Source organism: Roseibium algicola, from assembly GCF_001999245.1.
Lineage (GTDB): Bacteria > Pseudomonadota > Alphaproteobacteria > Rhizobiales > Stappiaceae > Roseibium > Roseibium algicola.
In genome coordinates, this window is the sequence record NZ_CP019630.1 from 1,653,542 (window position 1) to 1,709,713 (window position 56,172).

The window sequence follows — 56,172 nt, forward strand, 5'->3', positions numbered from 1 at the left end:
AACGATGCCAGGCGAGATAACGTCCAGAAGAAACAGGATGTAGGTAAACAGATACGGCACCGACGCGAGCAGGCTTGTCCAGTTGCGTACGACAATGAATGACACGTAGCGGTTCGAAATGCCTATCGGCGCTGCCAGCAACGCCAGCAACAACGGTAGTGCCAGCCAGTCGACGCCCATTCCCAGGAACTGGGCAAACCAGTAGCTACCGTTCGGAAAGGCATCGGGATGGTAGAGGTTCTCGGCGAAAAAGAGCCGCTTTTCCGCAAGGCAACTGACCACGTAAACCGGCACCAGCAGAAAGATGACGGAGAACGAACGCCAGAACCCCTGAATGGACTGGTCGAAAAACGCCATTCCTTCCGGACGGTTGCGCAGAAGCAACCAGGACCCGTCCAATGCCGCGCGAATTTCGACCTTGCTGATCAATTCCCGTCTGCTCCGGAAAAATAGCTGAAGAGGAATTTTTTGTAGATTGCTGCCAGCCGGTCAAGGTCCTCAACCGCGACACATTCGTCCACCTTGTGCATCGTCTGGCCGACAAGGCCAAATTCCACGACGGGGCAGTAGTTCTTTATGAAGCGGGCGTCTGATGTTCCTCCGCCCGTTGAAAGCTCCGGAACCCGGCCGGTTTCCGCTTCCACAGCCTTGCTCAGGGCTTCGATCAGGACTTCGTCCCGCGTCAGGAAGGATTCGCTGGCATCGCGCTTGAACTCCAGCCCAAGCGCCAGGTTTCCAAGGTCTACCGCTTCGAGCGTCTCGGTGATGCGGGCCTTGAGGCTCTCCAGCGTCCATTCGTCATTGTAGCGAATGTTGAAACGGGCTTCTGCCCGCGCCGGAATGACGTTGAAGGCCGGATTACCGACGTCGGCGGAGACAATCTCCAGATTGGACGGCTGAAAGCGTTCGTTGCCCTTGTCCAGTTCCAGCGCATCAAGCGCGGCCAGAAGGCGGATCAGGCCCGGGATCGGGTTGTCAGCCAGATGCGGATAGGCGGCATGGCCCTGGACACCCCGGACCGTGATGGTGCCGGACAGCGATCCGCGCCGCCCGACCTTGATGGCATCGCCGAGCACATCCGGATTGGTCGGCTCACCGACGATGCAGGCATCGAACACATGCCCTTGTTCCCTGGCCCACTGAAGCAGCTTGACGGTGCCGTTGACTGCCGGGCCTTCCTCGTCGCCGGTGATGAGAAAGGAAATCGTGCCGCCAAAATCCGGGCTCTTTTCGGCAACGTAATCAAGCGCTGCTGCTGCAAAGGCCGCGATGCCGCCTTTCATGTCGACTGCGCCACGGCCAAACAGCATGCCGTTGTCGATGGCCCCCTCAAACGGGCCGTGCCGCCAGTCGCTCTCGGCACCGGCCGGAACCACATCCGTGTGGCCTGCAAAGACGAAATGCGGTGCACCGCTGCCGATGGAAGCAAACAGGTTCTCCACGTCCGGCGTGTCCTCGTCCTGGAACGTGACGCGCGACACGGCAAACCCGGCCTTGCCGAGCAACGCTTCCAGCGATGCCAGCGCGCCGCCTTCGGCAGGGGTCACGGACGGGCAACGGATCAGGTCCTGTGCGATTGCGACGGCGGAAGTGGGCATGAAACAGTCTCTTTGGTTAGTCGTATGCAAGGCTCACGCGCGTTCAGCGCTTGCGCCAGTAGCTGTTTGGCATCGGGCCATGGCGGTTCGGCTGGCCCTGGCTCGGCACAACGCCGAGAAAGATCAGCATGATCACATTCAGGATCGGAACGAAGATCAAAAGTGCGAGGAACCCGCTCTGGCCGATGTCCTGCAGCCGCTTGACGACCAGTGCCAGTTCCACCCACTGCAGAACGAAAAACAGAACCGGAAACAGCGGATTCGTGCCGATATAGTCGCCGGAAATCATGGATTCAGGCGTCGGCGTTTCAGCGGAGGAAAGCCACCATATCCGCAGCGCAATGCCGAAGATGATCCAGCTGACAAGGAAACACAGCCAATAGGGTTCCCGGCCCATACGACCGATAGGGCTCAAAAGGGCCCAGATCGGCCCCGGGGCAGTATTCGCGCTCTGTGGGGGCGTTGTCATTCCATCCAGCTCAGGTTCGATTGATCTGGCAAGGAGGTAGACGCATACGCGGGCCGGATCAAGGTCTGTTACACAGTCGCACCGGCCTTAGCCAGTGCGTAATCATGCGAATTGTGCCAGTCGTATAGTTTGCACCCCTATTACCTTGGGTAATTTTAATGGATTTTGCACGTTCGGCGTGCCAATCCTAATTTTGAAGGTTCACTGCCGACGAGGGGGCTCGCTGATGACCGGTGCCTGGAAGACTAGACTAACTGCCTGTGCATTCTCAGTATTTCTGGCGTTCTTGTCCACTATGGCACTGCCGGCCAACGCACAGGACACCGGAAAAAACCTTCCGTCGCAACTTCAGCCCGAAGCCATGGAAAAGCTTGTCTCCGATCTCGATCCGGAACAGGTGAAGGCGCTGACCGACCTGATGACCCTGCTGCAGCAAGGTGCCGCAGCCAAGGGCGCGCAGACCCCGCCTCCGTCAGAAGAAGTCGAACTGATCGAGAAGGTGCAGACTGCAGCCGATCAGTTCGGCGCGCTGATTGCGAACAATTTCAGAACCTTGCCGGAGCTCTTCAGCAGCCTTTTCTCCAGTATCGGCGCGCTGTTTGCGGGAACGGTCGCAGGACCGGTGCATATCTTCATTGGTGCGATTGCACTTATCCTGGCCGCCGGTTTTGCCGCCGAGTTCCTGGTCAACCGGCTATTCGCCTCCCGCCGGGAGAAAATCCAGAGCCATGCGCCCCACAGCCTCTTTGAAACTGTCAAACTGGTCTCCACACGTGCCGCGCTTGATCTAGGCGGGCTGATTGTTTTTGCAATCGTCGCCTTCGCTGTCGGCAAGATCGCGATTTTCGATCCTGTCGCCAGAGCATTTGCCTTTCAGGCGGTATACTGGATCGTTTTCCTGCCACGCATCGTCGCAGCCCTACTGCGCTTTGCCCTGGCGCCGCATCGTAGCGAGCTGCGCCTCGTCACCGCGGACGACACCACCGCCAAGTCGCTTTACCGCAGCTTCACGAGCCTCTTCGCCTTTGTTGGCGTCACCTTCTTCCTGCGTAACATCATGATCGAGGCCGGCGACGGAGATGTTGCCGAAACCTTCCGCTTCTTCATCGGCTTTGGCGTCAATCTCTGGATCGCCATGGTCATCTGGAACGCCCGTCATGGCCTGACGAGCATCATTCTGGGTGATGAGCACCAGCCAACCAGCGGCCTGGAACGCATGGCCCGGTTCTGGCCCTATTTCTCGATTGCCTTCATCGGCTTCAACTGGCTGCTGGTTCAGATAACAACCAGCATGGGCATCGAAGCGCTGACTGCGGGACGCTCTCTCGCCGTGATCGCGTTGGTCGTGTTCGCGCCGTTTCTCGACACGATGGTACGCGGCATCGTCTCCCACATCGTTCCGCCCATGCGCGGGGAAGGTCCGGTTGCGGAAGCTGCCCATATGCAGACCCGGCACAGCTACGTGCGCATTGCCCGCGTGGCCCTGCTTGCCTTCCTGGTGCTGATGGTCGGCAGGATCTATGGTCTCAATCTGCTCGCGCTCGGCGCGGAAGACGGGTCCTCGGTCGCCCGGCATACGGTTATCTTCCTGCTTATTCTGGCCGCCGGTTACCTTGCCTGGGAAATCACCAATCTCTGGGTTGCCCACCAGCTCGCCAAGGATTCGCCGCCGCCTTCCAACGAAGATGAAGACGCGGAGATGGGCGGGGCCGGCAAGTCGCGCCTGGCAACGATCCTGCCGCTGATCCGCGTCGTCGTGCAGATCACGATCCTGACCCTGACCACGCTGCTCGCCCTCAGCCAGCTGGGCATCAACATCACGCCGCTTCTGGCCGGTGCCGGTGTCGTTGGCCTGGCAGTCGGCTTCGGGGCGCAGACCCTGGTGCGCGACGTGGTCTCAGGCATCTTCTTCCTGATGGACGATGCCTTCCGTCTGGGTGAATTCATCGATGCGGGCGGTACACAGGGCACTATCGAGAAAATCTCGATAAGGTCCCTGCAGCTGCGCGGCACGCGTGGTGCCGTTCATATCGTCCCCTATGGCGAAATCCCGAAGCTCACCAACCTGTCCCGAGACTGGGTGATCATGAAGCTGAAGTTCACCGTTCCATTCGACACGGATGTCGAGAAGGTTCGCAAGCTCTTCAAGCGGATCGGCCAGGAAATCATGGAGATGGAAGAGTTCAAGGACGACATTCTGGCCCCGTTCAAGGGACAGGGCGTTGCCGATGTCGACGACGTCGGCATCGTGGTGCGCGGCAAGTACACCACCAAACCCGGCAAGCAGTTCGGCATCCGCAAGGAAATCTACAAGCGCGTTCAGCAGGCGTTCGAGGAGAACGACATCCAATTCGCGCGCAAGGAGGTGCGGGTCAACATTCCCGACACCGCGAAGCTGGACGACAAGCAAAAGGAAGCCGTCACAGCAGCTGCGGCTGCCGCAGCCGCCGACATGGACAAGAAACCGGCGACCGAGTGAGGCCCTGCCTTGCTTCGCCTGCAACAGACGGGCCTGCCGCTTCGCCTGTGAGAGCGGTGGGCACAGCGTTTTTTGCCCATCCTTCGAGACGCCGCTACCGCGGCTCCTCAAGATGAGGCGATACGGGGAAGAAAGGCTTCAGCAAACCGCAGCAGCATCCTGAAGAGGCCGCCAGGCCGTCTCGAAGGATGGGCCCAAAGCCCTGCTCCGCATTTTCACGACTGGATAACATGGCACGCAGGTCTGCCCGCGCTTCACGTCGGATTTAACCGGCGCATAAGCCCTTCTCCCGATTGAGCCGGACACCGTTCCGTGCCTAAGATTGCCTGTCCGCGGGAGGCGGGCGGGCAATATGCTTTTGGGAGGAAGCCGCCTGATGAGTGACAACACGTCAACCCCGCAAGGTAGCGGGGCATCCGCAACAGCTGGATTGCGGCCCATGCCAAAGGTCAACAAGATTACCGTCAACGACGTGATCGACGCGTTCGCTGCGGGCCTGGCCGATTTCCGCAGGGCGCCGGTCTACGGCCTGGCGATCGGCGCGTTTTTCGCTCTTGGAGGCCTGTTCGTCGTTTTGAGCGCGGCCGCCCTCAACATGAGTTACCTGTCCTATCCGGCAGCGGCCGGTTTCGTCTTGATCGGGCCATTCGCTGCGGTTGGTCTCTACGAGGTCAGCCGGCGTCTCCAAAATGGTGAGGAGCTTTCCTGGTCGCGTATCTTCGGCACCATGTGGGCCCAAAAGGGGCGGGAACTTTCCTGGATGGCCTTCGTGGTTCTGTTCATCCAGATCATGTGGATGTATCAGGTGCGCCTGCTGCTCGCGCTGTTCCTCGGCTTCCGGTCGTTTGCCTCGTTCGACGAGTTTCTGACCCAGGTCATCTCCACCCCGGAAGGCCTGATGTTCCTCGCCGTTGGCCACGTGGTGGGCGCAATCCTGTCGCTGATCCTGTTCTCGCTGACCGTGGTGTCCTTCCCGTTGCTGATGGAGGAGGACCGGGACTTCATCACAGCCATGATCACCAGCGTGCGGGCCGTGTTCACATCGCCCGCCCCGATGATCGGCTGGGCCTTTGTCGTAACCGCGGTTCTGATCGTGTCGATGGCACCGGCGTTCCTAGGTCTGGTCGTGTCCCTGCCGATCCTCGGTCATACGACCTGGCATCTCTACAAGAAATGCGTGGAGATACCCGAGGAGACGTTGTGACGGGCTAACGGGGGTCCTCTCACGCGTCGCCGTCTTCTTCGCCTTCTCCGGCAGCCAACACGGCTTTGCGGGACTGCCAGTCCTTCTTGAGTTCGATGTCCATTTCCGCCGAGCGGTAGTCGACACGGGTCAGGTAAAGCCCGTCTGCCGGCGCCACCGGGCCGCAGGCGTTCCGGTCGCGGGCTTGCAGGGCCCTGGTGACATCACCCGGCCCCCATTTGCCCTCACCGACCAGGCGCAGGGAGCCGACCATCGAGCGCACCTGATTGTGGAGGAAGGACCGTGAGGCGCATTCGGCAATGACGAACTCGCCCTCGCGGTAGACCCGGAACTCCTCCAGCGTCTTTTCCGGGCTTTTTGCCTGGCAGCGCGTGTGACGGAAGGTGGTGAAGTCGTGATGACCGACGAATTCCTGCGCAGCCGCGTGCATGGCGTCCGCATCGAGATGCACCTTCACATGCCAGGCAAGCCCAAGCTGGTGGGTGAGTGGCGGCAGTCGGTTTTGAATGCGATAGCGGTAGGAGCGGCGGATCGCGGAAAAGCGCGCGTCGAAGCCCTCGTGCATTTCCGCAGCATCCAGAATCACCACCGGATGGGGCTGGCAATGGAAATTCAGCGCCCCCATGACCGTTCTTGCGTCCCAGTCCTTCGAAAGATCCACATGGCAGACCTGCCCGGTGGCGTGGACGCCGGTGTCTGTGCGACCGGCGCCGCCGATGGTCACCTCCTCACCGGAGAATGCCTTTACGGCACGTTCGATCACCGCCTGGACGGACGGCGCGTTCGCCTGGCGCTGCCAGCCGCTGAACGGCCTGCCGTCATATTCCACCGTCAGTTTGTAGCGGGGCATTACTCGAATTCTTCAAAGGGTGTGGCGAAGGCCACCTCGATTGGCAGGTCCCGCGATCCGGCTTCCGTCAGCGCAAGCGCCATGAAGGCATCGCCCGCATAAGGTCCCTGCACCTTGCGTGCCAGCACGGGATCGAAACCGAAGCGCGGATAATAGGACGGCGGGCCGAGCACCAGAACAAGGTCCTCTCCCAGATCCTTCAGGCTTTCCAGAGAGGCCTTGATCAGCGCCGAACCGATGCCGGTCTTCTGCAGGTCCGGCCAGACAGAAACAGGCGCAAGGCAAACAACCTGCATGCCCTGCCCCGGACCGATGGCAGCCGGGGTGACACGGCTGTAGGCGATATGTCCGACGATCCGGCCGCCGGCATCGACCGCGACCTGTTCCAGCACCAGAGCGCCGCAATGACGCAGCGTGTGCACGAGGCGGGCTTCCATGTCGGATGGAAAGGCAGCGGTGACCAGCTCCCTGACGGAAGCTTCATCGTCAGAAGTCACGTTTCTGATGGCAAGGCCGGCAGCTTCGGCAGCTTGGGTCATGTCGGTCTCCTCGAACCTCAGATTAGTCCAGAACCGTGCCGTCAGAAAGCGATGCTCCGCGCAGGAATTCCGCGCCGCTCATCGGCTTCTTGCCGGCCCGCTGAACCTGTTCCAGACGTACGGCACCCGCACCGCAGGAAATCACCGGCACATCCCCACCGGTCTGGACGGATCCCGGCGTGCCGGAGCCTTCGCCAAGCGTGCTGCGCAGGACCTTGACCCGTTCCATCTTGCCGCCGAGCGGCATTTCGCACCAGGCACCGGGAAAGGGTGACAGGCCGCGAATGTGGTTGTGAACCTCCGCAGCCGGTTTCGACCAGTCGATCCGGGTTTCCTGCTTGGAGAGCTTGGCCGCGTAGGTGACACCGTCCTCTGCCTGGGGCTGGTCGCCAAGCGCCCCGCGCGACAAGGCCGCCAGCGCCCGAACCATCAGATCCCCGCCGAGCGAAGACAGCTTGTCGTGAAGGTCTCCGGCCGTCATGTTCTCGCCGATGGCAACGGTTTCCGACATGCAGACGGGGCCGGTATCGAGCCCCTCTTCCATGCGCATCACCTGAACGGCTGTTTCTTTGTCACCTGCCATGATCGCCCTGTTGATGGGCGCTGCGCCGCGCCAGCGTGGCAACATGGAAGCATGAAGGTTGAGACAACCGTATTCCGGCGCTTCCAGGATCGGTTTCGGCAGGAGAAGGCCGTAGGCAACCACCACCGCGACATCTGCATTCAAGGCCGCAAAGGCCTCCTGCTCTTCTGCCCCTTTGAGGCTCTGCGGCGTGAAAACCGGAATACCGAACGATTCAGCGGCCTCATGAACCGGCGATTTCTTCAGGTCCATGCCCCGGCCCGCAGGACGCGGCGGCTGCGAATAGCAGGCGACCACGTCGTGGCCCTGGCCGACGATTTCCATAAGGGTCGGCACCGAGAAATCCGGGGTGCCCATGAAGATGACGCGTAAGGACATGAGGCTCCTGAGGGGTTTTGAAGATCTGCGCCCTTATTGCGTCTCACAGCGGGTGTTGCAAGGGGGCAGCGTGCGTTGTTTGGCGCCTCTGCACCCAGGGCTACTCCTTCCCGGAAGTGCGAAATCGATCAGGCCTGCCGCGTGGCCTCAGCTCGCTTCAAGCCAGGCCAGGTAGCAGGACCTTTAGGCTTCCGATCATCATTTCCATCGCAATAGCCGCCAGGATCATCCCCATCAGGCGGCTCATGACGCTGGTTGCGGTCTGGCCGAGGAACTTCGACAGGAACGGGGCGGCGAAGAACGTGCCTACGAGAACGGCGATGGAGGCGGCGATGGCAGCGATATACGCAATTTCGTGGGAAAGATCCGTGACCTGGCCACGGTAGATAATCATGGTCGAGATCGTTCCCGGTCCGAGCAGGATCGGTACGGTCAGCGGATAGATTGCAGGATTGTCCTGTTCGGAATGATGTTCCTGTTCCTCGTCCGTCCCATGATGCGCCTTGCTCTTCTCACCGGAGATGAGATTGAGCGCGATCAGGAGAATGAGGAAACCACCGGCAAGCCGAAATGCATCCAGGCTGATGCCGAAGACCTTGAGAATGGCGTCGCCCGTGAGGCCGATGAATGCGGAGCCAAGGGCAAGGCCAACCAGCACCGTCAGGGCAACCTTGCGCTCAAACCCCGGCCCTTTGTCGGCGGTGAGCGACAAGAACACCGGCAGGTTTGCAATCGGGTTCATGATTGCAAAAAGCGCAGCGAAGAGTTTCAGGAACAGGACCTGATCCATTTATGCCGCCCCCGGTTTCAGCCAGGCAGCAGCGGATCAGAGTTTTCCGGCCAGCTTTGCCTGCTTGGTGAATTTCTTGACAACGCGTTCGCGCTTCAGCTTCGATAGGTAGTCAATGAACAGCTTCCCGTTGAGATGGTCAAGCTCGTGCTGAATACAGGTTGCCAGTAGCCCGTCGGCCTTGATCTCCTGTTCGGCGCCTTCCCGGTTGAGAAACTGGACCGTTACTTCGGCAGGCCGCTCGACCTCCTCGTAGTAATCGGGGATCGACAGGCAACCTTCCTGATAGACGGACAGGTCCTCGCTCGACCAGACGATCTTCGGATTGATGAACACCATCGGCTCTTTCGGCGCGTCTTCCTTGGCGACGTCCAGCACGAAGATGCGTTGCAGCAGCCCGATCTGGCTGGCGGCAAGTCCGATACCGGGGGCATCGTACATGGTTTCCAGCATATCGTCGGCCAGTTTGCGGACGTCGTCGTCGACGGTCACGATAGGTGCACACACCTCGCGCAGGACCGGATCGGGAATGGTGATGATCGGGCGTATTGTCATGCGCCTGACATAAGAAATCGGAGCGCTCCGGTCAACGCGGAAATAGCGCGGCAGCCTCCCGTTTTCAACGCCTTCGGCCGGACCGGCTACCTGGTAGAAGACCACAGCTCTCTCCTGCCGCGCGGATGGGCCTTCGCCCCGAATCGTTCTATGTTTGTTTCATGAATGAGATCCTGTTCGATTTGAGTGGCCGTCCGGTGACGGTTCTGGAAGCTGCCATCGCCGGCGGCCTGTTTCTTCTGGCGTTGATTGTCTGGCTGGTCCTGAAGACCATGCGGGAGATCCGTTTGCGTGCCGAATCGGACGCAGTAGCCGGCGAGCGCATTCACGAGCTGGAAAGCCATCTCTCGCAACTTCTGAAATCTCAGGGGGAAATGACCGGCCGCATGCAGACCATGGCGGAAGTGTTCGGCTCGCGGCAGTCCGACATGATGCGCGCCGTCAACGAGCGTCTGGACGGCATGGGTCACAAGCTGAACCTTTCGATGGCCGACACCAGCAAGCGAACGCAGGACGGCCTCAGGCACCTGCACGAGCGGCTGGCGGTGATCGACCGGGCGCAGCGCACGATTACCGATCTCTCCGGCCAGGTTGGCCAGTTGCAGGCTATCCTGTCCAACAAGCAGACCCGCGGCGCCTTCGGTCAGGGCCGGATGGAAGCGATTGTCCAGGACCAGATGGCGCCCAGCACCTATTCCTTCCAGGCAACGCTGTCGAACAACAGCCGCCCGGACTGCCTGATCCACATGCCGAACGGTGCGCCGCCCCTGGCCATCGACGCCAAGTTTCCGCTGGAAGCCTTCAACCTGCTGCGCAATGCGGAAACCGACGACCAGCTGAAATATGCCCAGGCCCAGTTTCGCCGCGACTTCACCAAACACATTCAGGACATCGGCGAGAAATACCTTCTGCCCGGCGAGACGCAGGATACCGCGTTCCTGTTCGTGCCATCGGAAAGCGTGTTTGCAGAACTCAACGAGAGCTTCGAGGACCTTATCCAGAAGGCGCACCGCACCCGGGTGGTGATCGTCTCGCCCTCGCTGCTGATGTTGTCGATCCAGGTGATCCAGTCGGTGCTGCGCGATGCCAAGATGCGCGAGCAGGCCCATCTGATCCAGGCGGAAGTCGGCCACCTGGTTGCCGATGTCAGCCGGTTGAACGACCGCGTCGGCAAGCTTCAGGCCCATTTCGCCCAGGCGAACAAGGATATCGACCAGATCCTGATTTCCTCCGACAAGATCTCCAAGCGAAGCCGCCGGATCGAGGATCTCGAGCTGGGAGAACTCGAAAGCGTGGCAAAGGACACTTCCAGTGCCGAACCCCAGCTGGCGATGACACCGAAGGGGTGACGCAGCAAATCTGTTGCTGCTGTTCTACCTCGGGTCTACAGTCCGGCCGGCTCGATCCGAGTCGATTTGGAGGCAGGTATGTCGTTCCGGAATTTCCTTTTTTCCAAGACACTTAACATCGCAATCACCGGCGTGGTGCTTGGGGGGCTCGCGTTCCCGCTGAGCCAGAATGCAGCAGCGGAAGAGTGCTCACAGTCCGTTGAAGCGGTCTGGCTGGACACCTATTCGGTTGAAGCAGATGCACAGGGCGAATGCGGGTCTGCGGAAGTCTCGCTCGCGGTCTTCAATCAGTCCGGTGGCATTGAATATCAGGCTACCTTTGATCAGAACGACCTGTTCGGTTTTTACGGCATCGAAACCCTCACCGACATGCAGGCAGCCCTGCTGGACTGGATCAGCGGCTATACCGATGTCGCAACATCCGCCAAGCTGCCGGTTTGGCCTGAAGGTGCTGAAGGCCCGCAGGCCGGCGAATTTCCGTTTTATGCAGAAGAAGGCGTGACACGGGAGATCTATGAGCGGGCCCGCCAGGAAGAGCGTCCCATGGTCTGCTTCATTCAGGGAACTGAAAGCCAGCTTTGCCTGGTCAAGAACCCGAAGTCCGGCGCACTCGAATCCATTGGCGTCCAGACGTTCCCCGGCTGAGAAATTCGCGTAGATTAGACAAACACAAGACCACAGCCGACAAGACCCCGGGCGAGCACTTGAATGCCCGGGGCACTGCTACCTTCAATCCACTTACAACTCTGGCAGGCGCCGCGCCTTCGTGATCGCGCCCCATTCCGTTGCCGCGATGCGATCAATTGCCCTGTCCAGTGGCTCATAGGCGACGGTCATCGTGAAGCCGTTGGCATGCAAAAGGCGGTTCTCGCCCGCGATGATGCCGACATGGCCTTTCCAGAACAGCAGATCACCACGTTTCAATGCGGCCGGATCGTCGTGCGGAACGGCTTCGCCGGCTTCCGCTTCCTGCATGTCGCTGTCGCGCGGCAGGTCGTGTCCGCCTGTCTGCGCCGCAAGTTGCACCAACGCTGAGCAATCGAGACCCAGGCTCGAGCGTCCACCCCAGCGGTAGGGCGTGCCGATCAGTTCTTCGGCGACAGCCACCCAGTCATCCTCAACGGCGTCCAGCGGCACAAGATGTTTGGCAACAACCGCCGAACCATCGCTGAGGAGTGCATAGGCCAGCCCACGCGTTTCGGTTTCACCGATAACCGTCACCAGCGAGCCAATGGACAAGAGCCCGAGTGGCGGAAACTTGAGGTCGGCAACCGGGTAACGGTAGGTCCGAAGGGCGCGCACCCGGTGGGTTGCCGGCTTCACCGGCCCAAGGTCGTCGGCGGAGAACCAGCCGACGTAACCGTCCGTGTCGAGCTGTCCCCAGGCCCAGCCTTCCGGTGTCTGTTCGTAAACGGTCACCCACTCGCCGCTGAGGGCTTCGGTGTCGATCGGCCGGTCCGGGCGCGGTTCAGGCCGGATCGGCAGCTGGTCGGCAATGACCTGAAACACCTCGCCCTCGGCGAAACAGCTAGCGGTTGCCCGGCCTTCATAGTCGATGGCGGCGAGGTCGGCACGGACCGGATGGCGGCGGCGGTCGAAGGTCTCGGTCATGGTCGATAGTCGATCCCGAATTGGATTGGACTGTCAGCGCGGCAATTCCCGGGCCTTTTCCACCACGAGATCGCCAAGCTGCTCCAGATAAAGCGCGCCTTCCACCGTGCGAGTGATGATCACATTGCGTTTGTCGGCTTCGTCGCGCTTGCGCGACAAAAGCCGCATACCGCCCAGAGTGTCAAGCGCCCGGGTGATGGCAGGTTTGGTGACATTCAACTTGGCAGCCAACCCGCGCACCGTATGCGGCGGCGGCTCCAGATAGACTGTCATCAGGATCGTCAACTGGCGCGCGGAAAGATCCTGTTCGCTATCGCGAACAAGCGCCAGATTGACCTCGTGCATCAGTTTCAGCGCCTGCGAGGCGCGCAATTCGACGGCCATGAGTTACAGGGTCCCATCCTTTTCCCCCATCCATCTCCATGACCATCGAAGCACGAAAACGTTTCGGAGCCGTTATTGTGCGCCCGCAAAACGCTCCGAGAGGACATCGAACAGACCACGAATGCCCTGGGCTTCCCCACCCATCGGTTTTCCGGGCTTTTCCATCGGGGTCCAGCCGAAAATATCGAAGTGAACCCAGCTGCCGGTGTTCTCGACAAAGCGGGACAGGAACAGCGCCGCCGTGATCGACCCAGCGAATCCAGCGCCGGATGTATTGATGTGATTGATATCGGCAACCTTGCTGTCGAGGTATTTCAGATAGGGCTGCCACAGCGGCATGCGCCACAGCGGGTCGGCCGCAGCCTCGGCCATGACCGCGATGTCCTCGGCAAGTTCCTCGTCGTCAGTATAGTAAGGCGGCAGATCCGGCCCCAGAGCAACACGGGCTGCACCGGTGAGCGTTGCCATATCGATCAGGATTTCCGGGCTCTCCTCGTCTGCAAGCGCCAGGGCGTCGGCCAGGATCAACCGGCCTTCGGCATCGGTGTTGCCGATTTCGACGGTCAGCCCCTTGCGGCTCGGCAAGATGTCTCCCGGCCGGAAGGCGTTTCCGGCAACAGCGTTTTCGACACAGGGAACGATGACTCGCAGGCGAACAGGAAGCTTTGACGCCATGACCATGGACGCAAGGCCCAGCACATTGGCCGCCCCACCCATGTCCTTTTTCATCAGCGCCATGGAAGAGCCCGGTTTCAGGTTGAGACCGCCGGTATCGAAGATGACGCCCTTGCCCACCAAAGTGACCTTGGGCGCGGCTTCGTCACCCCAGGTGAAGTCTGCCAGGCGCGGCGCCCGGCTGCTGGCCTTGCCGACTGCGTGCACCATCGGGAAGTTTTCTTCCAGAAGGTCTTCCCCGATGACGATACGCCCGGTGCCGCCATGCTGCTTGAACAGGGCGACAACGGCCTGGGATAGTTCCCCCGGTCCAAGATCGTTCGCGGGCGTATTGATGAGATCACGCGCCAGCTGGACCCCGTCGAGAATCGTTCCGAGTCGATCCAGGTCGACGGTCTCGTCAACGGCAAGACGGCGGGTCTTGCCTTCGTTTTTCAGGTAGCGGGTAAAGGAATAGGTGGAGAGGGCAAAGCCGAGCGCTGCCTGTTCGGGATCCGGAAACCCCTCGGCAAGATGGTAATCGCCTTCCGGCAGTCCCGCGACCAGGCCGCCTAGTGCCAGCGGATGCGACAGACCGCCATCCTCTACACCGAACAGCACCGCGGCACCGTCTGTTCCCGGGACAAGCAGGGATGTTGCGGGCTTGCCTGCAAAATCGTTGACCTTGCACCAGTTCAATGCTGCTGATCCGAGCCCGTCCAGAACTTGGGGCAGGCTTGCCTCGGTGACGGCGTGGATGGGCGTGGAGCTGGAAACATCGCTCTTGCGGACTAGGCTTTCGCGCACGGGAGGACCTCCGTTGGAGATTGCATTCGATCTTCAAGACCTAGGATGCCCGGCGTTCGGACGCAATATGGTGCGCGTCGATGCGCACCGCTTCTCGCATTTCGCAACGGTGCTTAACCAAGCATTAGGGTTAATTATCTATTTCTCATAAGGAAACCTGAAAGCCGCCGACAACAAGGATGTTGGAAATGCAATCGCCCAGAACCGGTTCCGTTCGCCGTCGCACTCGTCTCGCTACGACGCTGCTGGCCATGTCGGCGCTTGTCGTTGTCACTGGCTGTGCTTCCAACCGCGCCAACACCGGCACGCACTCCCCTGCCTCCGGCTACACTTCGCCAGGTTCCTCACAGGCGCTGGCACAGGTGTCCAAGTGGTCCAAGGCCTATGAGCGCGACCGCAAGGACCGCAGCGCCATTCTTGGCTATTCAAGCGCTCTCAGCCAGAACGGACAAATACCGCAGGCCATGGCCGTTCTTCGGTCCGGTGTGATCGCACATCCCAAGGACCGGGAAATCTCTTCCGCCTATGGCAAGGTTCTGGCGATGAACGGCCGTTTCGACGAAGCGCTGAACGTCATTCGTGGTGCCCAGAGGCCGGACACGCCGGACTGGAGGCTGATGTCCGCTGAAGCAGCGATCTATGATCAGACCGGCAACCACGACAAGGCCCGCAGCCTCTACAAGCAGGCACTGATCATCGCGCCAAACGATCCCAGTCTCCTGAACAACCTGGGTCTGTCATATCTGCTGTCCAATGATCTGCCCGACGCGGAATATACCCTGCGCAAGGCAGCCACCCTGCCCGGCGCAGACAGCCGCGTTCGCCAGAACCTGGCCCTGGTGCTTGGCATCCAGGGCAAGTTTGACGAAGCCATCCAGGTGGCCCAGTCCGAGATCGATCCGCAGCAGGCCCAGGCCAACATCGCCTATCTGCGCACCATGATGCAGAAGCGCCAGCAGGGCTGAGGCAACAGCGCGGTTTCAATAAATTCCGCTTTTCTAAATAACTGTACGGCCTTGAACTGCCCGCGTCGGGCCAGAATTAAATCCAGAAAATTTGGAAAAACGACCAAAGGAGTGCTGCTCAACATCGGCACTCCTTTTGCGCGTTTGACGCATCCGGTTTTCGGTTGTCGCTGAGAGACCCCTGGGCCTCCGGCGATAAGCCCACCGGAGAGCAAACCTGCTGCCTACTGGAAGGTGTTGATCACCTGAATCACTGCCGGCCCCATGATGATGAAGAACAGCACAGGCAGGAAGAACATGATCATCGGCACCGTCAGCTTCGGCGGCAGGGATGCAGCCTTCTGTTCGGCCATTTGCATGCGCTGCTCGCGGGTGTCGTCCGCCATCGTGCGCAAGGCCGTGCCGACAGGTGTACCGTAACGCTCGGCCTGGATAAGCGCCATCATGACGTTCTTCACACCTTCGACACCAGTGCGTTTCGCCAGGTTTTCATACGCGATACGGCGGTCGCTCAGGTAAGACAGTTCGGCCGTCGTGAGCGATAATTCTTCTGCCAGCTCAACCGACTGCACACCGACTTCTTCCGCAACGCGCTTGAAGCCTTCTTCGATGGACATGCCCGATTCCACGCAGATCAGCATGAGATCCAGCGCATCCGGCCAGGCCCGCTGGATGGTCAGCTTGCGCTTGTCGATCTTGTTCTTCAGATAGATGTTCGGCATGAAAGCGCCGAGGCCGGCAAGACCCAGACAGAAGCAGAGCTTCGACAATGCCGGGAAGTCGTCGGGCAGCACGAGAAATGCGTAGGCCACCGTGAAGGCGAAGATACCGACAGGTAACGCTATGCGCGCAACCAGAAAGTAGTAAAGCGGTGCGGAACCGCGGTAGCCGGCCATTCTGAGATTTTCGACCGTGCTCTCATCGGAAAGCGCTTCCTTGAGATTCAGCCGGTCGACAAGGCTTTTCATCTGCGCCTTGGGCTGGTTTCGCAGGGAAGCCTTTGCGTCTGCCTGGGCTGCCTGAAGACGGGCCCTCTCCTTGGCGCGCAGCTTGTTGCGCTCGATCGCGACCGATTTCATCCGCGATTTCAACGTGTCGCGGGACAGAAGTGGCATCACCAGGGAAAAGATGGTTCCCGTGACCGCCACCATGGCCAGAACAGCTGCCAGAAACTGACTGGATGCGATGGTATCGATATCCATGTCGTCTCCTAGAAGTCGAAGTTGATCATCGCGCGCATCACCATGATGCCGCAGAACATCCAGAACAGGCAGCCAGCGATGATGATGTTTCCGGCCGTGGTCTCGAAAAGAACCAGAATGTAGTTCGGCGAAATGAGGTACATGATCCCACCGACGAAAAACGGCAATGAACCGATGATCCCGGCGGAGGATTTCGCTTCGGCGCTGAGTGCCTTGATCTTGCGCTTCATGGCCTTGCGGCCGCGCAGCACCTTGGACAGGTTGTTCAATGCCTCGGCCAGGCCACCACCTGCCTTCTGCTGAATGGCAACCACGATGGCAAAGAAGTTGGCTTCTGCCAGCGGAACTCGTTCGGGCAACTTGCCGACTGCTTCGGCAAGCGAAATCCCCATGATCTGGGTTTCGGTGATCTTGCGGAACTCGGTCGCGACAGGTTCGCGGGCTTCGCGGGCAACCACCTTGATGCAGTCGCTGAGCGGCAGACCGGCCTTGACGCCGCGCACGATGATGTCGACGCCGTTCGGCAACTCGTCGAGAAACGCGTTGAAGCGGCGCTTGCGCTTGCTGGAAACGTACCAGCGGGGGAAACCCAGCGTGCCGGCGAAACCGAAGGCTGCCGCAATGAGCAGATTTCCGCTGAAAATCAATCCAAGGATCAGGAAGACCAGACCGGCAACGATACTGAAGATCACGAAATGATGGGTCTCCCAGGCCAGGCCGGCCTGCTCGATCTTGACCTTCAGCGAGACCTTCTGCTGCTTGTCCTGCTTGGCCTTTTGCCGAACCTCGAATTCCTTCAGCTGATCCTGGATCGACCGTTTGCGCCGGTCGACATCACGAAGGGCCTTGCGCTGATTTTCGCTCTGGGGCCGCGCTGCGACCGCGTTCACGCGCTGATCGCGCCGCTTGGAGCCGGACAGAGCAGGCTGAAACAGGCTGTAGATGATGCCGCCAACGGCAAGCATCACCAGGGCGGCGACGGCCAGGCCGGTGATCTCAGGCGTGAGAAACTCTTCAAGTCCGGACATGGGGTCCTCAATCAGCTACATATTCAGGCATCTCGGCAGCATCCAGTGCCTGTGCCAGACGGGCTTCTTCGCCAAAGTATCTTGCCCGCTCCCAGAATTTCGGACGACCGATTCCGGTGGAGCGGTGGCGGCCGATGATCTTGCCGTTCGGGTCTTCGCCGACAATGTCGTAGAGGAAGACATCCTGGGTGGTGATGATGTCGCCTTCCATGCCCATTACTTCCGTCACATGGGTGATGCGGCGGGAACCGTCGCGAAGACGCGCCGCCTGGACCACCACATCGATGGACGAGACGATCATCTCGCGCAGGGTTCTGGACGGAAGCGAGAAACCGCCCATGGTGATCATGGATTCCAGACGGGACAGGGCTTCACGCGGGGAGTTGGCGTGCAGGGTTCCCATGGAGCCGTCGTGACCGGTGTTCATGGCCTGCAGGAGATCGAATGCCTCCGGGCCACGCACTTCGCCCACGATGATCCGCTCAGGACGCATACGCAGGCAGTTCTTGACGAGATCGCGCATGGTGATCTCGCCTTCCCCTTCCAGGTTGGGCGGACGCGTCTCAAGGCGCACCACATGCGGCTGCTGCAGCTGCAGTTCGGCCGAATCTTCGCAGGTAATGATGCGCTCGGTGCTCTCGATATAGGCAGTCAGACAGTTGAGCAGCGTCGTCTTGCCCGAACCGGTACCGCCGGAAATCAGCACGTTACAGCGTGAACGGCCGATGATCTGCAGGATCGTCGCCCCTTCCGGCGTGATCGAGCCGAACTTGGTCAACTGGTCAAGCGTCAGCTTGTCACGTTTGAACTTACGAATGGTGAGGGCCGGCCCGTCGATGGCGAGCGGTGGCGCGATAACGTTGACACGGGAGCCGTCGGGAAGACGGGCGTCACAGATCGGGCTGCTGTCATCAACGCGGCGGCCGACCTGGCTCACGATGCGCTGGCAGATGTTCATCAACTGCGCGTTGTCGCGGAACGTCACACCGGTCTGCTCAACCTTGCCGGAGGTTTCGATATAGACCGTGTGCGCGCCATTGACCATGATGTCGGCGATGTCGTCGCGAGCCAGCAGAGGCTCAAGCGGACCATAACCAAGTACGTCGTTGCAGATGTCTTCCAGCAGGTCTTCCTGCTCTGAAATGGACATCACCACGTTTTTAAGCGCGATGATGTCATTCACGACATCGCGGATCTCGTCGCGAGCATCTTCGGCATCGAGACGAGCCAGCTGTGACAGGTCGATCGCCTCGACCAGCGCATTGAAGATCTGGGCCTTGGTTTCGTAATATTCGCTGTTCTTTTTCCGCGCTGCCGGGGCAGCCGGCTGAGGCTCGGGCGGCGGAGGCGGTGGTGGAGGTGTCGGCGCGGCCGCCGGCTGGGAAGGCTCGGTCTGGATCTTCTGCGGCGCCGGTTGTTCCGGCTGTTTAGCCTGTTCCGCCGGCGCAGGCGTGTCCTGCAACCCGGGTATGCCACCTGGCCGAAGGGTCTGGGGTCCAGACGATGAGCTGCCACGTCTACCAAACATAACGAACTATCTGCTCCGCTCTCAGGCCGGCCTAGCCGGCCTTCCGCTTCAGTTTCGAAAGCAAACCACCGAGGCTCGACCTGGACGCCCTGACGGGCTGGGCCTTGCCGGAGATGGTGTGTGCCAGGTCGTCGAACACGCGCGCAATCGCGTGCTTGCCGTCAATCTCACCAATCATCTGTCCGTTGTTGGCTGCCGTTCCAAACAGCTGCGGTTCGAACGGGATTATCGCGTGAACCGACAGGCCGAGTGCTCCGGCAAATTCTTCCGGCTTGATCTCGGGGCGTTTGGGAACGTTGACCTTGTTCATGATGAGATGCGGCGGGCGGTCGTTCGGCCGCAGCTGCTTCAACATGTCGACAACGTTCTTGGCATTGCGAAGGTTGGCAAGGTCCGGCTCCGCGACAAGCACGATCTCGTCGACGCCAAGCAGTGTGTTCTTGACCCAGGCATTCCAGGAATGCGGCACGTCCAGCACGACGCTCGGCACCCCGGCGCGCATTGTCTCGACCAGCAGGTCGAAGGACTTCTCGCTGTAGTCGTAGGTGCGTTCGAGCGTTGCCGGTGCGGCCAGCAGGCTCAGGTGCTCATTGCACTTGGACAGAATGCGATCGAGATACGTTTCGTCCAGGCGCTCCGGAGAAGACACGGCCTCGAAAACGCCCTGGAGAGGATCCTGATTGTAATCCAGCCCGGCCGTGCCGAATGGCAGATCCAGATCTGCCACCACGACCTCGCTTTGGAACACGCGACCAAGTGCCCAGGCCCCGTTGTGAGCGATAGTCGAAGCACCGCAGCCCCCCTTTACGCCGAAGAACGCGATGGTGCGGCCAAGTGGCTCAGCCGCCGGATCGGCATAAAGGTTGGCAATTGAGCCGATCAGCTGGAACACGCTGACAGGCGTGATCAAATACTCGCTGACGCCGCGGGAAATCAGATCGCGATACAGCATGACATCGTTGACATCGCCGATGACGATCACCTTTGTACCGGCGTCGCAGTATTCCGCCAGATGATCGAGGCTCGACAGAAGGTCTTCCCGCCTGCCGGACGTTTCAACGATGATCAGGTTCGGTGTCGGAGCCTGTTCGAAGGTTTCGATCGCCGCCGGGATACCGCCCATATCCAGCTTCAGGTGCGCCTTTGCCATGCGGCGATCTTCCATGGAGGCCTCGGCCACCCGCATGGTGGCATCGGTCAGGCAGAAACCGTGCACCGTGATGCGCGGGATGGAGCCGATATGGAGACCATCGTCGCTGCCCGCGTAGTTGTGATCCGCAGGCTCGGAAATGGGATCCATGTAGCCGGACATATCTTTCAAGTCTGGGTTGGCACTCATAGCTATCCCCTAGTCCTCGGCAACTTCGGCGCCGACACCTTCGGTGAAGTCACCCGCGGTGACTTCGCCCTTCCGGTATTTTTCTATGACCACAGCACGCCGGCCCTGATCGGAAGGATCGGATGCTCTCGGCGTGATCAGGTCGGACGGATTGTCGACCATTGCCGCCAGGTTCGCTTGGCTGGCACATCCGAAGTTCTCGTAGTTGAAGTTTTCGCCGAAGCCACCACCGATGTTTTTCGGCCAGGCCCCACACTCGCCCGCAGTCGCCTGCATGCGCGCATAGGACAGGCGGATCGGCGCATCCGCTCCGGGATCACCCACCGAGTAGGTTCGGGTGCTGATCCTGTTCCTTGAAACGCCCCCGCGCTGCAATGCCTGACGGATCTTTGGCGTGATGGAATGAACCGCTGCCTCGTTGGCCCCACCAGACGGCACCAGGATCTCGACGGATCCATCGCCCTTTTGCCGGGACTGCTGGCCAAAGGCGGCAATGGTGCTTTCGATCGGCCCGTTGATGTTACGCGTGTTGCGTCCAACAGGGAGATCCAGCGTTTCCGGCTCTTCGGTGATCACGATCGGGTGCATCAGCCTGTAGTCGTGAGACGCCAGAAGCTGGCTCTGCGACTGGTTCTGGCAGCCGGCTGCGATCAGGCACCCAAAGACCACAAGTGCGGTTTGCGAGAGCGTCTTGCTGCGGACCGTGTTTGACATGTTCATCCGTCCGTTCTCACTTGTAGATAAAGCCAACCTGACCGTGATAGATGCCTTCGGCGGCGGCTCCGGTCGGGTTGTAGATCTTGTTCAGCCGGTTCAGGAAAATCGTCTCGGCATCCGACGGCGCCATCAGGTTCTTGTCCGGGCGCTGCAGCTTGCTGACCGCAACCGGCTGAACCACATAGGGCGTCACGAAGACCGCCAGTTCCGTCTGCTCACGCAGGAAGTCGCGGCTCTTGAACAGCGCGCCCAGGATCGGGATCTGCATCAGACCCGGGACACCTTCGATCGCCTGCTGATAGGATTCCTGCAGAAGACCGGCCATCACCAGCGTGCCGCCGGACGGCAGTTCCATGGTTGATTCCGCACGGCGTACCTTCAAGGCGGAAATGGTGATCCCACCTGCGGAGACCGCGCCATCGTTGCTCAGTTCGCTGACTTCGGTCTTCACGCGCAGACTGATCCGACCTTCGGACAGAACCACGGGTGTAAAGTCGAGACCAACACCGAACTTCTTGAACTCGACGCTGATCTCGCCATCCTGCTGGGAAATCGGGATCGGGAATTCGCCACCTGCGAGGAAACTTGCGTTTTCGCCGGAAATTGCCGTCAGGGTCGGTTCAGCCAGTGTGCGGATAACCCCTTCGCGTTGCAGGGCTTCCACCTGTGCGGTGATGCTCGTCGCTCCCGCAGACAACTGCGTACCGCCAACTGCCTGGTTCACGATGGAAGGGTTCACGGTAAAGTTCGGCAGGCTGGACATGAAGGGCGTGAAATTGCCAACGCCGATCGTGCCCTGGAACTGGACTCCGAGCTGCTTGATGATCGAGCGCTCGACTTCCGCGACCGTGACCTTCAGGTGAACCTGATCCTTGCCGGCGACGGAAATCAGGTTGATGACTTCGCTTGCGCCCTTGGCACCTTGAAATTTCGCCGCGATATCCGCTGCCTGCTGGGCTTCCAGCGTGCTTTTGGTCGTCCCGCTGAGCACAACACTGCCGTTGATCGATTCTGCGGAAATGTTGGAACCGGGAATAAGCTTCCGGATGATCCGGGTAATATCGGACGTATCCTTTTCGACACGGACGTCGAAGCTGGCCAGCTCCCGGCCGCTGCGACTGAAAAGAACCAGTCGAGACTGACCCGCGGTATTGCCGATCACGAAGATGCGGCGCGGTGTTCTGAGGACGGCATCCGCGATTTCCGGGTTGGAAACCAGCACATCGGCTGCGTCTTCCGCGAGATTGACCACCACCGACCGGCCGACCCCAACGTTCAGGATGCGGCCCGTTGCCCGTTCACCGGCGGCGATATGGACCTGGCTCGGGAAGTTGCCTTCCGCCTGTGCTGCCGGAGCCGACACGCCCATCAGTCCTCCGAGCAAAACAGCCGTGGCAGCCAGCTTGTGAAGATAGTTTTTCATCGCGCCCCTCTTGCTGGACGTTCTGTTTTCAACCGGGCTCATTGCGCACCTGCCTGGCTCGTCACGCCATATTTCACGTAGCTGACACCTCGGCGGCGACCGCCCTCATCGTCCGCGTCATCTGCGGAATCCTGGGCACTGCGCAAGGCAAGCGCGATTGTGCCGATCTGCTGCGACTGAGCGACCACCTCGGACTGAGGCAGGGTCAGTTCCAGTGTGGCCGTGCGCTTTGGTGACAGGTTCTTTTGGTCCTGCTCGCCTGCGGTCGTACTGTCGATTGCCAGGACGCGGACGTTTTCCAGGATCGTTTCGCTGAGAGCGCCCGTATCCGACTTGCGGGTCAGGATCAGGTCGACCTTGTCGCCCGGCAGAATGAAACCGCCTGCCGTTGTTTCCGCTTCCACACTGACGGCGATTGCGCGTTTGCCTTTGGGCAGGATCGCCGCCATGAAGCCCTTGTCGGTATTAATAAGACGCTCGGGGCGAACGGGCTCACCGGCAAAAATCGGTGCCCGGGCGATTCGGCCTTCATACTCCTCGTTGGCCAGAGGCGATGCCTCTTTCGTCACGGCTCCGAAGGGAACGGCATCTTCAGGCCATTTCGCCCAGCTCATGTCGTCCGCCGTGAGTTTGGCACCGAGCGGAATATCCCTTTGGGCAACCAAAACCTGCGTTTTGGTCTGCTCGGCGGCAGGTGCCTGTACGATCTGAGGCTCTGCTGGCTTGTTGCCCGACATCATGACCATGCGGAAAGCGATGATGCCTGCCGCTACAGCAATTGCCAGGACGAAAATTCGCGCGATTTTCATGACCAAAACCCAATATTCCAATGCGCACATGCGCTGTTCCCGACTAGGATGAGGGGTAATTGGTCAAAACATGGTTAATCAGATATGGATGTTTTCGGTTAATATTCGTTAACTTTACTAAACACTTTATTAAATTGATGCATTCTGCAACGAATACTGAGCTACAACACCGTCTCACAGCTTCAAAGACACTGTTTTTGCTTGTCAGAAACGCGGGCAGACAAATTGGATAACGGCGCCCTGAAGCAGAAAAATCCGTTCGCCGGCTAGCATTTGCCAACCAGGGGCAAATGGCTCACCTCAAAGTGATGATCCATACCGGGAATCGAACACCCACGGGTCATCGGCCAGGCGCGATTCGACCCGCCTGCCAAAGCCCATCAGGACAAGACCTCAACGAATGAGGTCGAACCAATAAGTGGAGGAATATACCTGAAGACCGGCAATCGCGATTGCGATGCCATAGGGGATGCCGCTTTTGCTGTCGTGCAGACGAGCGAACCATTCCTGCCGATAAAGCACGGAAGGCACCACCGCATTCTGCCGCAAGGCCAAAAGCCCCAGTGTCAGAAACATGCCGTAGACAGCAACAAAGAGAACGAACATCAGCAGTTCGTGCGAAAAACCAATCCAGAGCGCAATCGCACTGATGAACTTGACATCGCCTCCGCCCATCCATCCGAACGCGAAGAACAGGAAACAAGGGGCAAAAACGACCGCAAAGGCGAGTGCATGCATTCCCCAGGCTTGCAACGGCAAGCCTGTCGCGACCGCCAGGATGGCAAATCCTGCAATCAGCAGCAGGGAAACCCGGTTCTGGATAGTCATTGTCAGCAGATCGGATGCGCCGCCAAAGGCGACCAGCATCGGAAAAATGACGAGAATTGCGGCCTGAACCATGGAACATTCGTCTCGTTGAAAACCTGATCCCTCAAGGCTAGGGGGCAGAGGTTAACATTTCGCGGAAGTACGGCCCGGCAGAACAAAAAACGGGCGGAAAAACCGCCCGTTCTTGTTCAACCTGTTTGGCAGCTTGAGCCGCCAGACGACGCTTAGGAAGCGATGTCGGTAGCTGCAACGCCGAGCTGTGTCTGAATGCGGGTGAAGATCGCGCTCAGGGACGTACCGGTTGCTGCCAGTGCGCCGATGATGACGATGGACAGCAGGCCAGCGATGAGGCCGTATTCGATTGCAGTTGCGCCAGATTCGTCTTTTACGAAACGGTTGATAAGAGATTTCATGTGTTTTGCTCCAAGTACCACTGAATTGACAGCTTCAAGTCCGTCGGATCTTTTGTGTCCGATTGGACATAGGCTCACCCTAGGACAGAGAGCTTTCCAAGCAGTTAAATTTACCATCCCAGACAAAAAGAATGCTGGCAATTATCACTATAGTTAACAAGACGTATAGATAAAAATTCGTTAATACGATCAAAAAACTTTAATATAAACACGTGTAATTCGATCTCATATAGAATTATCTACACACTTGTACGATTTGTCCAGTTTGTTTCTTAGTTTTTATTTTGGGATTGATCAGCCTTATACGCTAATTCCCCGAACTTCTATTTTTCTTCCCGCCTCTGAAATTTTACCGAGGGAGAAAAATATCCACGTACCCACGAATAAAGGCAAAACAAACGTAGAATTGTCCCTGAAAAAGCAAAAGAACATCCATTTACACTTCCTTCGCAGGGTCGTTAGCAGATCGTTCACCACGTTTGACGCATGATCTTCTATGGAAATGCACAATTGGAGTATCCATAGGCATGTTTGCGCAGCTAATCAGATGGACAAGCCTTTTCGCCGTTGTCTTTGGCGCGACCGTTGCGGTCGCACAGGACGGCCCTGTGCTTGTTACGGTCGATCGCGCCAAGGTCTTTCGGATCGAGGACGGCGCCGCAGCGGTTATTGTCGGCAACCCCTTTATCGCGGATGTCGCGATGTTCGATCAGAACACCGTCGTCATTACCGGCAAGAGCTACGGCACAACAAACCTCGTGATCCTTGATGGTGACAACAAGCCGATCGTCGACGAAGTCATTACGGTGAAGGCGTCGGATGATGACGTCGTCTCCGTATACAGGAAGGCCTCGCGGGAATCGCTGTCCTGCAATCCGGCATGCGAACCGGTCCTGCGCCTTGGGGACTCGATTGAAGCCTTCAAGGAAACCGCAGATCAGGCAAGCGCACGCAATGATTTGGCGACCAAGGCAGCCGGCGGGCAGCAGTAACGGGTCCCCTAACGGAGTAGTCACCGAATGCGCTTGTTGAAACGGCTCCTCGTCTCGAGACGGAAAAGAGGGCGTGCGTCCTTCGGCAAGAACGACAGTGGCGCTACAGCCGTCGAATTCGCACTGATCGCCCTGCCCTTCTTTACAGTCGTTTTCGGGATCATCGAGGTGGGCCTGTCCCATTTCGTCAACCGGATGGTCGACAATGCCGTGATCAATGCGTCCCGCGAAATCCGCACCGGCCAGGCACATGATGGCGGTTATGACGCTGCCACCTTCAAGACCCGGATTTGCGGTAACCTGCCAGACTTCCTCTGTTCACTGGATCGCCTGGTGGTCGACGTCGACAAGGTCGATGCTTTTGCCTTGGCCAAATCCGCCGGCGAAAGTCTTTACGATGAAGACGGCAACCTGAAGGAAGAGTCCAACTACGAAGACGCCGGTGCGGGCGAGATCGTCGTGGTCAACGTCATCTACAGGTGGCCGATGATCACGTCGCTTCTGTCGCTCAACCTCGCCGATCATGGCAGCGAACGCTATCTCACCTCTACCTTGGTGTTTCGAAATGAACCCTGGAACTAAGATGCCTCGTCATTTCGGCCACTTCCTGCGCCGGCTTGCCGGACTGAGGAGCTTCCACGCCGACAAGCGCGCCGTGTCCGCAATCGAGTTTTCGATGATCCTGCCTTTTCTGCTGATCCTGCTGATCGGCATGGAAGAGGTCACCGGCACCTTGAACTATGACCGCAAGGTCAGCCGCATAGCCAACTCGGTCGCCGACCTTGTGGCCCAGGCGCAAACCATTACCCCTGCCGACCTGAGCGCCATGATGGCTCTGGGTGGAAAGATCCTGGATCCTTATCCGGATACCAATCTGGAAACGATTGTCGCCAGTGTAACCTTCGACGAGGACGGTGATCCCGCTGTCGACTGGAGCTATTCGTCCAAAGGCGGCAGCCCGTGGGCAGAAGGGTCGACACCGCCGATCGAACTGCCTGCCACGGTGGCCGCAGCGAACACTTCCATCGTCGTGACGCAGACCAACCTGAACTATGTGCCAACGTTCTCCGGTCTTTTTACCGAGTATTTTTCCAGGGCGTCCTCGATCGACCTGAGCGATACCTATTATCTGCGCCCGCGATTGACCGATACCGTCAAGTGCCCGGCCTGCTGAAGATAAACCCGCAACGTCTTGGAAACGGGAACTGCGGCGCCAGAACGTGTCTGTTTCACGTTACCTGATCCCGTTTCAATCGGCCGGCCACGCGCCTACGCTAACTCCCGTATTTGTAACGTCGCACATTCCGGCTAATCTGCTCCGGAATGCTGCGTCGCAATATGCACTTTTAAGTATGGGATTTTTGAACCGATGGCGACAAACAAGACTTACGATCAGATCAAGGTCGGCGATACCGCAGAAATCGTCCGCGAATGCTCCTCCAACGACCTTCTGGTTTTCGCGCACGCTTCCGGCAATCACAATCCGATACATCTGCCCGACACGGACTGGACCGGCGATGGCCTGGTCGACAAACCGGTAGCACCGGCCATGTGGGTCGGGGGGCTTGCCTCCGCGGTGCTCGGCAACATTCTTCCCGGGCCCGGCACGATCTACAAGGCGCAGTCGTTCCGCTTCCTGGGCGGAGCTGCGGTCGGCGACAAACTGCATGTCAGGGTCACGGCAACCGAAAAACGTCCGGACAACATTGTCCTGTTCGACATGTCGGTAACACGGGGAGACGGTACCCGCCTTGTTGAAGGCGTTGCCGAAGTCGCCGCGCCGACAGAGCTTATCGAATTCGATTCCAGCGACATTCCAGCGATCCTGGTGCAGCGCCACCGGCACTTCAACCGGATGATCGAACTGGCAAAGACACTGCCTGCCTTGCCGACCGCGGTGGCAGCGCCGGACGATCCCAACTCGCTGGAAGGTGCCTTGATGGCCGCCCGCGAGGGGTTGATCATGCCGATTCTGATTGGCGCGAAGAGCCGGATTGAAGCTGCAGCCAAAGAACTCGACGAAGATCTCGGTCCGTATGAGCTGATCGATATCGAAGATGAAATGGAAGCAGCCGGCCGTGCCGTTGCGCTGGTCCATGAAGGTCGGGTCAAGGCCGTGATGAAGGGCCACCTTCACACCGACCATCTTTTGCACCACGTGGTCAAACGCGATGGCGGGCTCAGAACCAAGCGGCGTATCAGCCATGTCTTCGTGATGGACATCCCGGGCCGCAAGACCCCGGTCCTGATTTCGGATGCTGCAATCAACATCACGCCCGACCTCAACACCAAGGTCGACATCACCCAGAACGCAATTGACGCCGCCCTGTCTCTAGGCCTGGAAATGCCGCGTGTCGGGGTCCTGTCCGCCATCGAAACCGTAAACCCCGCGATCCCGTCCAGTCTCGATGCGGCGGTTCTTTCCAAGATGGCCGAACGTGGGCAGATCACCGGTGCGATCGTCGACGGTCCCCTGGCAATGGACAATGCGGTCGATGTGCAGGCAGCCCGGACCAAGGGCATCACCTCGCTGGTTGCCGGACATGCAGAGGTCCTGATCGTACCGAACCTGGAATCGGGCAACATGCTCGCGAAGGAATTGACCTTTATCGCCCACGCGGAAGCGGCCGGGCTGGTGATCGGAGCGAAGGTCCCCATCATGCTGACGAGCAGAGCAGACGACAGCCGGGCCCGCCTCGCCTCCTGTGCCCTCGCCCTGCTCTACATGCACTGGCAGGCAACCGGCAATCCGGCAGGTATCCTCGACCGGGACGGCGAGTGACCATGGACCCGGTCATTCTTGTCCTTAATTCGGGCTCATCCTCGATCAAGTTCACTCTCTATTCGGGTGACACCGTTCAACTCAAGGGGCAGATTTCCGGACTGGGTGCCCAGCCGCATATCTCCCTTGCCTCACGGGTTTCCGACACAAGGGTGGACCGGCAGCTCTCGGCGGACGAAGGCAAAAGCCACGGGGCTTCTCTCGCAGCGCTCCTGCCGGTTCTGGAACAGGAACTTGCTGGACGCAGTGTCGATGCAGTAGGTCATCGGGTCGTCCACGGCGGTGTCACCCACACCGAACCGGTTCGCCTGACGGCTGAGATCCTTGAGGACCTAAAGGCGCTCGAACCACTTGCGCCCCTGCATCAGCCGCATAACCTGGCAGGGATCACTGCAGCCAGGGAAGCCTTTCCAGAGGCCATGCAGGTCGCCTGTTTCGATACCGCCTTCCATCGCAGCCACCCATGGGTCAACGATACCTTCGCCCTGCCCCGGCCTCTCTATGACGAAGGTGTACGCCGCTACGGCTTTCACGGCCTGTCCTACGAGTACATATGCTCCTATCTGAAGCAGGCTCATCCTGAAATCTATAAAGGCCGGTTAGTCGTCGCCCACCTCGGCAACGGCGCCTCCATGTGCGCTATTCGAGAAGGCCAGAGCATCGGCTCGACGATGGGTTTCACCGCGCTTGACGGCTTGCCGATGGGCACGCGCTGCGGCCAGCTCGATCCGGGCGTGGTGCTGTATCTGCTGACGACAAAGGGCATGAGCCCAGATGAGGTCTCCGACCTGCTGTACAAGCAGTCCGGGCTCAAGGGGCTTTCCGGCATCAGCCAGGACATGCGCACCTTGACGCAGAGCGACGATCCGAAAGCCGCCGAAGCCATCGATTATTTCGTCTTCCGCATCCGGCGGGAACTCGGAGGCATGGCCGCCGTTCTGAGCGGTCTCGACACAGTGGTCTTTACCGGTGGGATCGGCGAGAACGCTGCCCTGGTCCGTGAGAAGGTCTGTGCCGGTCAGGAATGGCTCGGTCTTGAAATCGACCCGGTCCGGAACGAGGCAGGAGTGGAAATGATCTCCACCGATACCTCCAGTATCAATGTACTGGTCATTCCGACCGACGAAGAGGCAATGATCCGGCGCCACACCGAACGGCTTCTGGGCAGCGCCGCCGCTGGTGCCTGACGATCGTTCAACCGCTGCAGGGTTCCTTCAGCGGCCTGCTGGATCCAGCAGCGTGGCGTAATCGTCCTCGTAAGTGCGCAGCACCGGACGGTAGTCGGCATGCACCACAGGCTCGAAACCGCCCGGCAGGTCTGGTTCGATAGCCAGATAGGCGTCGGGTGCTTCCCGGCGCATGTCCATCAACCCGGCCCTGAGACGCCGTTTCAACGCGTCAGGTAAATCCTTGCGCACACTGTGAGCGGAATAGGGGATCGGCGGCGAGCGCCAGACGATTTCCAGATCCTTGAAACCGCGCTCTCCCGAAACATAAAAATCATTGAGTGTTCCGGCCGTATAGCCATTCTTTGCCTCCCCCGCCAATGACGACCAGCCAAGGGTCGCATCGACACGGCCTTCCAGAACGGCGCGGAGGCCCTCAACAGGGTCCTTCACCTCAACAAGAGCGGTAAAATGCGCTCGGGCGTCAACACCGTCAGCCGCCAGATTGGCGAGCGGAACACGATAACCGGTCACGGAGTCGGTACCACCGACAGCAAGGCGCTTCCCCTTGAGGTCTGTCAGGGTTCCCTGCTCTGCGCCGCGCTTCGCGATCAGAATGGCGTAAAAGCGCGCCGGAAAATCATCCGGAGCGGCGGTGACCAACGGCTCAACGCAACTGCAGAGCTGATGCACGGCAGCATAAGCAGATGGTGAAAGGCGAGCATAGTCGATCTTTCCGGAAGCAAGCGCCTCAACAGCATCGGCCATGGTATCCATCAGAAAGAGGTCCACCGGCAGGTCGGCAATTTCCTCAAGAGCAAGGCGGAAAGGCTCCACCCGGTCGCGTGCTCCTTCATCTGCCGCTACGACAACACCGAGGCGCAGCCGATCGGGCATGGTCTCCGGATCCTGTGCACTGGCGGTGGCAGCGGTGAGAAAGACTGCCGCGAGAATGGGGGCCAGCCAGCGGAACAGGAGATTTACAAGTGCCATATTGCCGACATAACCTTCTGATGAAAATTGCAAAATTTTATCTCGCCTTTTGAACAACTTCCGCCAGAAAACCGGATCGACCACATGAACGATGCTATCACGACCGTCGTCTTCGATATAGGGAATGTCCTGATCGAATGGAATCCCGAATATCTCTATCGCGAGCTCATTCCCGATGACGATGCACGCGAAGACTTCCTGACGACGGTCTGCACAATGGAGTGGAACCTGCAGCAGGATCTTGGCCGACCCTGGGCGGAAGCCGTTGATGTTCTGTCCCGCCAGCATCCGGACAAGGCCGAGCTTATTGCCGCCTACAGCGAACGTTGGCACGACATGGTGCCCGGCGAAATTCCCGGTACGCCTGACATGCTTGCAGAGCTCAAGGCTCAGGGGACGCCCCTTTATGCAATTACCAATTTTTCAGAAGACAAGTTTGTCCAGGCCCAGGAACGGTTTCCGTTTCTGAAGACCAGCTTCCGTGACATCGTCGTCTCCGGCGCTGAAAAGGAAATCAAGCCCGGCCTGCGCATCTACGAAATCCTGCTGGAGCGAAACGGACTGACCGCCGCGCAATGCCTTTTCATCGATGACAGCGAGCGCAATGTCGAGGCTGCCAGAGAAGCCGGCATGTCAGCCCATCACTTCAAGGGGGCTGAGGGTCTGCGCGCGGAACTGAAACAGCTTGGTCTGCTGAACGGGTAATTGCCACGAGGAAGCGGCCAATATCAGGGAGGCAGCAAGGCCGCCTCTCAGGATCCGTCGCACTCAAGTCCCGGCGAAGAGGTCTTACCCCTCGAAGCCTTCAAGCACATTGACGCAATTGGTGCCCAGTGCGTCGACCGCATAGCCGCCTTCCATCAGGAAGATGGTCGGAACGCCGACCTTGGCGAGCCTCTGGCCAAGCCGGATGTAGTCTTCACTCTTGAACTTGAAGCCGGAGATCGGATCGTTCTCGTAGCAATCCATGCCAAGTGAGACGATCAACGCTTCTGGCTTGTAAACCAGCAGCCAACGGCAGGCTTCCTCGAGTGCCGGTGTGTAGCGGTCCCAATCGGTGCCGAGCGGCAAAGGCCAGTTACGGGTGAACCCAGTACCGGCATGTTCACCGGTTTCGTCCGCAAACCCGAGAAAATAGGGATATTCGTGTTTAGGGTCGGCATGGATCGACAGGAACAGGATGTCCGGCCGGTCATAGAACAGCGCCTGGGTGCCATTGCCATGGTGGTAGTCGACATCCAGGATCGCGATGCGATGCAGTCCGTAGTCCCTAAGATACTGCGCCGCGACAGCAGCGTTGTTGAAAAAGCAGTATCCACCGAAGAAGTCATAGCCCGCGTGGTGTCCCGGTGGCCGGCAAAGCGCGAAAGCCGATTTCTCGCCATCGAGAAGCAGGCGGGCCGCAGTCAGGGCCGTGTCGGCTGACGCCCGCGCCGCCTTGTAGGTGTTTTCGCCGAGCGGCGTACCGGCATCCATCGAGTACCGTCCGAGCAGGCCGTCGATATGTTCGACCTGAACATCCTGACGCAGGCTGCGGATGGGCCAGACAAAGGGAAAGGCTTCGCGCGACCGCCCTGCGGCCGTCCATTTTGCCCAGAAGCTTTCCAGAAACGAAACGTATTCGGGGGCGTGCACCCGGTGCAGCGGACGGACGGGAAATTCCTCCGGCGCAACGATTTCACCGACATTGCGCTCCCGGACGGTCTTGAGCACGATTTCGGCGCGGCTCGGGATCTCGACAGCAGGCTTCAGTTCGCCGTCTGATATTTCCTGCGCCGGTGCATGCGCGAGCTGGGTGTTTGAAAAAACCGTCTTCACGAGTTGCCCCCAAGTCCCCTGTTGTCTCACACAGCAGCGCTAATGTAACCCATTTCAGGAAAAACGGAATTCCGTAACATGAGTATAAGTCTCTGAGGGCTGTAACAAAACCGGTGTGAACCCGTCGTGATTGACGCTGTCCGGCCATCGCTGCGCTTCAAGACACAGCCCGGCATGGGCCCCATAGTGTCTGCCGTCCAGCCCGGGAACCGTCACCGAGATCCGCTGCGCATCATAAAGCTGCAGGCCGGGTTCGCTCGTCCAGACTTCCATGCGGCGATTGCCGGAACCGTCTTCGAGGGCAGCAGCGAATTCCACGCCCTCGCGTGGTGCATCCGCAAGGCAGAAGTTGTGATCGAAGACCACGTTCTCCTCACCCGCCTTGCGCCGCAGTTTGCGTCCGTCGCGGAAGTCGTATGGCGTCCAGGCCACGTTGCGGATCTCACCGGTCGGGATCAGCGCCTCGTCCACGGGCAGATAGGTCTCCGCAGCGATTTCCAGCGTATGGTCCAGAATATTGCTGCTGCCATCCAGATTGAAATAGGCGTGCTGAGTGAGATTGACCGGCGTCGTCTTGTCGGTGGTTGCGGTGATTTTCAGACGCAGCGCACCGGTGCCGGTCAATGTATAGCGGGCAAGCACCTCCACCCGGCCCGGATACCCCATGTCGCCATCTTCGGAGACAAGCTTCAGCAGGACACTGGCCTTGTCGTGCTGCTCTACCTGCCAGACCCTGCTGGAGAAGCCGAGCGAGCCGCCATGAAGGTGGTTGATACCGCGTTCGTTCTGGTCGAGTTGATAGGTGACCCCGTCTATCGTCATCCGGCCACCGCCGATCCGGTTGGCGCAGCGCCCGGCAATCACGCCGAAATAGGGCGAATGATCCAGATAGCTCTGGAGATCGTCAAAGCCCAGCACCACCGTCTCACCATCGACCTTGAGGTCGCGGATAATCGCTCCAAGGGTGAGAATGGAGGCAGCCAGAGACCCTTTTGCCAGCGTAATTTCCTGGACAACGGTCCCGTCTGGCAGAACCCCAAATTCCTTGATCATGAAAGTCTCCGGCGAGAAGGCGGCAGGATGCGCAAAAGGCGGCGGAACTATCCGCCGCCTTTCGTCAATCGGTCAAGTGGTCAGAGCGTTTGGTTGTAGTCGCCCACTTCCGAGTTCTCGCGCAGGACGCCGTCGACAGCCTTGAACATGGCGTGGAGCCGGTCTTCCGAAACCGGGCTCTCGACCACGACCACCAGCTCCGGTTTGTTGGAGGAGGCACGCACAAGACCCCAGGTTCCGTCTTCACTGACGACGCGAACGCCGTTGACGGTGATCAGGTCGGTGATCGACTGTCCGGCAACCGTTTCGCCCTTGGCTTTCATATCCTGGAAACGGGCGACAACCCGGTCGACGACGTCGTACTTGATTTCGTCGTCGCACTTGGGAGCCATGGTTGGCGACCCCCAGGTCTTGGGAAGATCCCGGCGCAGGTCTGCCATCGTCTTGTCCGGGTTACGGTCAAGCATGTCGAGGATGGCAATGGCCGAAACGAGACCGTCATCATAGCCGCGGCCAATCGGTTTGTTGAAGAAATAGTGGCCGGATTTCTCGAACCCGACCATGGCATTCAGTTCGGTGACACGGCGCTTGATATAGGAGTGACCGGTCTTGAAATAGTCGGTCTTGACGCCGTTGGCTTTCAGCACCGGATCCGTGTGGAACAGGCCGGTAGATTTTACATCGACCACGAACTGAGCACCGGGATGAAGCGCGGAGATATCGCGCGCAAGCATCACGCCGACCTTGTCGGCGAAGATTTCCTCGCCTTCATTGTCGACGACACCGCAGCGATCGCCGTCGCCATCGAAACCAAGTCCGACGTCCGCACCGACTTCCAGAACCTTGTCACGAAGCGCGTGGAGCATCTTCATGTCTTCCGGGTTCGGGTTGTAGCGCGGGAAGGTGTGATCCAGCTCGGCATCAAGCGGGATGACTTCGGCGCCGATCGCCTCCAGGATCTTCGGTGCGAAGGCACCGGCAGTGCCGTTGCCGCATGCCGCGACCACCTTGATCGGGCGCTTCAGCTTGGCCCGGTCGGTGAGATCCTTGAAATAGACATCCGGGAAACCGTCGACGAAGCGGTAGCTGCCGCCGCCCTTCAGGTCGAAGGCCGCTTCCAGAACGATGTCCTTCAGCCGACCCATTTCATCGGGACCAAAGGTCAGCGGACGGTCGATGCCCATCTTGACGCCGGTCCAGCCGTTGTCGTTGTGCGACGCCGTAATCATGGCGACCGCCGGAACATCGAGCGCGAACTGCGCAAAATAGGCCATCGGCGACAAGGCCAGGCCAATGTCGTGCACGTTGATGCCGGCTGCCAGAAGGCCGTTGATCACCGCCATCTTGATGGAGGAGGAATAACCCCGGAAATCATGACCCACCACGATGTCCGGGCGCACGCCACGTTCGTGAATGAGCGTGCCGATGCCCATACCGAGCGCCTGCATGCCCATCAGATTGATTTCCTTTTCGAAAAGCCAACGCGCATCGTATTCACGGAAACCCGTGGGCTTCACCATTGGAAAGGATTCATATTCAAAAGTGTTCGGAACCAATTTCGGACGCGGTTTCGGAAACATCAATGCCTCTCAAAGCAAGGAAGAAGAACGGAACTGGGTAATTACCTAAACACGGTATGACAATTCACTGCACCAGTACAAGCGTGCCATCGGAGATGTCAAACCGCTTCATTTGGTTGAGAACGGACATGCCGAGCAGGGGTTCCCCGAGGCTTTGATCTTTCAACACAAGTGTGTCGACATTGCGTAGCCGGATCTTTCCAATGCGCAAATTGTCAATGGTCGCCCTGGCGCCACGAACTGTGCCGTTTGCCGTCTGGATTGCGTATTTGTAGTCGGCTGAATTCAGGAAGATTCCGATGCTCTCGGCAAGCGATTCCGGCAAAACGGTGACGGTTGCACCGGTGTCGACCAGCATGTCCACCGCACGGCCGTTCAGATAGGCATCCGCCACGAAATGCCCCTGCCTGTTGGCTGATATTCGGTGGCTTCGCTCGCCGGCCTCGTCCACGTCCTGATCTTCAGCAACCGGGTCGCTGCTCACCAGCACTTCAAGCCTGTTTTCCAGCAGATACGCCGCAAGCGGGACGATTGCCATGCAGGCCAGAAAGATGATGACAAAGCGCGACATGCAGGGTCTCGACGTTGCGTGAGCCCCCTGATTATCACGGTTTCCTTAGCGGCCTGTAAAACAGCATCAGGCAATCGTGTCGGCCAGCCGGGCAATATCCTCCAGATGCGGTGCACTGGACTGGGCCCCTGTCACGGTGCAGGCAAGCGCACCGGCGGCGGCACCTTCCTTCAAGGCACGTTCGAAGGACGTCTTGCGATCGAGAGCGGCAGCCAGGGCGCCGCAAAAGGCATCGCCCGCACCGGTCGTATCCACCGCGTTGACGGCAGGAGAAGCGAAGCGATAGCGCGCGGTTGGCGTGCGGGCGAGAACACCGTCCGCACCAAGGGTGACGATGACGTTCCGGCCACCTTCCGCCAGCTTCAGCGCGAATGTTTCCGTGTCACCGGCAATGCCGAGACGACCTCCGATCTCTGCCGCCTCGCTCACATTGACCACAACCGTACCGGCAACATCCAGACAGGCACTCAGGTCACCCTCAGGCACAGGAGCCGGGTTCCAGATGACCGTGCCTGCCGCATCCCGGGCAAGCCTGGCACCTTCGATCACCTCAACCAGAGGCACCTCTCCCTGAACGAGCAGTGTCTGACCAGGCCCAAAACCGCCTTCCAACCAGGAGGCTTCGACACGCGCATTGGTGCCGCTGGCGACGATGATCTGATTTTCCCCTGCCGGATCGATGCCGATCAGGGCAAGGCCAGTCGACCCGGTCATGGTGCGAACGCCTGAAAGATCGACGCCGGCTTCGCGCAGATTAAGCAGCGCGAGTTCGGCAAAGCTGTCCTGTCCGACCGCGCCGATGAAACGAACGTCGGCCCCTGCCCGCCTGGCAGCCAGCGCCTGGTTGGCGCCTTTCCCACCTGGAAATGTCTGGTGATCGCGACCGCTCACCGTTTCGCCGGCAGTCGGCAAGCGGGGCACGGCAACGACCAGATCCAGATTGATGGAACCAAAGACCGTAATCATGTCGCCTCCCTTTTTTTACAAAAGGTTAGACACCGCACGCCCAAGCGCAACAAAAAAGCGCGGAAGTTTCCCTCCGCGCTTTCAGCCGTCTGTTCTGTTGGCCGATTACTTCGTGCCGTACATGCGGTCGCCGGCGTCGCCAAGGCCCGGGACGATATAGCCCTTCTCGTTCAGCTTTTCGTCGATGGAGGCGGTGTAGACCGGCACGTCCGGGTGGTTCTCGGTGAAATTCTTGACGCCCTCAGGTGCCGCGAGCAGGCAGAGGAAGCGGATGTTGTTGGCGCCGCGCTCCTTGAGCTTCTGAACCGCTGCAATCGCCGAATTGGCGGTAGCCAGCATCGGATCGACCACGATCACCAGACGCTCGTTCAGGTCTTCCGGAGCCTTGAAGTAATACTCCACCGGCTGAAGGGTCTGCGGATCGCGGTAAAGGCCGATGTGCGCCACGCGCGCCGACGGAACCAGATCCAACATACCTTCCAGAAGTCCGTTGCCCGCACGCAGAACGGAAGCGAATACCAGCTTCTTGCCGGCCAGGGTCGGTGCCTGCATTTCAGCAAGCGGCGTCTCGATGGTCTGGTAGACGAGCGGCAGGTCGCGGGTGACCTCATAGCAGAGCAGCGTGGAGATTTCCCGCAGCAAGCGCCGGAACCCCTGGGTGGACGTTCCCTTGTCGCGCATGATGCTCAGTTTGTGCTGAACCAGCGGGTGGCTGATGACAGTGGCTCCGGACATATCTGCCTCTCTTCTCAATGGGGCCATAACACCGGCCCGGTCTCATGATTTTTTATGTTCGGGACCTATGCCCCGAACGGCAACCAAAAAACAGACCCCGGGTTCATGAAGTGCCCGAGTTTTTTCGCTTCCTGCGGGTGTCCTTGCAAATAAATGCCGCCAGCCCGGCTGGTTCCGCCTTCCAGGATGCAGGTGAGCGGCAATTGATCCTGATGAACCTTGAGCTCGTGCCGCAGCAGTTCGGCCAGCCTGTCGGTGAGCGCAAGCGCCACAGCGCGGATTTCGACCATCCGGTCGCGTTCGGCCTCTGCTGACAGCACCGTGTCCGGCTCGAGAATTTTCAGGACACCGGCGTCGAGGAACAGGGCCGCGTGGGCAGGATCGGCCGGCGGCGTCAGTGCCTCCAGTCCGGAGACTTCAAACCCGGCCCAGGCAAGAGGTTCGATCAGTGAATAAACCATCTCCTGGGCAGCCAGATGGAACGGCACAACAGTTCTCTCCGAAACCGCACCCCGCTGGTAATGCTCGAAGCTGTCGCCATAGACCATGTTGCCGTCGCCAGCGCCGCCGTCCCACAGCGGACAAAGCGATTCCAGCACGCGGTCGAGCAGATCCCTTGCCGAAACCACGCCATCGCTTTCCTTTGCCATCCGAACTGCAAGACGGCCTGGACGGGTCTCGTCCCCTTCTCCGAAAAGATCCGGCCGCAGGGCAAGCGCTTCACCGAAGCGTTTCAGATGGCGCTGCATCGCCTCGAGCAGGTCGTCATCCTCCCTTGCGTCCCACTGCAGGCCTTCGGAGAGTTCCATCCGGTCCATCTGCACGAGCGTCTGCGCATCGACGCGATAGGGATCGGTCATTTCACCGGAAAAGGAACCTGCCGCGAACATGTGAAAGGCGGCCAGTGCCGAAGCCTCCTGGCCGGTCGCCTCGGTCTCAGTCATCCTGTCCTCGAAAACCCAGCCCTCGGGGTGGCGGGTTTTCATGTAGGTACCCAGGATGGCAAGGTCGGCTGCAGCGGCAAGCATTTCTTCGGCGGTTTCAAACCCGCGCGCATTTGCCAGCGCACCCCAGCGGTCGATGCCGCCGGCCTCGTAATTCCGCCAGATGCCATAGGGTGGAATGTGAAAATCCGGATAATTTTCCCGAGTTGTTTCAAGCACCTTGGCCAGGGCTGTTTCGAGCAGGTCCGGAACCGCTTCGACATGGGCGAGTTTGCCATCTGTGGCGAGCTTTAAAAGCTCATAGGCTTTTTCCCGAACATGCTGCGGCCGGAACAGGGACAAGGCTGGTTGGGTATCGGTCATGGAAATCGCCGGATCTGGAAAGGATTGTGTGAAAAGACGCTGCCCTCGCCTATCTGCCCACCATAACCTTGTCAAACCGGTTCGTCATTGGTCATCATCTGTGTGATTTGAACCCAAGCCTTTCAACCATCCCACACCGGAAGTTTCATGTCTGCCGTTGTCTCAATCGCTGCCCTTCTCGTCGGATCCGGACTGCTTTTGCTCGCCGGCGGCCTTCACGGCCTCCTGTTGCCGCTCGCCGGTCTCGCCAACGGCTTTTCCGATGCCTCGCTCGGTCTGCTCGGCACCGGCTGGGCAGTCGGCTACGTCAGCGGCTGTCTGGCCGTGCCGGTCATCGTGAAGCGTGTGGGCCATGTGCGGGCCTTCGGTGCGCTTGCCTCGCTGGCGGGCATCTCGGTTCTCCTGAACCTCCTGTTCATGGATGCCGCTGTCTGGATCGTGCTGCGGGCGATCACCGGCTTCTGCTTTTCCGGCGCTGCCATGATCGTGGAAAGCTGGCTGAACGAACGCTCGACCAGCGAAACGCGCGGGCGGATCTTCGGCATCTATACGATGATCAACCTGGGGGCAACGACCGCCGGACAGATGTTGCTGACGCTTGGCGATCCGACCGGCTTCTTCTTCTTCGTTCTCGGTTCGATCATCTACTCGCTCTCACTGCTGCCGACAGCGCTGTCCACCGCCGCATCGCCCCAGCCCCTGACACAGGCGCGGCTGGACCCGAAAAAACTCTGGCGCAATTCACCGATCGCAGTGGTCGCGGTTTTCATGGTCGGCATTTCAAACGGGTCCTTCGGCACCTTGGGTGCGGTTTATGGACTTCGCATCGGGTTGGACGTACCGGAGATTGCCATCATGATGAGTTTGGCGCTTTTGGCCGGCGCAGTGGTGCAGATCCCGGTCGGCATGCTGTCCGACAGGCTTGACCGGCGCCTTGTGCTGGTCGGTCTCGCCGTAACCGCCATGAGTTTCGGGTCCAGCCTGTCATTCTTCGGCGGCACCGATCCGACCCTCACGGTTCTTCTGATCGCAGGTTTCGGCGGCGTGGTCTATTCCATGTATCCGGTGATCGTCGCCCACGCGAGCGACCACGCAGAGCCAGGTGACTTTCTCAGGATCAGCGGCGGTCTTCTGCTTATCTTCGGGGCGGGTACAATGCTTGGACCGTTGCTCGCTTCGGGCTTGATGACCTTCACTTATCCGGGCGCACTCTTCCAGGTGACGGCGGCAGCGCATCTTTCCATGATGCTCTTTGCCCTCTGGCGCATGCGTCAGCGTGCTTCGCTTCCGCAGGAAGACAAGTCCGATTTCGTGATGGCGGTCTCGACCGCGCAGATTACGACCCCGGAAACGGTAAGCCTCGATCCGCGCACGGAAGTGGACGAAACCGGCGGGGAAATCTGAGGGGGCTTGACGCCATTACCTTCGGCATTCATCGCCCTTCTCCCCTCATTATGAGGAACCGCTTCAGCGGCGTCTCAGGATGAGGTTTTGGGGATGAGAGGGCGAGAGGCGAGAAAGCTCACTAGAGTTCTCGCTGAACCAAGCCAATGCGAAGCGACCTCGCCTGAAAAAAATCTGGCGTGCATTCAGCGTGCGGCGCATCCGGCATGTTGCAGAAGACCTGCCTCAACCCGTCGGCGCCTGCTTTGCGCTTTCCAGTCGTACAAGGAGCCTTTTGCGTGTGGGCTCATCACAGAAGGCGGCTTCGATGGCCGTGCGGGTGACTTCCATCTGATCATCGAAACTCCATCCGAAGGTTTCGGTGACCGATGAATATTCCTTGCCGAGCGTGGTGCCGAAAAAGGGCGGATCGTCGGAGTTGAGCGTGATCTTCACGCCCTCCTTGCGCAGCATGTTGACCGGGTGGAAGCGCAGGTGAGTGTAGACGCCCAGAGCGATGTTCGACCCGGGGCAGACCTCCAGCACGATCTCCTCGTCGACAAGGCGCTTGACCAGATCCTTGTCCTCGATTGCCCGCACACCATGGCCGAGACGTTTCACACGCAGGAATTCGAGTGCCGCGGTCACACTGTCCGGACCGCCGAACTCGCCCGCATGTGCCGTCGTGCCCAGTCCGGCATCCGCCGCCATGCGGAAGGCCTTCGCGAAATTGGCCGGGTGGCCGGAGCGTTCATCCCCGGCCAGGCCGAAGCCCGTGACCAGAGGATGCGGATTGCCGATCACTTCCTTGATGACCCGTTCGACGGAGGCCGAACCGAAATGGCGTACACCGATCGCGATCATTCGGCCTTCGATGGCAGTGTCTGTCTTGGCGCGCTCGATCCCGGCGGCCAGTCCCTCGACATAGGAGCGGTAGGACAGGCCGGCGGCCTGAGCGTGGTCTGGCGAGATGAAGACCTCGCCATAAATTGCCCCTTCCGCCGCCAGCATGCGGAAATAGGTTTCCGCAAGCAGGGCATAGTCCGCCGGTGTCCTGAACACCGAACTTGCAACGTCATAGGCTTTCAGGAAGGTGGTGAAGTCGGACCAGATGTATTTGCCGTTACCGTCGAGGACGGCCGAAACATCCTCGCCGCGCTTGTCGGCAAGGCGCTTGACCAGGGTCGGTGGCGCCGCGCCTTCGATATGACAATGCAATTCCGCCTTCGGTACCGTGATGGCGTCGCTCATGTCCCGCGGGTCCTCATTCGAGTGTGTGGCGGGCCGGTTTTCCGTCTTTCCGCAGAAAGGACGGACGAGTGGCCCGCGGTTATTGTGCCCGATTCACCGGATTGCCGGAATGCGGATGCGGCTACAGAAAACTCGTGCCGTTCGGCCCCACCGCAATGCCCAGATGATCGGCGATACTTTCACCGATATCGGCATAGGTCTTGCGACCACCGACGCTTCTGCCTTCGAGACCCGGACCGGTTGCGATCACCGGGACATGTTCGCGGGTGTGGTCCGTGCCACGCCAGGTCGGATCGCAGCCGTGATCTGCCGTGAGGATCAGGAGATCACCGTCCTTCATCCTGGCAATCATTTCCGGCAAGCGGCGGTCGAAATGCTCCAGTGCGGCTGCATATCCCGGAACATCCCGGCGGTGACCGTAGAGGGAGTCGAAATCGATGAAATTGGCGAAGATCAGGTCGCCATCGGCAGCCTGGTCCATGGCCTCCAGCGTCTTGTCGAACAGCTGGTCATTGCCTGCGCCCTTCAGCACCCTGGCAACGCCCTGATGGGCGAAGATGTCGGATATCTTGCCGACGCCATAGACCGTGCGTCCTGCCTCTGTCAGACGGTCGAGCAAGGTCGGCTCCGGCGGTAGCACCGAATAGTCACGCCGGTTGGCGGTGCGCTGGAAAGTGTCCGAAGTTTCGCCGACGAAGGGCCGCGCGATCACCCGGCCGATGTTGTAGGGATCGGCAAATTCACGCGCGATCTCGCAAAGTTCGTACAGCTTCTCCAAACCATAGTGTTCTTCGTGGGCGGCGATCTGGATGACGGAATCCGCCGACGTATAGAAAATCGGCTTGCCCGTGCGAATGTGCTCTTCGCCAAGTTCGGCAATGATCACCGTGCCGGAGGCGTGTTTGTCACCCAGGATGCCGTTGAGGCCTGCCTTCTCGCTGATCTTTGCAATCAGCTCTTCCGGGAAGGTCGGGATCGTTTCCGGAAAATAGCCCCAGTCGAAGCGCACAGGCACACCGGCGATTTCCCAATGGCCGGACGGCGTGTCCTTGCCGTTGGAAACTTCGGCAGCATAGCCCCACAGGCCTTCCGGCTCGCCATCGAAATCCAGGCCCGGCACGTCCTTGCCGGTGGACAGGCGCCCTGCCGCGCCCAGGCCGAGCCGGTCCATGTTAGGAACGTTCAAGGGGCCGGAGCGCAGACCGTCCTTGTCGCCCTCACCGGCTGCACAACGCGCCGCGATGTGGCCCAAAGTGTCGGCCCCGGCATCACCAAAGGCTTCCGCATCCGCGGCACCGCCGATACCGAAACTGTCCAGAACGCACAGAATTGCACGAGGCATGGACATCTCCTCAAATTTATCATTGCCGGCCGGTTCGGCCGGAGAGGTTCCGGGCGACCATTCGCCCGGCACGCATTTTCCCGGTCAGGGCGCGATGCGCTCGACGACGCTCGGCCTGTCGATGACATCGGCTGCGGAGCCGATGGTGTAGGCTTTGCGCACCGCGACGGCTGCTTCTTCGGCCTCTGCCTCGGTTCTGGCATGGACAATCGCCAAGGGCGCATCCGCGTCCACCGTGTTGCCGACACCGGCAAGACTGGTCAGGCCGACGGACGGATCGATCACGTCTGCCGCCGCCCGGCGTCCACCGCCAAGCGCGACGACCGCAACGCCCACTGCCCGGGCATCCACACCCGTAACGACGCCGTCTTGTTCGGCGTAGACCGGCGCTTCCACCGACGCCTTGGCAAGATAAAGTTCCGCCTTTTCCATGAAGTCGGCAGGTCCGCCAAGCGCATGAACCATCTGGGCGAACTTCTCAGCCGCCTTGCCGCTCTGAAACGCTTCACGCATCATGCCGGCACCGGCCTCCGCATCAGCGGCGATGCCGCCGGAGGCAAGCAGTTCGCCGCCTTGTGCCACGGTGACATCCCAAAGGCGGTTGTCGATGGCCGTGCCTTTCAGAAAGTCGACAGCGTTCTGCATTTCAACCGCGTTGCCGGCGGCGGACGCCAGCGGCTCGTTCATGTCGGTCAGGAGAGCCGTCGTTTTCAAACCCGCCCCGTTCGCGACCAGCACCAGGCTTTCGGCAAGAGCACGAGCATCTTCAAGTGTTGCCATGAAAGCGCCCGTGCCCCACTTCACATCCAGCACCAGTCCCTGCAGACCGGCTGCCAGCTTCTTGGACAGGATCGACGCGGTGATCAGGTCGATGCTCTCCACCGTGCCGGTCACATCGCGGATGGCATAAAAACGCTTGTCGGCCGGAGCAAGGTTGCCGGTCTGGCCGATGACGGCACACCCGATCTCCTTGACCACCTTCTTGAACAGCAGATTGTCCGGTTGCGTCTGATAGCCCGGGATGCTGTCGAACTTGTCCAGCGTGCCGCCCGTGTGACCCAGGCCACGACCGGAGATCATCGGTACTGCAGCGCCACAGGCGGCAAGCGCCGGCGCCAGCATCAAGGAGACGTTGTCGCCAACGCCGCCGGTGGAATGCTTGTCCAGGATCGGCGCGTCGATGCCCGACCAGTCCATGACATCGCCACTGTCGCGCATGGCGAGCGTCAGAGCCACCCGTTCGTCGACGGTCAGCCCCTTGAAGAAGACAGCCATGGCGAGCGCGGCCACCTGGCCTTCCGTGACCGAGCCGTCTGCCAGGCCCTTGACGAAGAACTGGATCTCCGCCGCGTCCAGCGTTCCACCGTCCCGCTTCTTTCTGATGAGTTCTTGCGGCAGCATTTGTTGTCCTTCTTGAAGCCGTCTCAATAGCCGTGGTGGGAGTGGTCCACGATTTCCTGGCCCTCGATCGTCGAGATCAGGGCATCCAGAAGACCACTGGCACCAAAGCGGAACGTGTGTGCCGATACCCAGTTCTGGCCCATGATCTTGTCGGCAAGCGCCAGGTAGGCAGCCGCGTCCTCGGCGGTGCGGATACCACCGGCCGGCTTGAAGCCGATCACACGCTCGGCGTTGTCGCGGCGGGCCTCCTCGATCGCGGTCAGCATGATTTCGGCTGCTTCCAGCGTTGCGTTGACGGCAACCTTGCCGGTCGAAGTCTTGATGAAATCCGCACCAGCCCCAATGGCAATGTTGGAGGCCGCGTGGATCAGCAACGGATCCTTGATTTCACCCGTTTCCAGGATGACCTTGAGCAGTGCCGGTTCCGGAATGGCCGCCTTCACGCGGATGATCTGCTCTTCCGCAAAGCCCTTGCGGCCAGCGCAGAAAGCCTTGTAGGGCATGACCAGATCGATCTCGTCGGCTCCATCGGCAAGTGCCTGCTTCGTCTCGGCCAGGACGGCTTCCGTATCTTCGCCACCTTCAGGGAAGTTGACCACGGTCGCCACTTTCACGCCCGTGCCGGTCAGTTCCTGCGCGGCCTGCGCCACGAACCGCGGCCAGACACAGACAGCCGCAACCGACCCGTGATCCGTCACGGTCCGTCCGGTCAGCTTGGAAATATCCGCCGCCGTGCAGTCGTCGTTGAGGTTGGTCAGGTCGACGAGCCCGAGGGCCCGTTTGGCGTGTTCGATCATGTCAGTCATTGGCCGATCTCCTTCACGAATGCCCGCACCAGCTGTTTCATGCGTTCCATGCCCTGCAAGGCAACGGACTTGGTTTCGTCGTGAGACAGCGCGTGCGTCTGCATGCCTGCGCCGTAATTGGTGATAATCGACATGGCCGCGACGCGCATACCCAGAAACCTGGCCATGATGACTTCCGGCACGGTTGACATGCCAACCGCATCCGCACCCAGTGTCTTGGCCATGCGGATTTCGGCAGGCGTCTCGAAAGATGGGCCGGAGAACCACATGTAAACGCCCTCGGCGACCGGATCGCCGGTTTCCTCGGCGACTTTCTTCATCGCCGCACGCAAGTCCGCATCGTAGGCGGTGCTCATGTCGAGGAAGCGCTTTTCGTCCTCTTCACCGATCAGCGGGTTCATGCCCGACCAGTTGATGTGGTCGGAAATCAGCATGGGCGAGCCGGGAGCAACTTCCTGGCGCAGGGAACCAGCCGCATTGGTTGCCAGCAGGATCTCGCAGCCGAGCTCCTTCAGCGTTTCCACCGGCGTGCGCATGACCGTCGGATCACCGCCCTCGTAATAATGGGCCCGGCCCGACAGGATCACCACCGGTACACCGGACAGCGTGCCGGCAACCAGCTCGCTGGAATGGGACGTGACGGTGGAGACCGGAAATTCGGTCAGATGCGAATAGGGAATGCGAACAGCGTCCTCGACTTCCTCGGCGAGCGCGCCGAGGCCGGAGCCGAGGATCATGCCAATCTTGTACGAGCCCTCCCGGGCTGCGCGGACGATCTCCGCGCATTCACGGCCGAAACCACTCATTGTGGGTCAGTCCTTCTTATTTTGACGTGTATTCCAGTTCGAAGGCGGCAGGCAGCAGCTCATCCATCGTGAAGCTGCGCCGGATACCGTCGAGATCCGCGACATGGACAACCAGATCGTCCGTGCCGAATTCCTTCAGACGCTGGCGGCACATGCCGCACGGCGTGCACAGGGCCGCATCGCCAATGACGACGGCTTCCGCAATTTCGCGGTAACCGGCGGCAATCATGGCGCTGACCGCCCCACCTTCTGCACAAACGCTCACCGGGTAGGAAGCGTTCTCCACATTGCAGCCGATGAAAACAGTGCCGTCCGGTGCACGCAAGGCCGCGCCGACCAGGAAGTTTGAATAGGGTGCATATGCGTTTTCACGAACCGCTTTTGCGGCCTCGAACAACGCGTCCAGATCGCTCATGAACGCTCCTTGAGATACGGAATGCCAGCCGCCTTCGGCGGGATTGCCTTGCCGATGAAACCTGCAAGCAGGATCACGGTCAGAATATAGGGCAGTGCCTGGAAGAACTGCACCGGAATTTCGCCGATACCGGGTAATTTCTGACCCTGCATCCGGATGGCGACAGCATCGAGGAAGCCGAACAACAGGCAGGCCAACATCGCGTTGGCCGGTTTCCACTTGGCGAAAATCAGGGCCGCCAGCGCGATGAAGCCCTTGCCAGCCGTCATGTCCTTGATGAAGCCGGAGGACTGGGCGATGGAAAGATATGCTCCGGCTACACCGCACAGGGCACCGCAAGCGATGACCGCCCGGTAGCGCAGCCAGGTGACAGAGATGCCGGCCGTGTCAACGGCCGCCGGGTTTTCCCCGACCGCACGCAGGCGCAGCCCGAAACGAGTGCGGAACAGCACCCACCAGGTCAGCGGCACGGCCACGAAAGCCGCATAGACCAGGATGTTGTGGCCTGACAGCAGTTCGCTGTAGATGCCGCCAATGATTGGAACATCGCGCAGTTCTTCCGCGTAGGGCCAGACGATGTCCCTAAACCGTCCGCCTTCCGGCAGTGAGGGTGTACGACCGCCCTGGCGGAACCATGTCTGCCCGAGCAGCGCGGTCAGGCCCGCTGCCAGGAAGTTGATGGCGACGCCGGAAACGATCTGGTTGCCGCGGTTGGTAATGGAGGCAAAGCCGTGGATCAGCGCCAGGCCGATCGAAACCGCCATGCCCGCCAGAAGGCCGATCCAGGCGTTTCCGGTCATGTAGGCGACCGCACCCGCCCCAAAGGCTGCGCCGAGCATCTTTCCTTCCAGGCCGATATCGACCACGCCGGAGCGTTCAGAGTAAAGCCCTGCCAGACAGGCCAGCAGAAGCGGTGTCGACAGGCGGACTGTGGAATCAAGTGTCAGGATCACGATCTCGAACATGATCACGCCTCCTTCTCGGCAAGAGCCCGGGAGGGCGTGAACAGCTTGATGATGGCCGGGCGGAACATGTGCTCAAGCGCACCGGCAAACAGGATCACAAGGCCCTGGATGACGATGATCATGTCTCGCGTGATGTTGGGCATTTCGAACGAAAGTTCCGCGCCGCCCTGATAGAGCATGCCGAACAGGATCGATGCCAGAACGATGCCGACCGGATGCGCCCGCCCCATGAGGGCAACCGCGATGCCGACGAAGCCGTAGCCGGTCACGAAATCGATCAGCAGACGGTGCTGTGACCCCATGATCTCGTTGATCGCCATCATGCCTGCAAGACCACCGGATATGAGCATGGTGATGACGATGGTGCGCACCGGCGAGATGCCGGCATAGACCGCGGCTGTGGCGTTGGCACCGAAGGACCGGATCTCGAAACCGAGCTTTGTGCGCCAGATCAGGAACCAGACCAGAACACAAGCCGCCAGCGCCACGAAGAGCGACAGGTTGACCGGCGCATAGCCGAAGCCGAAGGACGGGAATATGTCGTTCAGGAACGGCAGACGGCCGCCGTCCTCGAAGGTTCGTGTTTCCGGCTGCATCGAGCCTGGCTTCTTCAACGCGTTGTTGAGCAGATAGACCATCAGCGACGAGGCGATGAAGTTGAACATGATGGTGGTGATCACCACGTGGCTGCCGCGGGTGGCCTGCAGCCAGGCCGGAATGAACGCCCAGGCGGCCCCCATCAGCGCCGAGCCGATGATGGCAAACGGCAAGGTGATGTACCACGGCACGATGTGGTCCAGCGCCAGACAGGCTATGGCGACCCCGAGACCACCGATATAGGCCTGGCCCTCACCGCCGATGTTGAACAACCCGGCATGAAAGGCAACGGCCACGGCCAGGCCGGTGAAGATGAAGTTGGTGGCATAAAACAGCGTGAAGCCGATGCCTTCGCCATAGCCAATGGAGCCCCAGACCAGGAGCTGCACCGCGTCCAGCGGGTTTTCCCCGATCAGGACAACGACGAGGCCGGACACCAGGAAGGCGGCGGCCAGGTTCAGGAACGGGATCAGGCCGTAATCGACCCAGCGCGGGAGCTGACCGGCACTCATCGGGCGCCTCCTTCAACAGCCATCTTGTTGTTATCTTCCACACCGGCCATCAGCAGGCCAAGTTCGCCTTCTTCCGCATCGCCGCCGCGTTCACCGACGATCTTGCCGTCGAACATCACCAGCACCCGGTCGGACAGCGCCCGGATTTCGTCGAGTTCCACCGACACCAGCAAAATGCCCTTGCCGGCATCGCGCATTTCCACGATCCGGCGGTGGATGAACTCGATGGCGCCGATATCGACGCCGCGCGTCGGCTGACCGACCAGAAGCACTTCCGGATCGCGCTCGATCTCGCGCGCCAGCACGATCTTCTGCTGGTTGCCGCCCGAGAAATTGGCGGTCTTCAGCATCGGGTTCGGCGGGCGGATGTCGTATTTCTCGATTTCGGCCACGGCGTTCTTCTTGATGGCGGCAAGATCCATCAGAAGGCCCCGGGAGTAGGCTGGGTCGCGGTGGTAGCCAAGGATCGAATTCTCGTATTCGGAGAAGGAATTGATCAGGCCCATCCGGTGCCGGTCTTCCGGCACGTGGCCCATGTTCTTGGCGCGCATGTCGGCAGCGTCGAGCGTGCTCGTTCCCAGATCGATCGTCTCGCCGTTGATCTTCAGCGTACCTCTGGTGGCGCGGCGAATGCCCGCGAGCGTTTCCAGCAGTTCCGACTGGCCGTTGCCGGAGACACCGGCGATGCCGACAATCTCTCCCGCACGCACATTGAAGGAAACGTCCTTTACCACCTGCACGCCGCGGCTGTCCGTCACCGTGAGGTTCTCGACCTCCATCACCGGAGCTTTGGGTTGCGCCGGTTTCTTGTCGACACGCAGCAGCACGCTGCGGCCGACCATAAGCTCGGCGAGTTCTTCCATCGAGGTGTTCGCGGTTTCGCGCGTTGCCACCATCTCGCCGCGGCGCATCACCGAAACAGTATCGGTCGCCGCCATGATCTCGCGCAGCTTGTGCGTGATCAGGAGAACCGTCTTGCCTTCGTTCTTCAGAACTTCGAGGATCTTGAACAGGTGATCGGCTTCGGCCGGCGTCAGGACACCGGTCGGCTCGTCAAGGATCAGAACCTCCGCGCTGCGGTAGAGCGCCTTCAGGATCTCCACCCGCTGCTGCAGACCAACCGGCAGATCCTGAATCAGGGCGTCCGGATCGACCCGCAGTTCGTATTCTTCTTCCAGCCGCTTGAGTTCTGTCTTGGCGCGATTGATGCCGCCGGACAGGAGCGCGCTGTCCTCGGCGCCCAGAACCACGTTTTCCAGGACCGAGAAATTGTCGACCAGCATGAAATGCTGATGCACCATGCCGATGCCCATGCCGATGGCGGCTTTCGAGTCCGAGATCGTGACCTTCTTGCCGTCCACCAGGATGTCGCCGTCATCGGCCTGGTAGAAACCGTAGAGAATGGACATGAGCGTCGACTTGCCCGCCCCGTTCTCTCCGATGATACCGTGGATGGAGCCCTTCTTCACCACAAGGTCAATGTCCTTGTTGGCGTGAACCGGGCCAAAGCGCTTGTTGATCTTGCGCAGTTCGATTGCCGGCGTATCGCTCATGCGTTCCCCCAGGCCTGACTGTTTTTCTTTTTCTTTGTCATTGTTATTGCCCCTCGCCGCTGCCTCGCGGTGTCCCGATCAGAAAGGACATGCTCCGTCGGTGACGACGTCATGAACCTTGACGGTGCCGTCGGAGATGGCCGCAACGGCGGCATCCGCCGCCGCTTTCATGTCCGGCGTGATCAGGTCCTTGTTGTTTTCGTCCAGCACCCAGTCCATGCCGCCATCCGCGACGCCCAGCACCTTGATGCCGGGTTCGAAGGTGCCGTCCTTCGCCGCCTGAAAGCTGTCGTAGACGGCGTTGTCCACGCGCTTGCGGATGGACGTCAGGACCTTGCCCGGATGCAGGCCGTTCTGGTTGCTGTCGGTGCCCATGCCGAGCACGCCCTTGTCGGCAGCTGCCTGCAGCACACCAATACCGGTTCCGCCCGCTGCCTGAATGATCACATCGGCGCCCTGATTGATCTGGCCGATGGCAAGTTCGCCGCCGCGAACAGGATCCGCGAAAGCGGCCGGCGTATCGCCCGTCATGTTGGACAGAACCCTGATATCCGCCCTTGCGGCCTGGCCGCCCTGCTTGTAGCCGCACAGAAACCGCTGGATGATCGGGATATCCATGCCGCCGACAAAACCGATGGTGCCGCTCTTGGAGGCCATGCCGGCCAGCAGACCGCCGATATAGGCACCCTCATGTTCCTTGAACACATAGGAGCGCACGTTCGGCTGATCGACCACCATGTCGACGATGGCAAAATCCGTCTTTGGAAAATTGGGCGCCACCTGGCCAAGCGCGTTGGCCTGGTTGAAACCGATTGCGACAACGGGGGACGCGCCCCGGCTGGCAAAGTTCCGCAGTGCCTGCAGGCTTTGCGCATCACGCTCCAACTCGAATTCCCTGACGTCGCCGCCCTGGTCCTGAAACCGTTTCACGCCGGCAAAGGCGCTTTCGTTGAAAGACCCGTCGAACTTCCCGCCGACGGAATAAACGATGGCCGGTTCGGCCAGAGTTGCGGTTGTTGTCATGAAGACAGCGCAGGCCGCAGCAATGACGTCTGATGTGAGACGGAGCATCCTGTCCTCCGAAAAAACGGGTTGGGCACGCTAGAAATACAGGTAGACCTCCGCACGGTATCGCGCGGAGGTCCAAAAACGACTGCCTTACATCGGGCAGGACTGATCGGCCATGTAGTCGTGAACTTCGATCTCGCCGGAGATGATCTTCTGGGTCGCTTCTTCGACCTTTGCTTTCATCTCGTCGTTGACGAGTTCGGCGTTGTTGTCGTCCAGCGCCCAGTCGACGCCGCCTTCCTTGAGGCCGAGGACTTCGAAGCCGGAGGACCAGCTGTCGTTGGCCGCGTCTTCGAACGCCTGGTAGACGGCAATGTCGACGCGCTTCAGCATGGAGGTCAGGACGGAACCCGGATGCAGGTTGTTCTGGTTGCTGTCGACGCCGATGCCGAGCTTGCCGGCGTCAGCAGCGGCCTGCAGAACACCGATGCCGGTGCCGCCGGCAGCGTGATAGACAACGTCAGCGCCACGGTCGAACTGGGACTTGGCGAGTTCGCCACCCTTGACCGGATCGTTCCAGGCCGCACCGGTGGTGCCGGTCATGTTCTCGAAGACTTCCGCCTTCGGGTTTGCAGCCATTACGCCCTGCTTGTAACCACAGGAGAACTTGCGGATAAGCGGAATGTCCATGCCGCCGACAAAGCCGACCTTGCCGGTTTCGGACGCCATCGCAGCCAGCATGCCGACGATGTAGGAGCCTTCCTGCTCCTTGAACAGGATGGAGCGCACGTTCGGCAGGTCGACGACCATGTCAACGATCGCGAACTGCGTATCCGGGAATTCCTTGGCAACCTTTTCCACGGCGTTGGCCTGGGAGAAGCCGATGGCAACGATCGGGTTCATGCCGCGCTTGGCAAAGTTGCGCAGAGCCTGCTCGCGCTGGCTGTCGTTCTGGATTTCGAAATCGCGGTATTCGACGCCGGTGTCTTCCTTGAACTTTTCAGCACCGTTGTATGCGCCTTCGTTGAACGACTTGTCGAAACGGCCGCCCAGATCGTAAAGCACTGCCGGCTTGATATCGGCTGCCAATGCGCCCACGGCAGTAAAGGCCAGGCCGGCAAGCGCGGTGCCGATGGTAAGAAGCTTTTTCACTTATATGTCCTCCGACATGCGGGGGCCTGCCTTTTGGCCGGCCCGTTTCCCCTCGTGACCCAGCCGCATCATGCGGACTGTGCCAGCTGCAATCCGGCCCGTGCCGTCAGAGCCCTCGCAAGGGTCTCGTCTGCCACAAGGTCGGTAATGACACCGGTACGCAGGGCCGCGAGCGTGGCATCCACCTTGCTCTCCCCACCTACCAGCGCAATCACGCGGCGCCCGCGCACTTCGTCGAAATGCAGACCCACGGCACAATCGCCGAGCGGATCCGGGGCCAATTTTCCCTCGATCGTCAGAAAGCGCCCCATCAAATCACAGACGGCGCCGCCCGACAGCAAATCTTCCTGTTCTTTTTTGGAAATCATGCCGCGCTGGACAAGATGGCCCTCGTTCTCGACCGAACCGATGCCGATGAGAAAGGCATCCGACTGGCGCGCGCGATCCATCAGGTCCTGCACGCTGCGCTGGGTCAGGAACATCGCCTTTTCGTCCTGGTTTTCGGCAAAATAGGGAACCGGCAGATAATAGCCGATGCCGCCTGTGCGCTCCTGCATCTTCTGGACGATGTCATAGGGGTTGGCAGCAAGCGTGCGCGTCAGGGATCCGCAGATCGACATGATTTCGAGATCGGTTCTCGCGACTTTCGGCAACGCTTCGACAGCCGCGGTCAGCGTGCGGCCCATGCCAACGCCCAGACGCGTGACGTTTGACCCACCGAGCATTCCAGACAGGAACTGTGCCGCGGACACGGCGACGGCCCTGAGGGCGCTGTCGTCGTCGCCGCCACCAAGATCGGGAGCAATGATGCAGTTCGTCAGGCCGAAATGCTCCGTCAGCTCCTTTTCAAGCTGGAGGCATTCCATCGGGCGACCATCGACCTGGAATTTGACGAAACCGGCTTTCTGCGCATGAGCGATCAGGCGATGCACCTTGGCAGGCGAAACGCCGAGCTGCGAGGCGATTTCACCCTGCGTACGGCCGCCAACAAAAGACAGCCAGGCCGCCCGGATGGCCATATATGATGTCCAGTCGTCGTCGCGTGTCTGCATTCCGCGTCGAAACCTTCCCCTCCAGAGCCCTTGCGCACGCCTTCCGGCGGACAGGATACTCAACCACTCTCAAAACGCCCGGCTTGATGGAATTGCATCCCGCAAGATGAAACACCCGCCTGTCCAGCCATGCGAAGCGGTTGACCGCAACGGTCCGGCTATGCCCTGCTCTCTTCGGAGCTTTTGTTTTCCGGGGCCGCGAAGGCCGGCCGAAAAATTCTTCACCAAGTGAGAATTTCTTCAGATCATGACCAGCCTTGCCTTTGCCGTCAACTAAAAAAACTGCCAATTTTCTGGCTGATTGCTGCATTTCTGGGCAGCAATCAGCGCCGAGTACCACTTCTGAACGGCGGCAAATTCTGCCCAAAGCTGCCGATTTTCAGAAACAACCCGGCAAAATTTGCCTAGCTGCACGGCAATAATTGCCGGTGGATTTGTCCCCCACTTTGAAAACCTGCGTCTTTCCGACCGAAAAACAGCTAATCGGAACGCGCATGTCAGGCGCTTCAGAAGTTGCTGAAACGTCGGCTGTTTTGGGTCTCAACCAGGTTCTCTCGCCCGAGTTTCTCACAGTTTCGCGCAAAAATGTGACCGACAAGGCGGATTGAAATAACTCAAGAAATACCCACCTTACCTATACGTAAAGCTTAACGCGTATCCACGGATGAAAAATTTGCCTAGCAAATCCGGAAGATATCCCGCGCCTGTGGATAGAACATGCACTCCGTGCACATTACTTTTGCCAGCCAAGGAATATTACGCTACGTTTGGCATGTAGCTTGCTAAGTAAATTTCCAAGCTCATCCAAGGCATTCAGCCAATGCCTTGTTAGGAATCACGAGAAACGGAAAGATAAGGAATTCAACGACAAAATAAACAGGGGAGACGTGGCCACCCAGCCGCAAGGCTGAAGTAAGGAGAAAAACCATGCGTCTCGACATAACCAAAACAGACTGTGCACTGACGGTTACAAGTTTACTGTCACTTATTTGTGCGGCACTTCTTTTCGCCGCCCCAGCCGCAGCCCGAGACTACCGTCCGGCTCTGATGGCTTCTTCACAATACAGCTTTGATCCGGCCAACGAAGTGGACGTCGAACTTGTCCTGGCCGTCGACATCTCCCAATCCATGGATACAGAAGAACAGGAAGTGCAGCGCGCCGGGTATGTTGCCGCTCTCACCTCCAGGGAATTTCTTGACGCCATTCAGGTCGGTCCGATCGGCCGCGTTGCCGTGACCTACATGGAATGGGGCGGGGTCGATGAGCATTTCATCGTCGCCGACTGGACGGTGATCCAGGATGCAAGCTCGGCAGCACACTTCGCTTCCAAGATTGCCGAGGCCCCACTTCGGCAGGTCCAGCGCACCTCCATCGCCTCGGCGCTCGAAAAGTCGGTCTTTCTGGTTCAGAACAACCAGTATGAAGGCCTGCGCCGCGTAATCGACATTTCCGGTGACGGCCCGAACAACCAGGGCGGCTCCGTGACTGCCATGCGTGATCGCATGGTTGCCTCTGGGGTGACCATCAACGGTTTGCCTCTGATGATGAAGTCGAACAAGAACACCTGGCAGGCGATGCTCAACCTCGACCACTATTACGAGGATTGTGTGATCGGCGGCCCGGGCTCCTTCGCCATCCCCGTTCGCAGTCAGGAAGGCTTTGCAGACGCGATCCGGATGAAGCTGGTGATGGAGATCGCCGGGCTGCATCTGCCGGAACCCGATCCCTACTTCCAGCGCGTTGCCGGCCGCGAACCGATCCGCTGTAATCTGTTCGACTGATCGCCACGTCTGCATTCTCCTTATTGCCTGCCGCGTTCCGGGCCGGGACGCGGCATTTTCTTTTGCTCCCTGCCAATGATCTGCCCACCGGGAACAGGTTCTGCGCCCGCCCGTTCATCTTCCTTTGCCTAAAGCGCTTTGAACGGCTAAACACTTCCCCGCCGCTGTCGCTTCCTGCCAGGGTGCCTTTTCGTCCGGTTCCCTCCGGGGACGAACTGGTCTCCCGGGACTTTGGTTTCGATCAGCTTTCGGCTATTCAATCGATCCGGATTGCATAGACCCCAGAGGACCGCTGATGCCTGCCACGCCCACTCTTGCGCTTGTCGCGCATGACGCCAAAAAAGACGCCATGGTCGAGTTCGCCAGACGGCACCAGGACAAACTCGCGGTTTTCGAACTTGTCAGCACAGGCACCACGGGCGGCCGCATTCTGGAAGCCTGTCCGGATCTCAAGGTCACAAGGCTGAAAAGCGGCCCGCTTGGCGGCGACCAGCAGATCGGCGCGATGATTGCCGAAGGCAAGCTCCAGGGCCTGTTCTTCTTCGTCGATCCGCTGTCGCCCATGCCGCATGATGTTGATGTGAAAGCCCTGATGCGCCTTGCAGTGGTCTATGACATGCCGATGGCGCTCAATCCGTCGACCGCGGATATCCTGCTGCGCTCCGCCCGTCTGCAGGGCCTCAAGACCACATCCGCGACACCTGAAGTTGGCTCCTTGTCCTCATGAGTTTTTCCAAGAACACCAAATCCTTTGCCTATCCGGTTCTGGTTGCCGATATCGGCGGCACCAACGCCCGTTTCGCTCTGGTTGACGACGCTGAGGCGCCCACCCGCATGTGCGGCAAGACGGCGACCGCGGATCATCCCGACATTTCTTCCGCGATCCGCGAAGTGGTGCTGCCGGAAACCGATCCGAAACCACGCACGGCAATCATCGCGGTTGCCGGTCCCGTCACCGGTGACAGGATCCCCCTCACCAACGCGGCCTGGGTGATCGAGCCGCTGAAGATGATCGCCGACCTCGGTCTGGACGAAGTCATCGTGCTCAACGATTTCGAAGCGCAGGCCCTGGCCTTGCCAGGATATAGCGGCAGCGATATCGAACAGGTCGGCTCCGGCACGATCCGCGAAGAGAGTGCCAAGTTCGTCCTCGGTCCGGGCACGGGCCTCGGCGCCGCCGCGATGATCTATGCCGCCCAGACCTGGGTTCCCGTTCCGGGCGAAGGTGGCCATGTGGAACTCGGGCCGGTAAGCCCGGAAGACGTTGCCATCTGGCCGCATATCGAACTCGTCGGTGGACGGCTTGGCGCCGAACAGATCCTTAGCGGCACCGGCCTGCCCCGCCTTGCCCGGGGCGTTGCCGCCTATATGAGCGCGGACCGCGACTTCACAACGGCGGCAAGCATCACAACGGCCGCAGAGGAAAACGATCCGGTAGCGGTAAAGACGCTGGAGGTCTTTGCCAGGGCCCTTGGCCGTGTGGCTGGTGATTTTGCCCTCGCGGTCCTGGCACGGGGCGGCGTCTATCTGACTGGCGGTGTCACATCGCGGATCACACGCTTCCTCACGGACGGCGGCTTCCGCGCCGCCTTTGAGGCAAAGGCGCCCCACGAGGCCCTGATGGCCAAGATACCGACCTTCATCGTCCGGCATCCCGATCCGGCCCTGGAAGGCCTTGCCTC

General features: G+C 59.9%; 55 protein-coding genes (2 of these 55 only partly in view). 15 read left to right on the plus strand and 40 right to left on the minus strand.

The window, feature by feature from the left end; genetic code table 11:
- The 3 genes in view from B0E33_RS07700 to B0E33_RS07710 are tightly spaced (at most 43 nt apart) and all read right to left on the minus strand, a layout consistent with a single transcriptional unit that may run on beyond the window.
- On the minus strand, positions 1–429 hold the 5' portion of the coding sequence (locus B0E33_RS07700; RefSeq protein WP_022999774.1) for a hypothetical protein. 165 nt of this gene lie to the left of the window's left edge; 429 of the gene's 594 nt are visible here — the first part of the coding sequence; the start codon lies at positions 427–429; its stop codon lies beyond the left edge, outside the window.
- Positions 426–1,598, minus strand: a complete 1,173-nt coding sequence (gene dapE / locus B0E33_RS07705) for a succinyl-diaminopimelate desuccinylase (RefSeq protein WP_077290861.1) — start codon at positions 1,596–1,598, stop codon at positions 426–428. Before dapE ends, B0E33_RS07700 begins: the two co-directional genes overlap by 4 nt.
- Positions 1,599–1,641: 43 nt before the next feature.
- A complete protein-coding gene (locus tag B0E33_RS07710) occupies positions 1,642–2,067 on the minus strand; it encodes a DUF805 domain-containing protein (protein ID WP_031268909.1) in 426 nt (141 codons plus the stop codon).
- Between the two features lie 295 nt (positions 2,068–2,362).
- On the opposite strand from B0E33_RS07710, the gene B0E33_RS07715 reads away from it, so the two are divergent.
- Positions 2,363–4,546, plus strand: coding sequence for a mechanosensitive ion channel family protein (locus tag B0E33_RS07715; protein WP_208997782.1), 2,184 nt, complete (start codon positions 2,363–2,365; stop codon positions 4,544–4,546).
- A 376-nt stretch (positions 4,547–4,922) separates the two neighbouring features.
- A complete protein-coding gene (locus B0E33_RS07720) occupies positions 4,923–5,750 on the plus strand; it encodes a DUF2189 domain-containing protein (RefSeq protein ID WP_077290863.1) in 828 nt (275 codons plus the stop codon).
- 19 nt (positions 5,751–5,769) lie between these two features.
- On the opposite strand, the gene truA is transcribed toward B0E33_RS07720, so the two are convergent.
- From truA to def, 5 genes are all read right to left on the minus strand, one after another.
- Positions 5,770–6,600, minus strand: coding sequence for a tRNA pseudouridine(38-40) synthase TruA (gene truA, locus B0E33_RS07725; protein ID WP_077290864.1), 831 nt, complete (start codon positions 6,598–6,600; stop codon positions 5,770–5,772).
- Complete coding sequence (locus B0E33_RS07730) at positions 6,600–7,139, minus strand: GNAT family N-acetyltransferase (protein ID WP_077290865.1); 540 nt, start codon at positions 7,137–7,139, stop codon at positions 6,600–6,602. The genes truA and B0E33_RS07730 overlap by 1 nt, the downstream gene beginning before the upstream one ends.
- A gap of 22 nt (positions 7,140–7,161) precedes the next feature.
- Positions 7,162–8,100: a methionyl-tRNA formyltransferase gene (fmt, locus tag B0E33_RS07735; RefSeq protein WP_077290866.1), complete on the minus strand. Its 939-nt coding sequence runs from the start codon at positions 8,098–8,100 to the stop codon at positions 7,162–7,164.
- 157 nt (positions 8,101–8,257) lie between these two features.
- Positions 8,258–8,890: a MarC family protein gene (locus tag B0E33_RS07740; protein ID WP_077290867.1), complete on the minus strand. Its 633-nt coding sequence runs from the start codon at positions 8,888–8,890 to the stop codon at positions 8,258–8,260.
- Positions 8,891–8,926: 36 nt separating this feature from the next.
- Positions 8,927–9,445 (minus strand): peptide deformylase, encoded by a 519-nt coding sequence (gene def / locus B0E33_RS07745; protein WP_031268905.1) that lies wholly within the window; start codon positions 9,443–9,445, stop codon positions 8,927–8,929.
- Positions 9,446–9,606: 161 nt separating this feature from the next.
- On the opposite strand from def, the gene B0E33_RS07750 reads away from it, so the two are divergent.
- Together B0E33_RS07750 and B0E33_RS07755 are read left to right on the plus strand one after the other, a co-directional pair.
- Positions 9,607–10,794, plus strand: coding sequence for a DNA recombination protein RmuC (locus B0E33_RS07750; RefSeq protein ID WP_035908085.1), 1,188 nt, complete (start codon positions 9,607–9,609; stop codon positions 10,792–10,794).
- Between the two features lie 78 nt (positions 10,795–10,872).
- Complete coding sequence (locus tag B0E33_RS07755) at positions 10,873–11,439, plus strand: hypothetical protein (RefSeq protein WP_077290868.1); 567 nt, start codon at positions 10,873–10,875, stop codon at positions 11,437–11,439.
- A 93-nt stretch (positions 11,440–11,532) separates the two neighbouring features.
- On the opposite strand, the gene B0E33_RS07760 is transcribed toward B0E33_RS07755, so the two are convergent.
- The 3 genes from B0E33_RS07760 to B0E33_RS07770 form a co-directional block, all read right to left on the minus strand.
- Entirely contained in the window at positions 11,533–12,405 is an 873-nt protein-coding gene (locus B0E33_RS07760; protein ID WP_077290869.1) for a C40 family peptidase, read from the minus strand.
- Positions 12,406–12,438: 33 nt separating this feature from the next.
- Positions 12,439–12,789 (minus strand): MarR family transcriptional regulator, encoded by a 351-nt coding sequence (locus tag B0E33_RS07765; protein ID WP_006934185.1) that lies wholly within the window; start codon positions 12,787–12,789, stop codon positions 12,439–12,441.
- A 72-nt stretch (positions 12,790–12,861) separates the two neighbouring features.
- Complete coding sequence (locus tag B0E33_RS07770; protein ID WP_077290870.1) at positions 12,862–14,250, minus strand: leucyl aminopeptidase family protein; 1,389 nt, start codon at positions 14,248–14,250, stop codon at positions 12,862–12,864.
- Positions 14,251–14,438: 188 nt separating this feature from the next.
- On the opposite strand from B0E33_RS07770, the gene B0E33_RS07775 reads away from it, so the two are divergent.
- Positions 14,439–15,215 carry a tetratricopeptide repeat protein gene (locus B0E33_RS07775; protein ID WP_051990112.1) on the plus strand — a complete coding sequence of 259 codons (777 nt, stop codon included), beginning with the start codon at positions 14,439–14,441 and terminating at the stop codon, positions 15,213–15,215.
- 224 nt (positions 15,216–15,439) lie between these two features.
- On the opposite strand, the gene B0E33_RS07780 is transcribed toward B0E33_RS07775, so the two are convergent.
- From B0E33_RS07780 to B0E33_RS07820, 9 genes are all read right to left on the minus strand, one after another.
- Positions 15,440–16,417 carry a type II secretion system F family protein gene (locus B0E33_RS07780; RefSeq protein WP_022999759.1) on the minus strand — a complete coding sequence of 326 codons (978 nt, stop codon included), beginning with the start codon at positions 16,415–16,417 and terminating at the stop codon, positions 15,440–15,442.
- Between the two features lie 8 nt (positions 16,418–16,425).
- Positions 16,426–17,445, minus strand: coding sequence for a type II secretion system F family protein (locus B0E33_RS07785; RefSeq protein ID WP_022999758.1), 1,020 nt, complete (start codon positions 17,443–17,445; stop codon positions 16,426–16,428).
- Between the two features lie 7 nt (positions 17,446–17,452).
- Entirely contained in the window at positions 17,453–18,973 is a 1,521-nt protein-coding gene (locus B0E33_RS07790) for a TadA family conjugal transfer-associated ATPase (RefSeq protein WP_055657464.1), read from the minus strand.
- Between the two features lie 31 nt (positions 18,974–19,004).
- Entirely contained in the window at positions 19,005–20,312 is a 1,308-nt protein-coding gene (locus B0E33_RS07795) for a CpaE/TadZ family protein (RefSeq protein ID WP_062490512.1), read from the minus strand.
- Positions 20,313–20,321: 9 nt separating this feature from the next.
- Positions 20,322–21,026 (minus strand): CpaD family pilus assembly protein, encoded by a 705-nt coding sequence (locus tag B0E33_RS07800; protein ID WP_208993399.1) that lies wholly within the window; start codon positions 21,024–21,026, stop codon positions 20,322–20,324.
- A 16-nt stretch (positions 21,027–21,042) separates the two neighbouring features.
- Positions 21,043–22,452 (minus strand): type II and III secretion system protein family protein, encoded by a 1,410-nt coding sequence (locus tag B0E33_RS07805; RefSeq protein WP_077290872.1) that lies wholly within the window; start codon positions 22,450–22,452, stop codon positions 21,043–21,045.
- A 38-nt stretch (positions 22,453–22,490) separates the two neighbouring features.
- The gene (cpaB, locus tag B0E33_RS07810; protein ID WP_077293185.1) at positions 22,491–23,261 is read right to left on the minus strand and encodes a Flp pilus assembly protein CpaB; all 771 of its coding nucleotides are present in this window, start codon (positions 23,259–23,261) and stop codon (positions 22,491–22,493) included.
- Positions 23,262–23,654: 393 nt separating this feature from the next.
- Entirely contained in the window at positions 23,655–24,161 is a 507-nt protein-coding gene (locus B0E33_RS07815; RefSeq protein ID WP_022999752.1) for an A24 family peptidase, read from the minus strand.
- Between the two features lie 152 nt (positions 24,162–24,313).
- Complete coding sequence (locus B0E33_RS07820) at positions 24,314–24,502, minus strand: Flp family type IVb pilin (RefSeq protein ID WP_022999751.1); 189 nt, start codon at positions 24,500–24,502, stop codon at positions 24,314–24,316.
- A gap of 527 nt (positions 24,503–25,029) precedes the next feature.
- Here B0E33_RS07820 and B0E33_RS07825 point away from each other — a divergent pair.
- From B0E33_RS07825 to B0E33_RS07845, 5 genes are all read left to right on the plus strand, one after another.
- Positions 25,030–25,494 (plus strand): pilus assembly protein N-terminal domain-containing protein, encoded by a 465-nt coding sequence (locus B0E33_RS07825; protein WP_077290873.1) that lies wholly within the window; start codon positions 25,030–25,032, stop codon positions 25,492–25,494.
- A 27-nt stretch (positions 25,495–25,521) separates the two neighbouring features.
- Entirely contained in the window at positions 25,522–26,076 is a 555-nt protein-coding gene (locus B0E33_RS07830; protein WP_031268901.1) for a TadE/TadG family type IV pilus assembly protein, read from the plus strand.
- A 1-nt stretch (position 26,077) separates the two neighbouring features.
- Entirely contained in the window at positions 26,078–26,668 is a 591-nt protein-coding gene (locus B0E33_RS07835; RefSeq protein ID WP_208997783.1) for a hypothetical protein, read from the plus strand.
- A 195-nt stretch (positions 26,669–26,863) separates the two neighbouring features.
- Entirely contained in the window at positions 26,864–28,276 is a 1,413-nt protein-coding gene (locus B0E33_RS07840; protein WP_077290874.1) for a bifunctional enoyl-CoA hydratase/phosphate acetyltransferase, read from the plus strand.
- 2 nt (positions 28,277–28,278) lie between these two features.
- The gene (locus B0E33_RS07845; RefSeq protein WP_077290875.1) at positions 28,279–29,463 is read left to right on the plus strand and encodes an acetate/propionate family kinase; all 1,185 of its coding nucleotides are present in this window, start codon (positions 28,279–28,281) and stop codon (positions 29,461–29,463) included.
- A gap of 27 nt (positions 29,464–29,490) precedes the next feature.
- Here the strand turns inward: B0E33_RS07845 and phnD are convergent, their stop codons facing one another.
- Positions 29,491–30,435 (minus strand): phosphate/phosphite/phosphonate ABC transporter substrate-binding protein, encoded by a 945-nt coding sequence (gene phnD, locus B0E33_RS07850; RefSeq protein ID WP_208997784.1) that lies wholly within the window; start codon positions 30,433–30,435, stop codon positions 29,491–29,493.
- Between the two features lie 84 nt (positions 30,436–30,519).
- On the opposite strand from phnD, the gene B0E33_RS07855 reads away from it, so the two are divergent.
- A complete protein-coding gene (locus B0E33_RS07855) occupies positions 30,520–31,140 on the plus strand; it encodes an HAD family hydrolase (RefSeq protein ID WP_055657455.1) in 621 nt (206 codons plus the stop codon).
- A gap of 84 nt (positions 31,141–31,224) precedes the next feature.
- Here B0E33_RS07855 and B0E33_RS07860 read toward each other — a convergent pair whose 3' ends face one another.
- The 7 genes from B0E33_RS07860 to B0E33_RS07890 form a co-directional block, all read right to left on the minus strand.
- A complete protein-coding gene (locus B0E33_RS07860; protein WP_077290877.1) occupies positions 31,225–32,253 on the minus strand; it encodes a histone deacetylase family protein in 1,029 nt (342 codons plus the stop codon).
- Between the two features lie 54 nt (positions 32,254–32,307).
- Positions 32,308–33,306, minus strand: coding sequence for an aldose epimerase family protein (locus tag B0E33_RS07865; RefSeq protein WP_077290878.1), 999 nt, complete (start codon positions 33,304–33,306; stop codon positions 32,308–32,310).
- Positions 33,307–33,386: 80 nt separating this feature from the next.
- Positions 33,387–34,886, minus strand: a complete 1,500-nt coding sequence (locus tag B0E33_RS07870) for a phosphomannomutase/phosphoglucomutase (RefSeq protein WP_077290879.1) — start codon at positions 34,884–34,886, stop codon at positions 33,387–33,389.
- A 64-nt stretch (positions 34,887–34,950) separates the two neighbouring features.
- Positions 34,951–35,457 carry a retropepsin-like aspartic protease family protein gene (locus tag B0E33_RS07875; protein WP_077290880.1) on the minus strand — a complete coding sequence of 169 codons (507 nt, stop codon included), beginning with the start codon at positions 35,455–35,457 and terminating at the stop codon, positions 34,951–34,953.
- Between the two features lie 66 nt (positions 35,458–35,523).
- Positions 35,524–36,423 carry a ribokinase gene (locus B0E33_RS07880; protein WP_077290881.1) on the minus strand — a complete coding sequence of 300 codons (900 nt, stop codon included), beginning with the start codon at positions 36,421–36,423 and terminating at the stop codon, positions 35,524–35,526.
- 105 nt (positions 36,424–36,528) lie between these two features.
- The gene (gene upp, locus B0E33_RS07885) at positions 36,529–37,158 is read right to left on the minus strand and encodes a uracil phosphoribosyltransferase (RefSeq protein ID WP_022999737.1); all 630 of its coding nucleotides are present in this window, start codon (positions 37,156–37,158) and stop codon (positions 36,529–36,531) included.
- A 65-nt stretch (positions 37,159–37,223) separates the two neighbouring features.
- Positions 37,224–38,465: a DUF1688 family protein gene (locus B0E33_RS07890; protein ID WP_077290882.1), complete on the minus strand. Its 1,242-nt coding sequence runs from the start codon at positions 38,463–38,465 to the stop codon at positions 37,224–37,226.
- Between the two features lie 147 nt (positions 38,466–38,612).
- Here B0E33_RS07890 and B0E33_RS07895 point away from each other — a divergent pair, with 147 nt between their 5' ends.
- Positions 38,613–39,869 (plus strand): MFS transporter, encoded by a 1,257-nt coding sequence (locus tag B0E33_RS07895; protein ID WP_022999735.1) that lies wholly within the window; start codon positions 38,613–38,615, stop codon positions 39,867–39,869.
- 225 nt (positions 39,870–40,094) lie between these two features.
- Here B0E33_RS07895 and B0E33_RS07900 read toward each other — a convergent pair whose 3' ends face one another.
- The 12 genes from B0E33_RS07900 to B0E33_RS07955 all read right to left on the minus strand — a co-directional run bounded on the left by B0E33_RS07900 (position 40,095) and on the right by B0E33_RS07955 (position 52,708).
- On the minus strand, positions 40,095–41,099 hold the full coding sequence (locus B0E33_RS07900) for an adenosine deaminase (RefSeq protein ID WP_077290883.1): 1,005 nt from the start codon (positions 41,097–41,099) through the stop codon (positions 40,095–40,097).
- A 121-nt stretch (positions 41,100–41,220) separates the two neighbouring features.
- Complete coding sequence (locus B0E33_RS07905; RefSeq protein ID WP_075283152.1) at positions 41,221–42,441, minus strand: phosphopentomutase; 1,221 nt, start codon at positions 42,439–42,441, stop codon at positions 41,221–41,223.
- 84 nt (positions 42,442–42,525) lie between these two features.
- On the minus strand, positions 42,526–43,842 hold the full coding sequence (deoA, locus tag B0E33_RS07910; protein ID WP_077290884.1) for a thymidine phosphorylase: 1,317 nt from the start codon (positions 43,840–43,842) through the stop codon (positions 42,526–42,528).
- Between the two features lie 23 nt (positions 43,843–43,865).
- Complete coding sequence (gene deoC, locus B0E33_RS07915; RefSeq protein WP_088665174.1) at positions 43,866–44,648, minus strand: deoxyribose-phosphate aldolase; 783 nt, start codon at positions 44,646–44,648, stop codon at positions 43,866–43,868.
- Entirely contained in the window at positions 44,645–45,454 is an 810-nt protein-coding gene (locus B0E33_RS07920) for a purine-nucleoside phosphorylase (protein ID WP_022999730.1), read from the minus strand. Before B0E33_RS07920 ends, deoC begins: the two co-directional genes overlap by 4 nt.
- Positions 45,455–45,470: 16 nt before the next feature.
- Positions 45,471–45,869: a cytidine deaminase gene (gene cdd / locus B0E33_RS07925; protein WP_022999729.1), complete on the minus strand. Its 399-nt coding sequence runs from the start codon at positions 45,867–45,869 to the stop codon at positions 45,471–45,473.
- Positions 45,866–46,834, minus strand: coding sequence for an ABC transporter permease (locus tag B0E33_RS07930; protein WP_031268896.1), 969 nt, complete (start codon positions 46,832–46,834; stop codon positions 45,866–45,868). Before B0E33_RS07930 ends, cdd begins: the two co-directional genes overlap by 4 nt.
- Before the next feature lie 2 nt (positions 46,835–46,836).
- Positions 46,837–47,943: an ABC transporter permease gene (locus tag B0E33_RS07935; RefSeq protein ID WP_062490541.1), complete on the minus strand. Its 1,107-nt coding sequence runs from the start codon at positions 47,941–47,943 to the stop codon at positions 46,837–46,839.
- Positions 47,940–49,496: an ABC transporter ATP-binding protein gene (locus B0E33_RS07940; RefSeq protein ID WP_077290885.1), complete on the minus strand. Its 1,557-nt coding sequence runs from the start codon at positions 49,494–49,496 to the stop codon at positions 47,940–47,942. The genes B0E33_RS07935 and B0E33_RS07940 overlap by 4 nt, the downstream gene beginning before the upstream one ends.
- Positions 49,497–49,574: 78 nt before the next feature.
- On the minus strand, positions 49,575–50,567 hold the full coding sequence (locus B0E33_RS07945) for a BMP family lipoprotein (protein WP_077290886.1): 993 nt from the start codon (positions 50,565–50,567) through the stop codon (positions 49,575–49,577).
- 87 nt (positions 50,568–50,654) lie between these two features.
- Positions 50,655–51,656: a BMP family lipoprotein gene (locus tag B0E33_RS07950; protein ID WP_022999724.1), complete on the minus strand. Its 1,002-nt coding sequence runs from the start codon at positions 51,654–51,656 to the stop codon at positions 50,655–50,657.
- 68 nt (positions 51,657–51,724) lie between these two features.
- Positions 51,725–52,708 (minus strand): sugar-binding transcriptional regulator, encoded by a 984-nt coding sequence (locus B0E33_RS07955; protein ID WP_022999723.1) that lies wholly within the window; start codon positions 52,706–52,708, stop codon positions 51,725–51,727.
- A 1,047-nt stretch (positions 52,709–53,755) separates the two neighbouring features.
- On the opposite strand from B0E33_RS07955, the gene B0E33_RS07965 reads away from it, so the two are divergent.
- From B0E33_RS07965 to B0E33_RS07975, 3 genes are all read left to right on the plus strand, one after another.
- Positions 53,756–54,490 (plus strand): DUF1194 domain-containing protein, encoded by a 735-nt coding sequence (locus B0E33_RS07965; protein WP_077293186.1) that lies wholly within the window; start codon positions 53,756–53,758, stop codon positions 54,488–54,490.
- Positions 54,491–54,785: 295 nt separating this feature from the next.
- Positions 54,786–55,217: a methylglyoxal synthase gene (locus tag B0E33_RS07970; RefSeq protein WP_022999719.1), complete on the plus strand. Its 432-nt coding sequence runs from the start codon at positions 54,786–54,788 to the stop codon at positions 55,215–55,217.
- On the plus strand, positions 55,214–56,172 hold the 5' portion of the coding sequence (locus tag B0E33_RS07975; RefSeq protein WP_077290888.1) for an ROK family protein. Its footprint extends 82 nt past the window's final position; the window shows 959 of its 1,041 coding nt (coding positions 1–959); it begins with the start codon at positions 55,214–55,216; its stop codon lies off the right edge, out of view. Before B0E33_RS07970 ends, B0E33_RS07975 begins: the two co-directional genes overlap by 4 nt.

What these genes read in the sequence shown, in the direction of transcription:
- dapE (WP_077290861.1), bottom strand. Translation starts at nt 1,598, where the DNA reads ATGCCCACTTCCGCCGTCGCAATCGCACAGGACCTGATCCGTTGCCCG.
- B0E33_RS07710 (WP_031268909.1), bottom strand. Translation starts at nt 2,067, where the DNA reads ATGACAACGCCCCCACAGAGCGCGAATACTGCCCCGGGGCCGATCTGG.
- B0E33_RS07715 (WP_208997782.1), top strand. Translation starts at nt 2,363, where the DNA reads ATGGCACTGCCGGCCAACGCACAGGACACCGGAAAAAACCTTCCGTCG.
- B0E33_RS07720 (WP_077290863.1), top strand. Translation starts at nt 4,923, where the DNA reads ATGAGTGACAACACGTCAACCCCGCAAGGTAGCGGGGCATCCGCAACA.
- truA (WP_077290864.1), bottom strand. Translation starts at nt 6,600, where the DNA reads ATGCCCCGCTACAAACTGACGGTGGAATATGACGGCAGGCCGTTCAGC.
- B0E33_RS07730 (WP_077290865.1), bottom strand. Translation starts at nt 7,139, where the DNA reads ATGACCCAAGCTGCCGAAGCTGCCGGCCTTGCCATCAGAAACGTGACT.
- fmt (WP_077290866.1), bottom strand. Translation starts at nt 8,100, where the DNA reads ATGTCCTTACGCGTCATCTTCATGGGCACCCCGGATTTCTCGGTGCCG.
- B0E33_RS07740 (WP_077290867.1), bottom strand. Translation starts at nt 8,890, where the DNA reads ATGGATCAGGTCCTGTTCCTGAAACTCTTCGCTGCGCTTTTTGCAATC.
- def (WP_031268905.1), bottom strand. Translation starts at nt 9,445, where the DNA reads ATGACAATACGCCCGATCATCACCATTCCCGATCCGGTCCTGCGCGAG.
- B0E33_RS07750 (WP_035908085.1), top strand. Translation starts at nt 9,607, where the DNA reads ATGAATGAGATCCTGTTCGATTTGAGTGGCCGTCCGGTGACGGTTCTG.
- B0E33_RS07755 (WP_077290868.1), top strand. Translation starts at nt 10,873, where the DNA reads ATGTCGTTCCGGAATTTCCTTTTTTCCAAGACACTTAACATCGCAATC.
- B0E33_RS07760 (WP_077290869.1), bottom strand. Translation starts at nt 12,405, where the DNA reads ATGACCGAGACCTTCGACCGCCGCCGCCATCCGGTCCGTGCCGACCTC.
- B0E33_RS07765 (WP_006934185.1), bottom strand. Translation starts at nt 12,789, where the DNA reads ATGGCCGTCGAATTGCGCGCCTCGCAGGCGCTGAAACTGATGCACGAG.
- B0E33_RS07775 (WP_051990112.1), top strand. Translation starts at nt 14,439, where the DNA reads ATGCAATCGCCCAGAACCGGTTCCGTTCGCCGTCGCACTCGTCTCGCT.
- B0E33_RS07780 (WP_022999759.1), bottom strand. Translation starts at nt 16,417, where the DNA reads ATGGATATCGATACCATCGCATCCAGTCAGTTTCTGGCAGCTGTTCTG.
- B0E33_RS07785 (WP_022999758.1), bottom strand. Translation starts at nt 17,445, where the DNA reads ATGTCCGGACTTGAAGAGTTTCTCACGCCTGAGATCACCGGCCTGGCC.
- B0E33_RS07790 (WP_055657464.1), bottom strand. Translation starts at nt 18,973, where the DNA reads ATGTTTGGTAGACGTGGCAGCTCATCGTCTGGACCCCAGACCCTTCGG.
- B0E33_RS07795 (WP_062490512.1), bottom strand. Translation starts at nt 20,312, where the DNA reads ATGAGTGCCAACCCAGACTTGAAAGATATGTCCGGCTACATGGATCCC.
- B0E33_RS07800 (WP_208993399.1), bottom strand. Translation starts at nt 21,026, where the DNA reads ATGTCAAACACGGTCCGCAGCAAGACGCTCTCGCAAACCGCACTTGTG.
- B0E33_RS07805 (WP_077290872.1), bottom strand. Translation starts at nt 22,452, where the DNA reads ATGAAAAACTATCTTCACAAGCTGGCTGCCACGGCTGTTTTGCTCGGA.
- cpaB (WP_077293185.1), bottom strand. Translation starts at nt 23,261, where the DNA reads ATGAAAATCGCGCGAATTTTCGTCCTGGCAATTGCTGTAGCGGCAGGC.
- B0E33_RS07815 (WP_022999752.1), bottom strand. Translation starts at nt 24,161, where the DNA reads ATGGTTCAGGCCGCAATTCTCGTCATTTTTCCGATGCTGGTCGCCTTT.
- B0E33_RS07820 (WP_022999751.1), bottom strand. Translation starts at nt 24,502, where the DNA reads ATGAAATCTCTTATCAACCGTTTCGTAAAAGACGAATCTGGCGCAACT.
- B0E33_RS07825 (WP_077290873.1), top strand. Translation starts at nt 25,030, where the DNA reads ATGTTTGCGCAGCTAATCAGATGGACAAGCCTTTTCGCCGTTGTCTTT.
- B0E33_RS07830 (WP_031268901.1), top strand. Translation starts at nt 25,522, where the DNA reads ATGCGCTTGTTGAAACGGCTCCTCGTCTCGAGACGGAAAAGAGGGCGT.
- B0E33_RS07835 (WP_208997783.1), top strand. Translation starts at nt 26,078, where the DNA reads ATGCCTCGTCATTTCGGCCACTTCCTGCGCCGGCTTGCCGGACTGAGG.
- B0E33_RS07840 (WP_077290874.1), top strand. Translation starts at nt 26,864, where the DNA reads ATGGCGACAAACAAGACTTACGATCAGATCAAGGTCGGCGATACCGCA.
- B0E33_RS07845 (WP_077290875.1), top strand. Translation starts at nt 28,279, where the DNA reads ATGGACCCGGTCATTCTTGTCCTTAATTCGGGCTCATCCTCGATCAAG.
- phnD (WP_208997784.1), bottom strand. Translation starts at nt 30,435, where the DNA reads ATGGCACTTGTAAATCTCCTGTTCCGCTGGCTGGCCCCCATTCTCGCG.
- B0E33_RS07855 (WP_055657455.1), top strand. Translation starts at nt 30,520, where the DNA reads ATGAACGATGCTATCACGACCGTCGTCTTCGATATAGGGAATGTCCTG.
- B0E33_RS07865 (WP_077290878.1), bottom strand. Translation starts at nt 33,306, where the DNA reads ATGATCAAGGAATTTGGGGTTCTGCCAGACGGGACCGTTGTCCAGGAA.
- B0E33_RS07870 (WP_077290879.1), bottom strand. Translation starts at nt 34,886, where the DNA reads ATGTTTCCGAAACCGCGTCCGAAATTGGTTCCGAACACTTTTGAATAT.
- B0E33_RS07875 (WP_077290880.1), bottom strand. Translation starts at nt 35,457, where the DNA reads ATGTCGCGCTTTGTCATCATCTTTCTGGCCTGCATGGCAATCGTCCCG.
- B0E33_RS07880 (WP_077290881.1), bottom strand. Translation starts at nt 36,423, where the DNA reads ATGATTACGGTCTTTGGTTCCATCAATCTGGATCTGGTCGTTGCCGTG.
- upp (WP_022999737.1), bottom strand. Translation starts at nt 37,158, where the DNA reads ATGTCCGGAGCCACTGTCATCAGCCACCCGCTGGTTCAGCACAAACTG.
- B0E33_RS07890 (WP_077290882.1), bottom strand. Translation starts at nt 38,465, where the DNA reads ATGACCGATACCCAACCAGCCTTGTCCCTGTTCCGGCCGCAGCATGTT.
- B0E33_RS07895 (WP_022999735.1), top strand. Translation starts at nt 38,613, where the DNA reads ATGTCTGCCGTTGTCTCAATCGCTGCCCTTCTCGTCGGATCCGGACTG.
- B0E33_RS07900 (WP_077290883.1), bottom strand. Translation starts at nt 41,099, where the DNA reads ATGAGCGACGCCATCACGGTACCGAAGGCGGAATTGCATTGTCATATC.
- B0E33_RS07905 (WP_075283152.1), bottom strand. Translation starts at nt 42,441, where the DNA reads ATGCCTCGTGCAATTCTGTGCGTTCTGGACAGTTTCGGTATCGGCGGT.
- deoA (WP_077290884.1), bottom strand. Translation starts at nt 43,842, where the DNA reads ATGCTGCCGCAAGAACTCATCAGAAAGAAGCGGGACGGTGGAACGCTG.
- deoC (WP_088665174.1), bottom strand. Translation starts at nt 44,648, where the DNA reads ATGACTGACATGATCGAACACGCCAAACGGGCCCTCGGGCTCGTCGAC.
- B0E33_RS07920 (WP_022999730.1), bottom strand. Translation starts at nt 45,454, where the DNA reads ATGAGTGGTTTCGGCCGTGAATGCGCGGAGATCGTCCGCGCAGCCCGG.
- cdd (WP_022999729.1), bottom strand. Translation starts at nt 45,869, where the DNA reads ATGAGCGATCTGGACGCGTTGTTCGAGGCCGCAAAAGCGGTTCGTGAA.
- B0E33_RS07930 (WP_031268896.1), bottom strand. Translation starts at nt 46,834, where the DNA reads ATGTTCGAGATCGTGATCCTGACACTTGATTCCACAGTCCGCCTGTCG.
- B0E33_RS07935 (WP_062490541.1), bottom strand. Translation starts at nt 47,943, where the DNA reads ATGAGTGCCGGTCAGCTCCCGCGCTGGGTCGATTACGGCCTGATCCCG.
- B0E33_RS07940 (WP_077290885.1), bottom strand. Translation starts at nt 49,496, where the DNA reads ATGAGCGATACGCCGGCAATCGAACTGCGCAAGATCAACAAGCGCTTT.
- B0E33_RS07945 (WP_077290886.1), bottom strand. Translation starts at nt 50,567, where the DNA reads ATGCTCCGTCTCACATCAGACGTCATTGCTGCGGCCTGCGCTGTCTTC.
- B0E33_RS07955 (WP_022999723.1), bottom strand. Translation starts at nt 52,708, where the DNA reads ATGCAGACACGCGACGACGACTGGACATCATATATGGCCATCCGGGCG.
- B0E33_RS07965 (WP_077293186.1), top strand. Translation starts at nt 53,756, where the DNA reads ATGGCTTCTTCACAATACAGCTTTGATCCGGCCAACGAAGTGGACGTC.
- B0E33_RS07970 (WP_022999719.1), top strand. Translation starts at nt 54,786, where the DNA reads ATGCCTGCCACGCCCACTCTTGCGCTTGTCGCGCATGACGCCAAAAAA.